At 51.3% G+C, this 57531-nt stretch carries 54 protein-coding genes and 2 pseudogenes (2 of these 56 cut by a window edge); 40 read left to right on the forward strand and 16 right to left on the reverse strand.

What is annotated here, in order from left to right:
- The 3 genes from VK70_RS03120 to VK70_RS03130 form a co-directional block, all read left to right on the forward strand.
- Nucleotides 1–781 carry the 3' portion of a sulfate ABC transporter permease gene (locus VK70_RS03120; RefSeq protein WP_025696823.1) on the forward strand. Its footprint begins 17 nt before the window's first position, so 781 of the gene's 798 nt are visible here — the last part of the coding sequence; its start codon lies beyond the left edge, outside the window; it ends in the stop codon at nucleotides 779–781.
- A 2-nt stretch (nucleotides 782–783) separates the two neighbouring features.
- Nucleotides 784–1848 (forward strand): sulfate/molybdate ABC transporter ATP-binding protein, encoded by a 1065-nt coding sequence (locus VK70_RS03125; RefSeq protein ID WP_025696825.1) that lies wholly within the window; start codon nucleotides 784–786, stop codon nucleotides 1846–1848.
- Nucleotides 1849–1939: 91 nt separating this feature from the next.
- Nucleotides 1940–2998: a sulfate ABC transporter substrate-binding protein gene (locus tag VK70_RS03130; RefSeq protein WP_025696828.1), complete on the forward strand. Its 1059-nt coding sequence runs from the start codon at nucleotides 1940–1942 to the stop codon at nucleotides 2996–2998.
- Between the two features lie 70 nt (nucleotides 2999–3068).
- Here the strand turns inward: VK70_RS03130 and VK70_RS26965 are convergent.
- Nucleotides 3069–3206 (reverse strand): annotated as a pseudogene (locus VK70_RS26965) (DinB family protein); the annotation flags it as partial.
- A gap of 406 nt (nucleotides 3207–3612) precedes the next feature.
- On the opposite strand from VK70_RS26965, the gene VK70_RS03135 reads away from it, so the two are divergent.
- The 6 genes from VK70_RS03135 (at nucleotide 3613) to VK70_RS03160 (ending at nucleotide 9500) form a co-directional block, all read left to right on the forward strand.
- Nucleotides 3613–4386: an MBL fold metallo-hydrolase gene (locus VK70_RS03135; RefSeq protein WP_046722781.1), complete on the forward strand. Its 774-nt coding sequence runs from the start codon at nucleotides 3613–3615 to the stop codon at nucleotides 4384–4386.
- A gap of 60 nt (nucleotides 4387–4446) precedes the next feature.
- Nucleotides 4447–5004, forward strand: a complete 558-nt coding sequence (locus VK70_RS03140; protein ID WP_036640204.1) for a GNAT family N-acetyltransferase — start codon at nucleotides 4447–4449, stop codon at nucleotides 5002–5004.
- 428 nt (nucleotides 5005–5432) lie between these two features.
- Nucleotides 5433–6767, forward strand: a complete 1335-nt coding sequence (locus VK70_RS03145) for an ABC transporter substrate-binding protein (protein ID WP_025695741.1) — start codon at nucleotides 5433–5435, stop codon at nucleotides 6765–6767.
- 64 nt (nucleotides 6768–6831) lie between these two features.
- On the forward strand, nucleotides 6832–7710 hold the full coding sequence (locus tag VK70_RS03150; protein WP_025695742.1) for a carbohydrate ABC transporter permease: 879 nt from the start codon (nucleotides 6832–6834) through the stop codon (nucleotides 7708–7710).
- Nucleotides 7711–7720: 10 nt separating this feature from the next.
- Nucleotides 7721–8563 (forward strand): carbohydrate ABC transporter permease, encoded by an 843-nt coding sequence (locus VK70_RS03155; RefSeq protein WP_025695743.1) that lies wholly within the window; start codon nucleotides 7721–7723, stop codon nucleotides 8561–8563.
- A gap of 4 nt (nucleotides 8564–8567) precedes the next feature.
- The gene (locus tag VK70_RS03160; RefSeq protein ID WP_025695744.1) at nucleotides 8568–9500 is read left to right on the forward strand and encodes a nucleoside hydrolase; all 933 of its coding nucleotides are present in this window, start codon (nucleotides 8568–8570) and stop codon (nucleotides 9498–9500) included.
- Nucleotides 9501–9667: 167 nt separating this feature from the next.
- On the opposite strand, the gene VK70_RS28820 is transcribed toward VK70_RS03160, so the two are convergent.
- From VK70_RS28820 to VK70_RS03170, 3 genes are all read right to left on the reverse strand, one after another.
- Nucleotides 9668–10243, reverse strand: coding sequence for a transposase (locus VK70_RS28820; protein WP_051505073.1), 576 nt, complete (start codon nucleotides 10241–10243; stop codon nucleotides 9668–9670).
- Nucleotides 10165–10707, reverse strand: a complete 543-nt coding sequence (locus tag VK70_RS28825) for a transposase family protein (protein ID WP_324607985.1) — start codon at nucleotides 10705–10707, stop codon at nucleotides 10165–10167. Before VK70_RS28825 ends, VK70_RS28820 begins: the two co-directional genes overlap by 79 nt.
- A gap of 164 nt (nucleotides 10708–10871) precedes the next feature.
- The gene (locus VK70_RS03170) at nucleotides 10872–12278 is read right to left on the reverse strand and encodes an amino acid permease (RefSeq protein ID WP_025695745.1); all 1407 of its coding nucleotides are present in this window, start codon (nucleotides 12276–12278) and stop codon (nucleotides 10872–10874) included.
- 87 nt (nucleotides 12279–12365) lie between these two features.
- Between VK70_RS03170 and VK70_RS26975 the strand changes: the two are divergent.
- Nucleotides 12366–13136 (forward strand): annotated as a pseudogene (locus tag VK70_RS26975) (transposase).
- A 60-nt stretch (nucleotides 13137–13196) separates the two neighbouring features.
- Here VK70_RS26975 and cysE read toward each other — a convergent pair.
- Together cysE and VK70_RS03185 are read right to left on the reverse strand one after the other, a co-directional pair.
- A complete protein-coding gene (cysE, locus tag VK70_RS03180; protein ID WP_036640667.1) occupies nucleotides 13197–13754 on the reverse strand; it encodes a serine O-acetyltransferase in 558 nt (185 codons plus the stop codon).
- Nucleotides 13751–15073 (reverse strand): aspartate aminotransferase family protein, encoded by a 1323-nt coding sequence (locus VK70_RS03185; RefSeq protein WP_025695749.1) that lies wholly within the window; start codon nucleotides 15071–15073, stop codon nucleotides 13751–13753. The genes cysE and VK70_RS03185 overlap by 4 nt, the downstream gene beginning before the upstream one ends.
- A gap of 129 nt (nucleotides 15074–15202) precedes the next feature.
- On the opposite strand from VK70_RS03185, the gene VK70_RS03190 reads away from it, so the two are divergent.
- A complete protein-coding gene (locus tag VK70_RS03190; protein WP_025695750.1) occupies nucleotides 15203–16114 on the forward strand; it encodes a LysR family transcriptional regulator in 912 nt (303 codons plus the stop codon).
- A gap of 319 nt (nucleotides 16115–16433) precedes the next feature.
- Here the strand turns inward: VK70_RS03190 and VK70_RS03195 are convergent, their stop codons facing one another.
- Together VK70_RS03195 and VK70_RS03200 are read right to left on the reverse strand one after the other, a co-directional pair.
- On the reverse strand, nucleotides 16434–17201 hold the full coding sequence (locus VK70_RS03195; RefSeq protein ID WP_025695751.1) for an SDR family NAD(P)-dependent oxidoreductase: 768 nt from the start codon (nucleotides 17199–17201) through the stop codon (nucleotides 16434–16436).
- Between the two features lie 12 nt (nucleotides 17202–17213).
- Complete coding sequence (locus VK70_RS03200; protein WP_025695752.1) at nucleotides 17214–17672, reverse strand: S-ribosylhomocysteine lyase; 459 nt, start codon at nucleotides 17670–17672, stop codon at nucleotides 17214–17216.
- A gap of 259 nt (nucleotides 17673–17931) precedes the next feature.
- On the opposite strand from VK70_RS03200, the gene VK70_RS03205 reads away from it, so the two are divergent.
- The 6 genes from VK70_RS03205 (at nucleotide 17932) to VK70_RS03230 (ending at nucleotide 23761) form a co-directional block, all read left to right on the forward strand.
- The gene (locus VK70_RS03205) at nucleotides 17932–18792 is read left to right on the forward strand and encodes a MetQ/NlpA family ABC transporter substrate-binding protein (RefSeq protein WP_025695753.1); all 861 of its coding nucleotides are present in this window, start codon (nucleotides 17932–17934) and stop codon (nucleotides 18790–18792) included.
- A gap of 24 nt (nucleotides 18793–18816) precedes the next feature.
- The gene (locus VK70_RS03210) at nucleotides 18817–20022 is read left to right on the forward strand and encodes an aminotransferase class I/II-fold pyridoxal phosphate-dependent enzyme (RefSeq protein ID WP_025695754.1); all 1206 of its coding nucleotides are present in this window, start codon (nucleotides 18817–18819) and stop codon (nucleotides 20020–20022) included.
- 2 nt (nucleotides 20023–20024) lie between these two features.
- The gene (locus VK70_RS03215; RefSeq protein WP_025695755.1) at nucleotides 20025–21128 is read left to right on the forward strand and encodes a methionine ABC transporter ATP-binding protein; all 1104 of its coding nucleotides are present in this window, start codon (nucleotides 20025–20027) and stop codon (nucleotides 21126–21128) included.
- Nucleotides 21125–21781, forward strand: coding sequence for a methionine ABC transporter permease (locus VK70_RS03220; RefSeq protein ID WP_025688364.1), 657 nt, complete (start codon nucleotides 21125–21127; stop codon nucleotides 21779–21781). Before VK70_RS03215 ends, VK70_RS03220 begins: the two co-directional genes overlap by 4 nt.
- A gap of 55 nt (nucleotides 21782–21836) precedes the next feature.
- A complete protein-coding gene (locus VK70_RS03225; protein WP_046722783.1) occupies nucleotides 21837–22556 on the forward strand; it encodes a 5'-methylthioadenosine/adenosylhomocysteine nucleosidase in 720 nt (239 codons plus the stop codon).
- Nucleotides 22557–22834: 278 nt separating this feature from the next.
- Complete coding sequence (locus VK70_RS03230; RefSeq protein ID WP_025700793.1) at nucleotides 22835–23761, forward strand: bifunctional helix-turn-helix transcriptional regulator/GNAT family N-acetyltransferase; 927 nt, start codon at nucleotides 22835–22837, stop codon at nucleotides 23759–23761.
- 112 nt (nucleotides 23762–23873) lie between these two features.
- On the opposite strand, the gene VK70_RS03235 is transcribed toward VK70_RS03230, so the two are convergent.
- Nucleotides 23874–24665, reverse strand: coding sequence for a Cof-type HAD-IIB family hydrolase (locus tag VK70_RS03235; RefSeq protein ID WP_046722787.1), 792 nt, complete (start codon nucleotides 24663–24665; stop codon nucleotides 23874–23876).
- A gap of 235 nt (nucleotides 24666–24900) precedes the next feature.
- Here VK70_RS03235 and VK70_RS03240 point away from each other — a divergent pair, with 235 nt between their 5' ends.
- The 8 genes from VK70_RS03240 to VK70_RS03275 all read left to right on the forward strand — a co-directional run bounded on the left by VK70_RS03240 (nucleotide 24901) and on the right by VK70_RS03275 (nucleotide 35263).
- The gene (locus VK70_RS03240; protein WP_025699500.1) at nucleotides 24901–25614 is read left to right on the forward strand and encodes a metal-dependent hydrolase; all 714 of its coding nucleotides are present in this window, start codon (nucleotides 24901–24903) and stop codon (nucleotides 25612–25614) included.
- Between the two features lie 310 nt (nucleotides 25615–25924).
- Nucleotides 25925–27727, forward strand: a complete 1803-nt coding sequence (locus VK70_RS03245; protein ID WP_046722791.1) for a cache domain-containing sensor histidine kinase — start codon at nucleotides 25925–25927, stop codon at nucleotides 27725–27727.
- Complete coding sequence (locus VK70_RS03250; protein WP_025697868.1) at nucleotides 27720–28916, forward strand: response regulator; 1197 nt, start codon at nucleotides 27720–27722, stop codon at nucleotides 28914–28916. The genes VK70_RS03245 and VK70_RS03250 overlap by 8 nt, the downstream gene beginning before the upstream one ends.
- 265 nt (nucleotides 28917–29181) lie before the next feature.
- Nucleotides 29182–30507 carry an ABC transporter substrate-binding protein gene (locus tag VK70_RS03255; protein ID WP_025697870.1) on the forward strand — a complete coding sequence of 442 codons (1326 nt, stop codon included), beginning with the start codon at nucleotides 29182–29184 and terminating at the stop codon, nucleotides 30505–30507.
- A gap of 94 nt (nucleotides 30508–30601) precedes the next feature.
- Entirely contained in the window at nucleotides 30602–31477 is an 876-nt protein-coding gene (locus VK70_RS03260) for a carbohydrate ABC transporter permease (RefSeq protein ID WP_025697871.1), read from the forward strand.
- Between the two features lie 33 nt (nucleotides 31478–31510).
- Nucleotides 31511–32338 carry a carbohydrate ABC transporter permease gene (locus VK70_RS03265; RefSeq protein WP_025697873.1) on the forward strand — a complete coding sequence of 276 codons (828 nt, stop codon included), beginning with the start codon at nucleotides 31511–31513 and terminating at the stop codon, nucleotides 32336–32338.
- A gap of 35 nt (nucleotides 32339–32373) precedes the next feature.
- Nucleotides 32374–33666 carry a galactokinase gene (locus VK70_RS03270; protein ID WP_025697875.1) on the forward strand — a complete coding sequence of 431 codons (1293 nt, stop codon included), beginning with the start codon at nucleotides 32374–32376 and terminating at the stop codon, nucleotides 33664–33666.
- 124 nt (nucleotides 33667–33790) lie between these two features.
- The gene (locus VK70_RS03275; RefSeq protein ID WP_025697877.1) at nucleotides 33791–35263 is read left to right on the forward strand and encodes an amidase family protein; all 1473 of its coding nucleotides are present in this window, start codon (nucleotides 33791–33793) and stop codon (nucleotides 35261–35263) included.
- A 340-nt stretch (nucleotides 35264–35603) separates the two neighbouring features.
- Here the strand turns inward: VK70_RS03275 and VK70_RS03280 are convergent, their stop codons facing one another.
- Nucleotides 35604–36605 carry a lipoate--protein ligase gene (locus VK70_RS03280; RefSeq protein ID WP_025697879.1) on the reverse strand — a complete coding sequence of 334 codons (1002 nt, stop codon included), beginning with the start codon at nucleotides 36603–36605 and terminating at the stop codon, nucleotides 35604–35606.
- 184 nt (nucleotides 36606–36789) lie between these two features.
- On the opposite strand from VK70_RS03280, the gene VK70_RS03285 reads away from it, so the two are divergent.
- The gene (locus tag VK70_RS03285) at nucleotides 36790–38298 is read left to right on the forward strand and encodes an aminotransferase-like domain-containing protein (RefSeq protein ID WP_025697881.1); all 1509 of its coding nucleotides are present in this window, start codon (nucleotides 36790–36792) and stop codon (nucleotides 38296–38298) included.
- Nucleotides 38299–38421: 123 nt separating this feature from the next.
- Complete coding sequence (locus tag VK70_RS03290) at nucleotides 38422–39675, forward strand: aminotransferase class I/II-fold pyridoxal phosphate-dependent enzyme (protein WP_025697883.1); 1254 nt, start codon at nucleotides 38422–38424, stop codon at nucleotides 39673–39675.
- Nucleotides 39676–39816: 141 nt separating this feature from the next.
- Here VK70_RS03290 and VK70_RS03295 read toward each other — a convergent pair whose 3' ends face one another.
- Both VK70_RS03295 and VK70_RS03300 read right to left on the reverse strand, forming a co-directional pair.
- Complete coding sequence (locus VK70_RS03295) at nucleotides 39817–41502, reverse strand: methyl-accepting chemotaxis protein (RefSeq protein WP_025697885.1); 1686 nt, start codon at nucleotides 41500–41502, stop codon at nucleotides 39817–39819.
- Between the two features lie 507 nt (nucleotides 41503–42009).
- A complete protein-coding gene (locus VK70_RS03300) occupies nucleotides 42010–43101 on the reverse strand; it encodes a M24 family metallopeptidase (RefSeq protein ID WP_046722792.1) in 1092 nt (363 codons plus the stop codon).
- A 191-nt stretch (nucleotides 43102–43292) separates the two neighbouring features.
- On the opposite strand from VK70_RS03300, the gene VK70_RS03305 reads away from it, so the two are divergent.
- Nucleotides 43293–43796, forward strand: coding sequence for a GNAT family N-acetyltransferase (locus VK70_RS03305; RefSeq protein ID WP_025696028.1), 504 nt, complete (start codon nucleotides 43293–43295; stop codon nucleotides 43794–43796).
- A gap of 63 nt (nucleotides 43797–43859) precedes the next feature.
- On the opposite strand, the gene VK70_RS03310 is transcribed toward VK70_RS03305, so the two are convergent.
- Nucleotides 43860–44189: a winged helix-turn-helix transcriptional regulator gene (locus VK70_RS03310; protein ID WP_025696029.1), complete on the reverse strand. Its 330-nt coding sequence runs from the start codon at nucleotides 44187–44189 to the stop codon at nucleotides 43860–43862.
- Nucleotides 44190–44279: 90 nt separating this feature from the next.
- Between VK70_RS03310 and VK70_RS03315 the strand changes: the two genes are divergently transcribed.
- From VK70_RS03315 to VK70_RS03355, 9 genes are all read left to right on the forward strand, one after another.
- Complete coding sequence (locus VK70_RS03315) at nucleotides 44280–44540, forward strand: YqkE family protein (protein ID WP_025696030.1); 261 nt, start codon at nucleotides 44280–44282, stop codon at nucleotides 44538–44540.
- 209 nt (nucleotides 44541–44749) lie between these two features.
- Nucleotides 44750–45928 (forward strand): polysaccharide deacetylase family protein, encoded by a 1179-nt coding sequence (locus VK70_RS03320; protein WP_025696031.1) that lies wholly within the window; start codon nucleotides 44750–44752, stop codon nucleotides 45926–45928.
- 12 nt (nucleotides 45929–45940) lie between these two features.
- Nucleotides 45941–46153, forward strand: coding sequence for a hypothetical protein (locus VK70_RS03325; protein WP_046722796.1), 213 nt, complete (start codon nucleotides 45941–45943; stop codon nucleotides 46151–46153).
- Between the two features lie 90 nt (nucleotides 46154–46243).
- On the forward strand, nucleotides 46244–46750 hold the full coding sequence (locus VK70_RS03330; RefSeq protein WP_025695600.1) for a metallophosphoesterase family protein: 507 nt from the start codon (nucleotides 46244–46246) through the stop codon (nucleotides 46748–46750).
- 6 nt (nucleotides 46751–46756) lie between these two features.
- Nucleotides 46757–47260: a GNAT family N-acetyltransferase gene (locus tag VK70_RS03335; protein WP_025695601.1), complete on the forward strand. Its 504-nt coding sequence runs from the start codon at nucleotides 46757–46759 to the stop codon at nucleotides 47258–47260.
- A 118-nt stretch (nucleotides 47261–47378) separates the two neighbouring features.
- On the forward strand, nucleotides 47379–47843 hold the full coding sequence (locus VK70_RS03340; RefSeq protein ID WP_025695602.1) for a GNAT family N-acetyltransferase: 465 nt from the start codon (nucleotides 47379–47381) through the stop codon (nucleotides 47841–47843).
- A 66-nt stretch (nucleotides 47844–47909) separates the two neighbouring features.
- Nucleotides 47910–48620, forward strand: a complete 711-nt coding sequence (locus VK70_RS03345) for an HAD family hydrolase (protein ID WP_025695603.1) — start codon at nucleotides 47910–47912, stop codon at nucleotides 48618–48620.
- A gap of 237 nt (nucleotides 48621–48857) precedes the next feature.
- On the forward strand, nucleotides 48858–49355 hold the full coding sequence (locus VK70_RS03350; RefSeq protein WP_025695604.1) for an RNA polymerase sigma factor: 498 nt from the start codon (nucleotides 48858–48860) through the stop codon (nucleotides 49353–49355).
- On the forward strand, nucleotides 49352–50374 hold the full coding sequence (locus VK70_RS03355) for an anti-sigma factor (RefSeq protein ID WP_025695605.1): 1023 nt from the start codon (nucleotides 49352–49354) through the stop codon (nucleotides 50372–50374). The genes VK70_RS03350 and VK70_RS03355 overlap by 4 nt, the downstream gene beginning before the upstream one ends.
- Before the next feature lie 318 nt (nucleotides 50375–50692).
- Here VK70_RS03355 and VK70_RS03360 read toward each other — a convergent pair whose 3' ends face one another.
- Nucleotides 50693–51784 (reverse strand): FAD:protein FMN transferase, encoded by a 1092-nt coding sequence (locus VK70_RS03360; protein WP_025695606.1) that lies wholly within the window; start codon nucleotides 51782–51784, stop codon nucleotides 50693–50695.
- Between the two features lie 270 nt (nucleotides 51785–52054).
- Between VK70_RS03360 and VK70_RS03365 the strand changes: the two genes are divergently transcribed.
- Nucleotides 52055–52735, forward strand: coding sequence for a DUF559 domain-containing protein (locus tag VK70_RS03365; RefSeq protein WP_025695607.1), 681 nt, complete (start codon nucleotides 52055–52057; stop codon nucleotides 52733–52735).
- Nucleotides 52736–53027: 292 nt separating this feature from the next.
- Nucleotides 53028–53744 carry a DsbA family oxidoreductase gene (locus VK70_RS03370; RefSeq protein WP_025695608.1) on the forward strand — a complete coding sequence of 239 codons (717 nt, stop codon included), beginning with the start codon at nucleotides 53028–53030 and terminating at the stop codon, nucleotides 53742–53744.
- Between the two features lie 70 nt (nucleotides 53745–53814).
- On the opposite strand, the gene VK70_RS03375 is transcribed toward VK70_RS03370, so the two are convergent.
- The gene (locus tag VK70_RS03375; protein WP_025695609.1) at nucleotides 53815–55395 is read right to left on the reverse strand and encodes an oleate hydratase; all 1581 of its coding nucleotides are present in this window, start codon (nucleotides 55393–55395) and stop codon (nucleotides 53815–53817) included.
- A 223-nt stretch (nucleotides 55396–55618) separates the two neighbouring features.
- Nucleotides 55619–56188, reverse strand: a complete 570-nt coding sequence (gene dhaS / locus VK70_RS03380; RefSeq protein ID WP_025695610.1) for a dihydroxyacetone kinase transcriptional activator DhaS — start codon at nucleotides 56186–56188, stop codon at nucleotides 55619–55621.
- Nucleotides 56189–56459: 271 nt separating this feature from the next.
- On the opposite strand from dhaS, the gene recQ reads away from it, so the two are divergent.
- Nucleotides 56460–57531: the 5' portion of a DNA helicase RecQ gene (recQ, locus tag VK70_RS03385; protein ID WP_046722798.1), read on the forward strand. It continues 773 nt past the right edge of the window; the window shows 1072 of its 1845 coding nt (coding positions 1–1072); its start codon is at nucleotides 56460–56462; its stop codon lies beyond the right edge, outside the window.

Below are 57531 nucleotides of genomic sequence, written 5' to 3' on the forward strand. Positions count from 1 at the left end.
TGGACTGACATATCTCGTTTTCTTTCTGCTGATAGCCGCCCCCTTGGGCAAGATGATTACGGGAGCCTTCAGCAAGGGGCTGTCCGGATTCTGGGAGGCGCTGACGAGGCCGGAGGCGCTGCATGCGCTGATGATGACCGCCCTGGTTGTTATCACGGTAACGGTGCTGAACACGTTGTTCGGTATTATGACGGCTCTGTATCTGGTTCGGGCCGAGTGGATGGGTCCCCGGTTGAAGAGTCTGCTTAACAGTATTGTCGATCTGCCGTATGCGGTGTCGCCTGTCATCGGCGGATTAATGATCGTCCTTCTGCTGGGTCCGGACAGCGCGCTCGGGGCGGTGTTTGAACATATTGGCTTCAATATCGTCTATGCCTTCCCGGGAATGGTTATCGCTACCCTGTTCGTCACCTTCCCGCTGATGGTCAGGGAAGTGATGCCTGTTCTGCAGGAGATCGGCGGGCAGCAGGAGGAGGCCGCTTCGACGCTCGGCGCGTACGGGTGGACGACCTTCTGGAAGGTGACCTGGCCTTCGATCCAATGGGCGGTCATCTACGGCGTCATTCTCACGGTCGCCCGCTCGCTGGGCGAATTCGGGGCCGTGCTGGTCGTCTCGGGCAATATTATGAACAAGACCCAGACGGCGACGACGCTGGTTTACCAGGATGTCGAGAACTTTAATGTAACGGCGGCGGGCGGCGTCGCGCTGGTGTTGGCCGCTTTCTCGGTAGGACTTCTACTGCTCATGGAATGGAGCAAGAAAAGAAAGGAAGTGCGTTAATCATGCACGTGGAAGTACGCGGTCTGAACAAGCATTTTGGTAATTTTCATGCGGTAAAGGATGTCAGCTTTGAAATTACGAAGGGCCATTTAATTGGACTGCTTGGCCCGAGCGGCGGCGGCAAAACGTCGATACTGCGGATGCTGGCGGGCCTCGAAACGCCGGATGCCGGCGAAATTGTCTTCCATGGTCAGGTAGTCAACAATCTGCCGCCGCAGGAACGCGGGATTGGCTTCGTGTTCCAGAATTACGCGCTTTTTAAGCATATGACAGTATTTGATAATATCGCCTTCGGGCTGAAGGTGAAAAAAGCGAATAAAAGCTTCATCCGCGACCGTGTGATGGAACTGGTGGAGCTGACGGGGCTTAAAGGCTTCGAGAAGCGCTATCCGCAGCAGTTGTCCGGCGGACAGCGCCAGCGGGTGGCGTTCGCCCGGGCGCTTGCGCCGGAACCGCAGCTCCTGCTCCTCGATGAGCCGTTCGCTGCGATCGACGCCAAGATTCGTCAAGAGCTTCGTTCCTGGCTGCGGGAACTGATCGAACGCGTCGGAATCACTTCGATATTTGTGACGCATGACCAGGATGAGGCAATCGAAGTCGCTGACGAGATTATGATTATCAACCAGGGCCGTCTGGAACAGAAGGGCACGCCATGGGATATTTATAAAGAGCCCAAGACGACGTTCGTGGCCACCTTTATTGGCGAGTCGACTCTGATTGAGAACGCTGCTGAGCTGAAAGGGTTCAAGCCTGCAGAGGGTAGCCAGCCTACCAAGGCGCTGATCCGTCCCGAGTACATTGAGGTAGGCGACCGCGAGGAGTTCAGTGTGGCTTCTGCCACCGAGAAGGGAATCGTCAAGCATCTGCAATTCCGGGGCAGCGAATGGCTGGTCGAGGTGGAAGTGAACGGACACAAGCTGGTCACCTACCGTTCACTGGAGAAGGAGACGCTGCAGGTGGGGCAGGAGATCGCCGTGCTGGTGCACCGCGCCTACCTGTTCAACGATGAGCGCAGCTGGATTCAGGAGAACAGCCTGAAGGAAGACCCGATGCCGGTCTACATCTAAAATATAAGAATTCCCCCCGCAAAGTAACCGTCAAGTTTCGAAAGCATCGGGATCACTTTGTGGGGGATTTTTTCAGGAATGGAGCTTGGGAATGAAGCTTTTCAGAAGGAGCAGACAACTGCACGGATGGCTGGCCGTATTGCTGCTGGCACTGACGCTTACCGCTTGTGGAACGAAAGAGGGCAGCACGGCGGCTGACGCCGGGACAAAAGGCGATGTAACCTTGGTTATTGGCGCTTACAGTGTGGCAAAGGATGCGATGGCGGATATTTTGCCGCTGTTTGCGGAGAAGTGGAAGGCTGAGACCGGATGTACGATAACGTTCCAACAGTCATACGAGGCTTCGGGAACGCAGGCCCGGGCAATTGCCGGCGGATTCGAGGCGGATGTGACGCTTCTCGCGATGGAAGGCGATGTCGAGAAGCTGGTCGACGCGGGGCTGGTGAACTCATCCTGGAAGGAACGGGGCCAGGGCGGCATGGTGACGCGTTCGATTGTCGTGATCGGTACGCGCGAAGGCAACCCGAAGGGAATTAAGGATTTTACCGATTTGACCAAACCCGGCATCAAAGTGCTGTACCCTAATCCGAAGACCTCGGGCGGTGCGCAATGGGATATCAACGCAATCTACGGCGCGGGGCTGAAGCAGTCGGAGGAAAAAGAGGGGGTTAAGGACCCGGCGGCAGCCAAAAGCTTTCTGACAAGCGTACACGCCAATGTGGAGTCGCTGGATAAGAGCGGACGCGCATCGATGGCTGCGTTCGAGTATGGCGTGGGTGATGTTATCGTAACCTATGAGAATGAGCTGCTGGCGCGGATTGCCCAGGGCGTGAAGTATCAGGTGGTCATACCCAAGGATACGATTCTGATCGAGAATCCGGCGGCGGTGGTCGATAAATACGCGGATAAGCATGGCACACGGGAGGCGGCCGAGGCTTTCGTGAACTTCCTGCTGTCGTCTGAGGCTCAGGAGATCTTCGCCAAGCACGGGTTCCGGCCCGTGGATCAAGAAGTGTACGAGGCGAACAAGAGCCGTTTCCCTGTTCCCCCGGGATTATTCGATATCAATTACCTGGGCGGATGGGACAAGGTGCGGAGCACGCTGTACTCGAAACGGGGCGTATGGTATCAGGTGCTTGCCGGGATTTAATAGTTTTAGCAGACTGTCTTTTAGAGAGGCGGTCTGCTTTTTTATTTTTCTATGTTAAATCTTAATGATTTCATATCGTATACAAATAAAAGACGTAATCAGTCGGAACACCACTATGACCGAGTTGACGCAACATAGCGGTCAGGTTGCCACGATGGTATGTTCCATGGTTCACGACATGCTGTATTAAGCCTGACAATGGTGTGCTAACGGAACCGTATACAGGAATCGCTTCTCCATGCCTCCTAAGTTCTCCATCTTTGATTCGTCGATCGAAGTAAAACGGTCAATCCAACGCTTAAATCGGTAGCGGTAAAAAGCAAACGTCGTAATAAGAAATTAAATTCGATATAACTTTCCATATAGATCGTGGTATTTTTGTTCTGATATATTCTTATCAAATGCTAAATGTTCAAGCCAAGACTTTGGAAAGAAGTTCTGCTCACGATCAAATCAAACTTCCCATCATGGCTAAGATTCACTGCGTCCATATCCAAGTATTTAGTGTTTGTTCGCTTAAATTTGCATCCGATTATGCAGGCAGTGCATTCCTATTTTATAATACAGATAGAAAGATTTTCTAATCTGGGTGAGGATAGAAGGGGGAATAGAAAATGGACACATTGACGTTCCTGGGTACGGGCGACGCTATGGGTACGCCAAGAGTATACTGCGGCTGCCTTGTATGCGAAGAAGCGAGAACAGGCGGAGTGAACGCGCGGCTGCGGTCATCCGTGCTGGTGGACAATGGAGACGATTTCTTCGTGATCGACTGCGGGCCGGATTGGCGGCGGCAGATGGAGAGCCTCGGTATTCGCATCATGCGCAGGCTGCTGGTGACCCATGGCCATTTCGACCATATCGGCGGCCTGCCGGAATGGGCAGATGCCTGCCGCTGGACGGGAATCAAGGGCGAGCTGTATGCTCCGGCGGAGGTCATCCCTATAATTTTGCGGCAGTATCCGTGGCTGGGCAGCCATATCGAGCTGATGCCTCTAGATGAAGGGATCATGCTGGATGGCTGGCAAATCGCTACCTGGAGGGTAAATCACGGCAAGAACGGCTACTCTTACGCTTTTCGGCTGGAAAAGGAAGGCTATGCCTGGGTGTACTGTCCGGATTCAATTTCCTTGGGGGATGAGGAGACCCGGTTAATGCGGGAAGCGGATCTGCTTGTGCTGGGTACAAGCTTTTACTATGAGGAAGCTGAACTGTCGACCCGTTCCGTCTATGATATGACCGAGGCGGCGGTGCTTCTTGCCGATGTGCAGCCGCGCCGCGCCGTATATACGCATATGTCGCATGATGTGGATCTGAGGAAGGCATATGACTTGCCGGAAAATGTGGAGCTGGCGCGTACAGGGATGCGGATCAGCTTGGGAAGATAACCTGTAAAATCCGAAGACGTTGGAGATGACAAGCCCTTGAAGAATGCAATCGACCCGATTATGATTTCGTTTCCCGAGAGCTTTGAGACGGACAGGCTGCTGATCCGCGCCCCGCTGTGGGGAGACGGAGCCGCGATGAATGAAGCGATCTTAGAAAGCCTGGAGGAGCTGCGTCCGTGGCTGCCTTTTGCCAGAACGGCTCCCACGCTTGAAGAATCGGAAGCCTTCACCCGGCAGACCCGACTTGAGTTTCTGAAGCGCTCGAATCTGCACCTTCGCCTATTTGATAAGGATACGGGGAAGCTCATCGGCTCCAGCGGCCTGCACCGGATCGATTGGGATGTGCGAAGCTTCGAGATCGGCTACTGGATCAGGACTTCCTGCGCGGGGAGCGGATATATCACGGAGGCGGTGAACGGAATTACCGATTTCGCCATCCGCGAACTTGCGGCGAACCGGATCGAAATCCGCTGTAATGCGAAGAACGTCAAAAGCGCGGCGGTGGCGGAACGTACGGGCTATACGCTGGAGGGCATTCTGCGAAACAACCGGCTGATGGAGAACGGAGAGCTGGGCGATACTAAGGTGTACGCTAGGGTGCGGGGTTCAGAATTTTAGAAGCCATATGAGTGAAATATCCGCTTGATGCGGAGCCATGAACGTTTCAAAATGAAATACGTACTAATCGGTACGAACATCAAGTTCACATAGAGCCGTCACATTCATTGTGGCGGTTCTATTCGTTTTTTCGAATAAATATCCAAATATCCCCGCTGCTGCCACATAAACTATTTTCAATTTTATTATCGCAAAATTTAATTATTAGCCTTTTTACAGACTGTCTAATGTCTCGGAAAATGAAAGAATGCTAAGGTGTGATTAATTCTGACAAGCCTGATTTCCAGGTTAGTTTAACTGACATAAAGTTGACTGACCTAAAGGGGAGCTAAGGGGTCAGCCTAATTTTTATACAAAGGGGGAAGGGTCGAATCTAAGGGTCATATTCAGTCGCCGTTGCTTGCTAAACCAAATTAGGAGGCTTGTTAATGAAGATGAAGTGGGCTAAGACATTCTGGGTGTGTTTGCTGATGACTGCGATGATCGGAGTCCTATCGGCTTGCGGCCAATCGGACAATACAAACACCGCCTCCGGTAACACGGGCAGTACAGGGAATACGGAGCAGAAGCAGGTAGTGCTGTCATTCATGACAACTTGGTCGGAGTCAGATCCGTTTACAGGCGTCTATTATAAAAATGCAATGGCTTTCGAGAAGGCCAATCCGGATATCAAACTGGATATTGAGACCATTCCTTATAATGATTATCCAGTCAAGTTAAATACGACAGCGGCTGGAGGCAATCTGCCCGACTTGATTCTGATGATCGGCGGGGGTTCCATGTTCGAACAGATCGCCCGTTCCGGCGCGCTGATGCCGATTGACGAGATGATGGGCAGCTGGAAGGAAGATTTTTTACCGTCCTCGAAAATCAAAGAATTTAATGTCGATGGCAAACAGTACGGGATTCCAGGGGAGGTTTCATACGCTACGGTCATTTATTACAACAAAAAAATACTGAAGGATGCGGGGTATACCGAATTTCCGGCAACGTATGAAGCTTTCAAAGCGATGGTAAAGGACCTGAAGGCCAAAAATATTACTCCAATAGCCTATGGCAATAAAACAGGCAGCGTTCTGCTGGCATCTCTCCTGTCACCTCTGAATGAAAGAATCTCGGGGCCGGATCTTTATGCGAAAATCAAGTCGGGAGAACAGAAGTTTACCGACCCGGATTTTATGAACGCTCTGAAGGATATCAAGGAGCTGTCCGATATGGGAGCTTTTAACGTCGATCTTAACAGTGTTGACAATGTCCAAGCGACCAATCTTTTCCTCTCCGGGAATTCCGCCATGTATATAGACGGCAGTTGGGGAGCCAAGCAAATTTCCAAAGACAAAGCTGCGGATTTTGAAGTAGGCTTCGCCGTATTCCCGCAAATCGAGGGAGGCAAGGGCAGCATGTCCACCATGCCGGGCGCGACGAATCAGGGGGTTGTCTTGAACGCGAAGCTGGATGACGCGAAAAAGGCAGCAGCCGAGAAATTCCTACAGTTCATGTACAGTGAAGAATCCTACCAAAATATTATCCGGGACGGAAACATGGTTCCGGCCAATGTGACAGCGCCTGCGGATATCGATCCGTTGTTCAAAGAAATGACCGGCGTACTAGCGGGTGTTAAGGAAATTACTCCGGTATATGACATCGTGATGCCAGCCACCGTGGTTACGGCAACCAAGAACGGCCTACAGGGACTGACCACGCCAGGCGGAAGCACTCCGGAGGCCGTAGCGGAGGAACTTCAGAAGGAGTTGGGCCAATAATGTTCTTCGGGCGGAGGGCTGAACCTTGAGCTCTTCGCCTTTAATTCTATCGGAGGTACCGCACATGCAGATGTTTCTTCGCCATAAATGGATCATAGCCGCCGGCCTTATTCCCGCCCTGGTCATATACACAATGTTCTCGATCTATCCGATTCTGAGTTCGGTCTACTACTCGTTCTTCAAATGGGACGGGTTCTCCCCCAAGCAATGGCACGGGCTTCAGAATTACGTCAATTTGATCGGAGACGGCGTTTTTTGGCAATCTATCCGCAACAATCTTTATTTCGTACTCTTCTCTGTACTGGGGGAAATCCCGCTTGGCTTGTATCTGGCCATGATGCTCAACGGCAAGCTATTCCGCAGAGACGGAATTTTCAGGACGGTCTTCTTCATGCCCGTGGTTATATCGACCATTGTTGTCTCGCTGATCTGGAATATGTTCTATAATTACCAGTTTGGCCTTGTCAATACGGCGCTTCGGGCGGTTGGCCTGGATCATTGGGCGCAGAACTGGCTTGGCAATCCGGGGCTGGCTATTTTTGTGCTATGTATTGTTGTTGTCTGGCAGTACACCGGGTTGTACATGGTCATCTTTCTGGCCGCGCTGCAAAATGTGCCGTCGGAGGTGCTGGAAGCGGCGGAGCTGGATGGAGCCGTCGGCATAAAAAGAACCTGGCATATCGTGGTGCCGATCATAGCGGACACCATTTTTGCTTCGGTCGTGTTGTGCATAAGCGGAGCGCTTCGCGCGTTCGATTTGATCTATATCATGACGAACGGAGGGCCCAGCCATTCTACGGAAGTGGGCGCTACGTATATGTTTTCCCAAACCTTCAGCTCGATGAAGTACGGATACGGGAGTGCGATTTCCACAGCCATCATCATTATCAGCTTTGGTCTGATTATTATAAGCCAGTTCATTTTGCGATCTCTGAAGAGGTGATTCTTCTAAAATGGAACAACGACTGCGACCCAAACGGCCCTTTTCGGCTCAAATCCACCGCCTGGTGCTCTTGCTGCTGCTCGTTATCAACATCTATCCTCTGCTGTGGATGGTTCTCAATTCGCTGAAAACCGAGCAGGAGTTAACCATGAACCCGTTCGGAATAGCCCGGCAGCCGGTCTGGAGCAATTATATTGAAGCCTGGAAGGTAGCGAAGCTGGGTCCGTATCTGGTCAACAGCATTATCGTTACGCTGTCCGCAGTAGTGCTTACGCTGCTGGTCGGAGCGTTGGCCGCATTTTTTCTGAGCCGGTTTGAGTTCAAATCCAAAGGCTTCCTGCTCGTCTATTTCACCTTTGGCATGCTGATCCCGATCCATGCAACGCTCGTTCCCTTGTTCATTGAAATGCGCAGTCTGCATCTGATGGATAACCGGCTCACCCTGCTACTGCCCTATACCGCTTTCAATCTCCCGATCACGATATTTATCCTGGCCGGTTTCATGAATGCCTTTCCGAAGGAAGTGGAAGAGGCCGGTATCATGGATGGATGCAGCGTAATGGGCATTTTCGGGAGGCTGATTCTTCCGATGCTGACACCTGCACTGGCGACGGCCTTCATCATTAATTTTCTGAACAACTGGAATGAATTTTCCTTCGCGCTGGTGCTGATCACCGATGGCGCCTTAAAGACGCTTCCGCTTGGCCTGGCCAATTTCGCCGGTCAGTACAACCGCAGCTATACGCTGCAAATGGCGGGATTGACCATCGTTCTGGTACCCACACTTCTCTTCTATCTTTCTGTACAAAAATATCTGACCGCCGGGATGACTGCGGGAGCGGTCAAAGGGTGACGGAATAATGAAGCGAAAAATAATCATTGATTGCGATCCCGGGCATGACGACGCGATAGCGATTCTGGTCGCTGCGGCGCATCCCGGTCTGGAGCTGCTCGCTATAACTACGGTAGCCGGAAACGCGGAACTGGGGAAGACCACACTTAATGCGCTCAAGGTATGCGAAATTGCGGGATTAAGCGGGGTGCCGGTCGCCCGGGGCGCAGGCCGTCCGCTGGTGAGGGATAGGGAAGCCGCTTCGGAAATTCACGGCGACTCCGGGATGGACGGTCCCATTCTGCCTGATCCATTGCTTCGGGAGACGGAAGAGCATGCCGTTGATTTGATCATCCGTATGCTGATGGAGTCGGGCGGCGACATTACCCTCGTTCCCGTAGGGCCGCTGACCAATATTGCCTTGGCGATCCGCCGGGAGCCCCGCATTGTGCCGAAAATTCAGGAAATCGTCCTGATGGGCGGTGGAACGTTCGGGAATTGGACGCCGGCTGCGGAGTTCAATATTTGGGCCGATGCTGAAGCTGCTCAGGTGGTGTTTGGCAGCGGCGCTCCGGTAACGATGATCGGACTGGATGCCACGCATCAGGCGCTGGCGACTCCGGAGATTAACGAACGGATCAAGTCGATCGGCAACCCGGTCGCTGGATTTGTAGGGGAACTGCTCTCCTTTTTCGGAAAGACCTATAAGGAATTCTTCGATTTCGATGCTCCGCCCGTACATGATGTATGCAGCGTCGTTTACTGTATTGATCCGTCGGTGTTTGACTGCCGGTTCCTGAATGTCGCCGTCGAGACCAGAGGCGAGCTGAGCTACGGCATGACGTTGGTCGATATTCACGGTGTTACGGGCAGGCCGCCCAATGCCACGGTTGCGCTCGGCCTTGATCACGGGAAGCTGTGGGACATTATTATTGGCGCGCTGAGCCGCTATGAATAGGGGAGAAGAGAAGATTGCCCCTCTCAGCAGGCGATTAAGCACATGCGCCAAGCCCATGCCACGGAAATGACGCTTGAGTACAATTACGGCAAAAAGGAGCGATCTGACCGCATACTGCGGAAGATTCGCTCCTTTGTTCAAATATTAAGATAGTATTATGGCACAATCTAAAAATTAGTGGTTGATATTTTCAGCCAGATAAACGATGCCGATTTCATTCGACTAAAATGCCAGCTTTGTAACGTTCGCGATTGCGTGTGAAGTAGTGCCGGCACTGATATGCTCTCGCCCTGCTGACACCAACGGTTAAAGCTAAGGCTAGCGATCCGGGCATCCGGTGAACAGTCATACCAACGGGAAAAAGCTTCTTTCCATTCCCAGACACTGCGCAGCAGCGGCGAGAAGCCGAGTAACCTATCTAGCTGGGCTTTGCTCTTTTCCGGCAAGGTGTCCGCTGGGGGATTCAGTAGTCGATGATGGCTTTTTAAAATCGCCTTGGCTCTTGGGCCAAGCATCTGCTGTACCGACCCCCGGACGTCCTGGACACTTTCAATCACATAGCCGTGAACGTGGAAACGATCTGCAATGCGGATGGCACCGGGAAAGCATTCGCTGATCCATGTGTGATACACCTGGGCCAGATCCATGACAACGGCTTTAGGCTTCAGCGTAAGAAAGTCGGGGTGCTGGCGAGCATAGGCACGCAGGTCTTCCAGCTTGCGTCCAGCCAGTAAATCCAACATGGTTTCTCCCCGAAGATTGTGAATGCCCGTATTGTACGTGTGTCCTTTTTTAATGGCAAAGTTATGCCCAGTACCAAATCTGTGGTGTCCTTAGCTTCGTTCCACGCTTGTTTCGTGAGGCGTTCGCTCTCTGTTGAGATGGCTTCTTGATGCATCCGCCGTACCGTACTGGCAGGTGCTTCTTGCATTCTCGCGCTATGCGCCGCCGTGGAGCCAAGGGCTTGCTCTACGGTCTGTAGGCGAAAGAGTCTGCTATACCGCTCTTTAGGACCCACAAATTCGTAAGTCCAAACAAAACCGACTCTGCAACGCGAACAAGCCAAACGAAGAGATGGAACATACAAATAGCTCTTTTTGCTAAAGAGATTCAGATGCCGAATCTTACGCGGTTTATTGCGGCCGTCACGCTTCACATCTTGTTCCAACTGACACACTGGACAGGGTTGCTTGTAAGCTACAGGCACCGTCTCCAGATGAACCTTTTTGGCATCTATGGAATTCTCGGATTACCAGAGCTACAACTTCATAAAATGGAAAAGATACTCAACTTATTCGCTATTGGATTCTTTGGGCTTCTTTTTTTCTTTAACATAAGCAATTATGGAATTGACTCAACAAATAAATTTATTTAGGACACCGTAGATTCAAGAGTATCTTCCTGATTATTTTCTGAAGTCTTGTGGTACCCTTTTCCATAGTAAATAGCCGTAAGGATTGCATACCATATTGGTCCGATAATCAAAGCAAACCTTGTATCAGGAAAATAAGCCATAACGCCTAAAATTAAACCTAAGAAAGCAAGTGCAATATATGAGCTATAGGGGAAGAAAGGAGTTTTAAAGAACAATGCCTCTCTCTCTTTTTGAGATAATCTTCTACGAAAACGAATTTGTGATACTAGAATTATCCCCCACGCCCAAATACTACTAAATGTCGAAATAGCAGTAATCCAGATAAAGACCTTAGCTGGTACTAAATAATTAAGAGCTACTCCAATTATTAAAACGGCTGCTGATACAATTATCGCATTACCAGGAATTCCGTTTTTTGTTAATCTAGAAAACCTAGATGGTGCTTGTCCTTGCTCAGCTAAATTAAATAGCATCCGTCCTGTGCTATAAATTCCACTATTACATGAAGACAGTGCTGAAGTAATTACTACAAAATTAATAATTCCAGCAGCCTCACGTATTCCAAGTTTTTCAAACGTCATAACAAAAGGGCTACCAGACGTACCTATTTCATTCCAAGGATAAATAGACAAAATCACAAAGAGAGCTCCAACATAAAAAACTAAAATTCTCCATATAACATTATTAATTGCTTTAGGTAGTGACTGTGCAGGATCTTTAGATTCCCCAGCTGTAAGACCTAGCATTTCCATCCCACCATAAGCAAATGCTACCAATGTTAAGGACATGAGAATTCCAGATGAACCATTCGGGAGAAATCCTCCATGAGACCATAAATTATGAATTCCTGTTGCAATGCCACCATTTCCAATTCCAAAAATGATGACACCCAAGCCGGCGACAATCATAAATAAAATAGCAACAATTTTAATTAATGCAAACCAAAATTCAAATTCACCGTATAGTTTAACTGTTATAAAATTGGCTGTGACCATGATTACTAAGGCAGCTAGTGTCCAAACCCAGCGAGGTACGTTTGGAAACCAAAATTCCATATAAATTCCTACAGCAGTTATTTCTGCCATACACGTTACAATCCAGAAAAACCAGTAATTCCATCCAGTTAAATATCCAGCGAGAGGACTTACATAATCGCGAGCATATCGACTAAATGATCCTGATACAGGGTTTTTTAGTGCCATTTCTCCTAGTGCACGCATAATAATAAATAACATCACTCCAGCAACTACATAGGCTATTAAAATACCTGGACCAGCTAATTTAATAGCAGAACTAGATCCTAAAAATAATCCAACACCAATAGTAGCCCCTAATGACATTAAAGAAATATGTCTTTGTTCCAACCCTCGATGAAGTTTAGTTGGTTTATTATTACTCTTCATAAGTACCTCCTCAAGAGTCTCTAAAATAGTTTGTGTAAACTCCTAAACCTATTAAAGTGGAATTAGAAGAAAGGTTGGGGAGCACACATGGGATTATGGACAAAGGAACAGCTGCGCCAGTTTATTAAGGAGAATAAGATGGTGACGGCACAGGATGCCCAAACCGTGCTAAAGGAACTATTTGCAGAGACGATTCAAGAAATGCTGGAAGCCGCGATGGATACCGATCTGGGGTATGAAAAGCATGATGTGAAGAGCAAGAAATCGACAAACAGCCGCAATGGCAAGATCCGTAAGAAGATTACCAGTGAGTATGGTGAACAAGAGATTGAGGTTCCTGGCGATCGGCAGAGTGAATTTGAGCCGCTGGTGTAAAGAAGCATCAGTCGAATGTAACCGACATCGAGAACCAGATTGTGGTGCTCTACGCGAAGGGCGTGAGTACGTTGAAGCCGATCTACAAGGCGACGACAGAAGAAGCTGCCCTTGTTGAGCTAGATCGCTTCGAAGAAATCTGGGGCACGAAATACCCGCTCATCGTCCGTTCTTGGCGCAACAGCCGGAATGAACTGGCGACATTCTTCAAGTATCCGCCCGAGATTCGCAAACTGATTTATACCACGAACATCATTGAAAGCTACCACCGCCAGTTTCACAAAGTGACTAAGGGCAAGAGTATCTTTCCGTCGGATGAAGCGCTGCTCAAAATGCTCTATCTCTCAACCATGGACGACGTCCGCAAGTGGATGTCTTCCACAAGTGGACGGGCCGTGTTCAGAACTGGGGACAAATGCTGCTCCAGCTCTCGATCTTCTTCCCGGATCGGGCGGTCAGCACCTAATGATCGGAATGACTTAAACTGCAATTAGTAAACACAATTTGTTTAGCTACACGCAGCCATGCAGTATCTTTCAAAAGCTATTTCGGTGATAGGATTCTTGCTGGGTTGCCTACTGCCGTATGATGAGCTGGAACATCCCTCAAAACAAGAGACAAGGCTCCGATTTTTGCGCCATCTCCTATTGTGATTGCTCCTAGAACTGCGGCTCCTGCGCCTATAAAGACACGATCTCCTATCTTCGGATGACGTCTCCCTGGCTTATTACTTACGCCTCCAAGTGTGACACCATGATAAAGGACAACATCGTCACCAATCTCCGCTGTTTCTCCGATGACTATCCCTGTTCCATGGTCAATCAGCAGTCTTTTTCCGATGGTAGCTGCGGGATGAATTTCTATTCCTGTTAGCACATGGGCAAGCTGAGAAATCAATCGTGCCGCTAAATGATGATTCCTAATCCATAATAGATGTGATAACCGGTAAAACCAAACCGCATGTAATCCAGAATAAGTAAGAATCACTTGAGCGTTCGAGGTAACGGAAGGATCATGATTCCGAACCATTTGGATCTCCTCTATAAGAGCTGATTTCCTCCCAAATAGAAGTGGTTTATTACTCCTTTTCAGGAGCTTCATAACGTATTCTCCACATCCGTAATGGCTTGATCAAGAATGGAAATCCCTTCGTCCAACTCTTCGTAACTCACAGTGAGCGGAGGCGCTATTCGGAAAACCCCACCCATACCAGGCAGACATACAATGTTCATATGGAGACCTAACTCAAGGCATCGTGCCGTAATTTGATCACCAATCTCTTCCGAGCGCTCTTTACTAGTCTTATCCTTTACAATTTCGATTCCTTGTAGTAGACCACGCCCTCTAGCATCGCCGACGACTTCGTGTTTTTGCACCAACTTATTAAGTGCAGCAGCTAGATATTCTCCTTTTTCTCGGACCTGTACGAGGAGATTCTCCTGTTCAATCACATTCATGACCGTACACCCAACAGCTGCTACGAGTGGATCGTTGACATGCGAAGTGTAAAATACAAAACCTTTTTCATGCGCCTTTTGCTCGATTTCTTCTGTTGTTACGAGAGCTGCAAGCGGTAGTCCTGCGCCGAGTGTTTTTGATAATGTCAAAATGTCAGGCGTTACACCGTCGTGCTGGAAACCGTACCAATGACCCGTTCGACCAAAGCTTGTTTGCGCCTCATCAAAGATTAAGAGCATTCCTCTCTCATGACACTTTTTCTTAAGTGCAGCTAAATATCCTGGTGGAGGAACAAGTATACCACCGCCAGATACAATTGGTTCTACGATGCAAGCTGCTAAGCTGCCCACAGATTGTGCATCGACCATTGCAAAACCGTAGTCTAGCTGTTTCTGCCAATCAAGATTCCCATTTCCATCCACGAAATCTGGTCGGTATTCATAAGGAGTGGGAATTGCCAGCTGTCCAGGTGAGCCAGGTAATCCACTTTTTCGAGCAGAGGCATATGTTGCTCCTGCACTCGCTTCAGTTAAACCATGCCACGATCGGTTAAAGGAGACAATTTCAAACTTCCCTGTGACCAACTTTGCCATTCTCAATGCAGCTTCGTTCACTTCTGAACCAGTCGATAAAGGGATGACTTTCGTTAGTGGATCCGTTACTGTCTGAGCAATATGTGTGCATAGGTTAATGCTAGGTCTTGAGAGCATGCCACTGAACAGATGATCGAGTCGACCAGCAGCTTCACGTAAGGTTGCCACCACATCAGGATGAGAATGACCAATTGTCGAGGACATCTGGCCCGACGTGAAGTCTAAAATTTTTCTTCCTTCTTCCGTGTATACATAACTCCCCTCGGCATAGTCAATAATTTCTGGGATGAAGAATGGTGCACCATATCTTCCAACGTGTCGTTCTACGTCCCCCCAAGGATCAATTCTTTTTTCATATGGATTCATCATTTTCTACCTCGCGCTCCTTCAATAAATTTGTTATTATCAAGCTTAATGTTTATTATTAGTTAATATTAAACATAAAACAATCAAGCTTTTCTTAACAATATGTTTAGTTATTCTGAAAGGAGGAGTCAAATGCTCAACACTTGGCGATTACAATTACTTGTACAATTCGAAACCTTAGGAACCATGCATCGCGTGAGCGAAGTCATGTACATCAGTACAGCAACCGTTTCTCAACAGCTTAGCCTACTGGAGAAAGAGACCAATACAATACTGTTTGAAAAAGTTGGGCGAAGAGTTCAATTGACCCATGCGGGACACGCTCTGGCGAAACAAGTTAGACCAGTTCTTAATGAGCTTGAACTGATTGAGAATTCTTTAAGTGACACTTCTGAAGTTATTCAGGGAACTGTTAGGATTACCTCCTTCTCAAGTGCTTTGCACGCAATTGTTATTCCGGCAGTATCAAAATTGTCGAAAATATTCCCTCAACTTCAGATTAGGTTAGCAGAAATGGAACCTGACGTGAGTCTTCCTGCGCTTGACTCACATCAATTTGATCTAGCTGTTGTCGCTTATTTTGAAAAGCCTAATTCACTGAAGCAAAACGATCGGAGTCTCTTCGAACTTGGAACTGACCGTCTGATGGTTCTAGTCGGTTATGATAATCCACTGATAGAACACCCTCACGTCAGCATTGCGGAACTTATGGAGGAGAATTGGGTAATAGAGCCTGATGGTACCTACCTTTCAGAATACACAAAGAACCTGTGTCGTAATGCTGGATTCCAACCAAATGTCATGGCCGTCTTTCAGAGCTATTCTGCAATTCAGTCAGTGGTTGCTAAGAATCTTGCGATTGGAATTCTCCCGAAACTAGCAGTAACGGAACAAGTAGAAGGTGTTCACCTCCTAGACCTACAACCAGAATCGACACGCCATATTTACCTTGTTGCTCGCAGGTCTCAAGCGACACTTCGCTCCATACAGATTGCTACCGAAGCGATCAAGGAACAATCGAGGCGTGTGTTCACTGACCGTTAGTGGTGAATCGGTAGAAAAAATAAAAATAGACAACGAACTGTGGTTTGTTTTCACATACCATAGTTCGTTGTCTATTTTATTACCAAAACGCTTCATTTATGGTACAGAATGAGTTCTCTAAGCGCTTCCTGAATGATTTCTTAACAGGATACTTCAAGCATAACGTTCATGACTGCCGCTGTTTCGATTTTGTGGACGAGTGCAATACTTTATTTTCCTAAGACAAGTATAAGCTGCGCGCTTATCCATATCTTTGTATTTCTACGAGAAATGGCTACCCTCCTACAGAGAGGACAGCCGTTTCTTCCAGAGCGGCGCCCTAATTCATGGTCATGCCGCCTGTCACATTAATCGCCTGCCCGGTCATGTACGACGCAAGCGGGCTGGCCAGAAAAAGCACGACGTTCGCGACATCCTCCGGCTGCGCCGTCCGGCCCAGCGGCACCTGCGAGCAGTCCTCGGCCAGAATATCCTCCGGCGTCATCCCGCGCAGCTGCGCGCCCTCCACACGTTCACGGCGTTTCATGTCGGTCTCGACAATGCCCGGACATACCGCGTTCACCAGAATTTGCTCGCGGGCCAGCTCCAGCGCCATAACCTTCGTAAATCCGAGCACGGCATGCTTGGAAGCGACATATCCGCCCATGCAGCGGTAGCCGTTCTTGCCAGCCTGCGAGGCGATATTGATAATGCGTCCGCCGCCGCCCTGCCGGAGCATTTGTCTCGCTCCCGCCTGGGAGACAAGGTAGACGCCCTTGGCGTTGACGTCCATGACCTTATCCCAATCGCCTTCCTTGATGTCCACCGCAAAATCCATCGTTGAAATGCCGCTGTTGTTCACCACGAAATCGATTCTGCCGAATGTCTCCACGGCAAAGCCGATCAGTCTATCCGCGTCCTCCGCGCGGGTAACATCGCAGCGGATCACCGCCAGGCGGTCCCTGGTGCTTTCCTTCTGTTCACAGGCGATATCCCCGATAACGACATTGGCGCCCGCCTGGAGGAACAGATCTGCAATGCCTTTGCCGATACCGGACAGACCTCCGGTAATGACCAGCGTCTTGCCGGTCAAATCGATTGTCAGCATCCTTTCCGGTCCTTAGCGGCGCGTGAAGGGATCGTCGCTGATGCCGGCCTCAAGTACGAGCTTCGCATATTCCTTCGCGCCGAACAGGGAATGGTCTTTGTAGTTGCCGCATTCCAGAGCGCTAACCGCAGGCACGGTCTCCGTTTCCAGCACCTTGCGCAGCACTTTGGTCAGCGCCGCCGCTACCGCTGACGGCTCATGCTCGTCCCAGATAATCAGATAGAAGCCGGTGCGGCATCCCATGGGCGAAATATCAATAATTCCGGGCAGCTCATCGCGCAAATAAGTTGCCAGCAAATGCTCCAGCGTATGAAGGGCAGCGGTCGGCAGCGCGTCAGTATTCGGTTGAAGCAGTCTCAAATCGTATTTTTGAACAATGCTCCCTGCTCCGTTTCGTTCCGTTCCGGCAACCCGTACATAAGGAGCCTTGACTTTCGTATGATCCAATTGAAAACTTTCGACTTTAGCCATGAGTCTCTTCCTTTCATTTGTCAAATCTAGTTTATTCTAAGCTTATTTCAAAGTAACATACTCGGAATTTAAAGTAAACTAGTATTTCATATTTCATCCAATGAATAAATAAAAAATTGATAATCCCAGTGTTTTAACGTATTGACAGCAATAAAGATGCATACTATCATGAAAAACAAATAAATCCGATTAAATTAATTGGTTAAATTAGATAATCGGAGAAATCTATGGAATGGATATTTAAGGGGGAAGAATGTTTATGAAAAAGGCAATGAATCGCTGGGTATCGCCGCTATTACTGATTATGGCCGTTGTGCTTCTGATCTCGGGATGCGGAAACAACTCCAACGCCGCTTCGTCAGGGAACAGTTCGGAGCAGGAAGCCAAAACGCTGCGCATCAGCTTTAACCCGGGGCCTTACAGCGATCAATTTAAGAACGGCGTTGCGCCTTACCTTGAGAAAAAAGGGTACAAGATTACATACAAGGAGTTCACGGACGGCATTCAACCGAATGTGGCCGTAGCACAAGGGGAGATTGACGCCAATGTCTTCCAGCATTCCCTCTACCTTGATTCGATCAATAAAAGAGAAGGGATCAATCTGATTGGTGCGGTCCAAGTTCCGACTCCTCCGATGGGCCTGTATTCCAAGAAGCATAAGAGCCTGGATGAGATCAGCGACGGCGCCCAGGTCAATCTGCCGAACGAGCCTGTCAACATGCTGCGGGCTCTGACCATTCTGAAAGAAGCCGGCTGGATTACGCTGAAGGATAATATTGATCCGCTGCAAACTTCGCTTAACGATGTAACTTCCAATCCGCATAATATCAAATTTGTGCCGACGGAGCCCGCTCAAGGACCTCAGGCGCTTCAGGATGTAGATTTTGCCGCCATTCAGGGCAACTTCGCCATTGCGAATAACATCAAACTGACAACGGCGCTGAAGCTTGAAAATATGACGGACCCATTCACAAATATCGTGGCCGTGGACAGCAAAAATAAAGACAAGCAGTTCGTAAAAGATATTATCGAGGGCTATCATTCACAGGAATTCAAGGACTATATCAAATCCAATCCGGCTTATGAAGGCTACAGACTGCCTGCTTATTTTAATGAATAAAGATTTCGGTGAGGTGTAATCATGGTGAATTTTAAATCTTCCGCTGTCGTCGGTCGGCTTCCCGAACATTATTTCAGGGCGCTTAAGGAAAAGGTAGCCGACTACCGCAGCAGGGGCGTTGATATTATCGATCTGTCCAGCGGCAATCCGGATCAGCCGACGCCGGTGCATATTGTCCGCAGCCTGAAGGAAGCGGCCGACAAGCCGGAGAACCATGGCTACCCCCCTTTTTACGGGAAAAAGAGCACGCTTGAAGCCGTCGCCGCCTTCTATAAGCGCGAGTATGGCGTCGATCTGGACCCGGAGACGGAGATTGCCGTATTTCACGGATCGAGTACCGGCATTATGGGTATCGCGCAAACCTTGCTCGGAACCGGCGATGTTCTGCTGACGGCCAATCCGGCCTATCCACCCTATTATGCGGCGGCCGCGATGGCCGGGGCTGAGGTGCATGCGATCCCCGTATACGAAAAAGACGGATTTCTTCCGGATTACCGCACGGTTCCGGAGGAAATCATTCGGCGCGTGAAGCTGCTGCTGCTTAACTATCCGAACAATCCTACCGGAGCGGTGGCGACGAGGGGCTTCTTCGAGCAGTCGCTCGCTTTGGCCGCCAAGCATCATTTTCCGGTGGTGAACGATTTCGCGTACGGCGCGTTCGGGTTTGACGGTCTGAGGCCGATTAGTCTTCTGCAGATACCGGGTGGCAAGGAATACGGCGTGGAAATCTATACGCTGTCCAAGACCTACAATATGGCGGGATGGCGGTTCGGGTTCGCTGCTGGCAACGCTTCGGTCATCAGCGCCCTTAAGCTGTATCACACGCATGCGTACAGCACAATATTCGGCGCGGTGCAGGATGCGGCCGCGGCCGCGCTGCTTGGACCGCAGGGCAATGTACAACAGCTTGTCGAGACTTATGAACGCAGGAGAGATGCTTTAGTCTCGAAGCTGCGGAGCATCGGCTGGGACGTTTCAGCTCCCGCAGGAACCTTTTTCGCCTGGTTTAAAGTACCGAAAGGCTACCGGTCGCGGGAATTTGCCGAGAAGCTGCTGGAAGAGGCCCATGTTGCGGTCGCTCCGGGCGAGGGCTTCGGCTCGCAGGGCGATTCCTATGTGCGGATCGGACTCGTGAACAGCGAGGAGCAGCTGCTGGAAGCCGCCGAGCGGATTGCAAGAACGGGAATTTTCCGCAAGTCTGCCGTTCAGTTAAGCGAAGGGAGACCATGAGGATGATCGAATTAAGGGATATTCACAAGACGTTTACACGCAAAGGACAGACGATTGAAGCGCTGAAAGGCGTAAACCTGCGGGTGGATAAAGGCGATATTTTCGGAGTGATCGGGTACAGTGGAGCTGGCAAAAGCACACTGATCCGGATGGTCAACTATCTGGAGCGCCCGACGAAAGGCCGGGTCTTCGTGGAAGGTGAAGCGCTGGATCAATTCTCTCCGGCGCAGCTTCGCAAGACCAAGAAGAAAATCGGCATGATCTTTCAGCATTTCAACCTGCTGGAGTCGAAGACGGTATACGATAACATCGCCATTCCGCTCGTGCTGCTGAAGCAGGACAAGAAGAGCATCCGTGAGCGCGTGACCGAGCTACTGCAGTTCATCGGGCTGGCCGACAAAGCGGACAGCTACCCGAAGGAACTGTCGGGGGGACAGAAGCAGCGGGTCGGTATTGCCCGGGCGCTGGCGAGTAATCCTTCGATTCTTCTCTGCGACGAAGCCACTTCGGCGCTTGATCCGCAGACGACCAAATCCATTCTGGACCTGTTGAAAAAAATAAACGAAGAATATCATATCACCATTCTCATGATCACGCATGAAATGGCCGTCATTCAGCAAATCTGCAATAAGGTGGCCGTCATGGAAAAGGGCGAGATCATCGAGCAGGGCGAGGTACTCGAAGTCTTCGGCAACCCTCAGCATCCCACGACGGAGAGCTTCGTGCGGACCGTTATTCAAACTTCGGTGCCGGAAAGCGTGCTCCAGAGCCTAAATCCGGAAGGAGCGGGGTGGCTGTTCAAATTGAAATTTGTGGGCGGCAACGCCTCGGAGCCGATCATCGACAGCCTGATTCGAAAATATAACGTCAGCGTCAATATTTTGTTTGCCAACATGAGCCAAATCCAGAACACGACGCTGGGTACGATGATTGTGCAGCTCGGCGGCGAGGATCGGGATATTTTCCGGGCAGTTGAATTTCTCGGATCACGAGGCGTTGAGATTGGAGAGCTTCAGGATCTACAGGAATTTCAGAACCGCCGGAAAGACCCGGTGATTGCAGAAAGTCATAAGGACCCGGTGATTAAGGAGGTAACGGCGGTATGAATACGATTATTACAGCGGATCAGCTATTTCAGGCGCTGCGTGAAACGGTGGTCATGGTGGGGGTATCGCTGTTTTTCGGGGCGCTGCTCGGCATTCCGATCGGCATTGTGCTTGTGATTACCCGGCCCGGAGGCATCCTGCAGAACCGGTTCGTATTCGCTGTGCTTAATCCGCTAATCAATGTGGTCCGGTCGCTGCCGTTTATTATTTTGCTGGTCGCTATTATTCCGTTTACCCGGCTGCTCGTTCATACTTCGATTGGGACCAGCGCCGCCATCGTTCCCCTGGTGGTCTATGTGGCGCCGTATATCGGCCGTCTCGTAGAGAACTCTCTGCTGGAAGTCAGTCCCGGAATCATGGAAGCGGCTGAAGCGATGGGGGCGACGACGTTTCAGGTGATCTGGCATTTTCTGCTCCCTGAGGCGTTCGGTTCCCTGATTCTGACGATGACTACCGCGACTATTGGACTTATCGGGGCAACGGCGATGGCCGGAACAGTCGGCGGGGGAGGCATCGGCGATCTTGCTATTTCCTATGGATACCAGCGTTTTGACACCTTCGTTATTCTCGTTACGGTTGCCATTCTCATCGTTTTTGTCCAGGGCATACAATCTGCGGGGAACCGGTTTGCCCGTAAGGCCCGCCGGGATTAGACGGCAGGCGCCCGGCGAAACATTACAGTGAAGCTTGCATAAAGGAGTCGAATGGATGAGCATAGCGATCATAGGCGCAATGGAAGAAGAGGTGGAATGGCTGCTGGGCCGGCTGGGGAATGTTCACAGATCGGAAGCGGCGGGAGGAATCTATTACACCGGAACTTTGGATGGACGGGAGATCGTGCTGCTGCAAAGCGGCGTAGGCAAAGTCAATGCGGCGCTGACGACGGCGCTGTTGATTGAACGGTATCAGCCGGAGCTGATTATTAATACCGGCTCAGCTGGCGGCATCGGCAGCGGCCTGCGGATCGGCGATGTCGTCGTCGGAACGGAGCTGGCTTACTGTGATGTCGATGCGACGGCTTTTCAGCGGTACGTTTACGGTCAGGTGCCGCGAATGCCGGCCCGTTACCCCGTTCAGGAGGAGTTTCTGGCGCTCGCGCGGAAGCTCGCCGCCGGAAAGCCGGACGGGAGAGTCTTCACCGGCCTGATTACGACCGCCGATTCTTTTATCGGCAGCAAAGAGGCTGCCGATTTCATCCGCAAGCGGTTCCCGGAATCGCTGGCGACGGATATGGAAGGTGCGGCGATCGCCCAAACCGCGTATCGTTTCGGTGTGCCGTTTCTGGCGGTGCGCGCCATTTCCGACCTTGCCGGAACTGCTGCGGAAGAGCTGTTCACTTCCAACCTAGAACTGGCGGCTGCGAACTCCGCCGGGTTTGTGCTGGACTGGGTGAAGCTTTACCTCCCGGCGTTACGCACCGAAATATAAGCTTCGCCAGGCAAGCACTGCACATATAGACAAAGGGAGCGTTAGGACCCGTACGGCTTTGGGTTCGCGCTCCCTTTGTCTTTTTTATGGCTCATTTCGAAAATATTGTTGTCTTTTCAGTTAACGGGCAGAAATGCCGATCGCTGACGCGTCTGACGTCATTTTAGACGGTGATTTTAAAAGCTCAGAAAAAAGTTGATTTTGACAACTATTTTGACTATAATTTTTTAAAAAAGTTGATTTTGACAACTAATTTATTTTGAAGGAGCTTTTTTAGCATGCCACAACCTAATCTTTCTATAGTCAAAGGAATCAGAAAATTTAATCGTTTTTATTTCAACTACCAATCTTTATTTAATCAACATGTATATGATGACTCTTTATCTTTAACAGAGATTAGATTGTTATATGAAATTAATAAAATAAATACTTGTACAGCAAGAGTACTACAAGAACAATTAAAATTAGATAAGGGATATGTCAGTAGAGTATTAAAAAGTTTTGAAAATAAAAATATTATCTATAAGGAAAAATGCGAAAATGATAGTCGTGTTTTCTTCCTCCATTTGACTTCAGAAGGAAAAGATATTTATCAGAGTCTAGAAAATAAAGCTAATCAACAAGTAATGAAGCTTTTCGAAGATATTAGTTTGAAAGATCAACAAAAACTTTTGGAATCAATGGTGACAATTGAAAATATATTAACCAAACAACATAATGAAGATGAGTCGGTTGTTACTATACGAGATCATTATACAGACGATGATAAGGAAATAATGATTGAGAAACAAAGAGAATTCTTTATAGACAACTACGGATTTGATGAAAAATTTTTAGAGTATCTCCGTAGTACTTTTGAAGCGGAAATCGAAAAGATATGGATTGCAGAAGTAGATTGGGAATTTGCTGGATGCATAGGTTTAGTCAAAAAAGATGATAAAACAGCTCAATTAAGATGGTTCATTGTTGATACGTCTGCTCGTGGAAAAGGTGTAGGAACGAAATTAATACAAACATTAATTAATTTTTGCCAAAAAACGCAATATGAAAAAATATCTTTAGAAACGGTAAGTCAGCTGAAAACAGCTCGAAGATTATATAGTAAATTCGGATTTGAGCTAACTAAAGCAAATGAGCAATTCATGTGGGGGCTAGACCTTGTGGAGGAACATTGGGAACTAAAGTTGGATAACTTGCCTCGTTAATCTCTAACGGGACACGATAGTTAAATAACCGTGCATAACCCCACCAACGAATGGTGGGGTTATGCACTATTTAGAAGACAATAAAGGAACATTATTTTAGATAATAGCCTTTTTACAGGATGAATTTATCGATAACTTGCTTGACTCCGTCCTCGTTATTGCTTGCCGTTATATAGTTCGCAATTTCCTTCAGTGCCGGAATGGCATTGCCCATAGCTACACCGAGACCGGCGGTCTCCAGCATTTCATGGTCGTTCCACGAGTCGCCCACGGCGATCGTCTCGGACAGCTCGCAGCCGAAATAGTCTGCCAGAAATTCAAGCGCCAGCCCCTTGGTGCCTTCGCTGTGCATGATTTCAAGAAAGTGCGGCTTCGATTTGGTAATATGAACCTCGCTGCCGAGCAGCTCCCGGAGTTTGGGCGCCAGTTCGTCGAGGAAGTCGGGATCGTCGATGATCAGCAGCTTAGGGGTCTTGATCCCGGCAAGCTTTTTCCAATCCGGCTCAATGAAGTATTGGGTCTTGTTCAGTGTTGCATAATCGACTAGCTTCTGGTTCTCCTCGCGGGAATACAGCTTATCGTCGACATAAGTTTGCAGATGCAGGTTGTGCTCTATGCAGTATTCAAAAACTTTATGAACCGCGTCCTGAGGCACAAAGCGCTCGTACAGCACTTTTTCGTCCATCAGATTCTTCACCAGGGAGCCCTGATATGTAATGATCGGCACATTAAGTCCGGTCTGGCGGGCAATGGCCTGGGCGGATGCGTAAGCGCGTCCGGTGGCTAGCGTGACAACCACGCCTGCGGCTATGGCCGCTTCCAGCGCCGCCTGTGTGGCGGGGGTTACTTCCTTGTCGTCATTGATCAGCGTATCGTCAATGTCGATGGCAATCAGCTTGTACATTCGGTTTCTCTCCTTATATAAATCTGCTGCTTGGGAAACGGATGAGCTGACTAAATTGTATCCTAAAAATAAGGGGAGAACAATCGCGATAAATACAGACTGGACAAAAGGAGGAAGGCTTGGTATACTTCGGTAGCCGCACGTGTGTTCGTGTTTATGAGAAACGGTGCTGTCCTGCCAAAGGATGGCGCAGCCGTTTCTCCCTAGCATCTTAGAAAGGGGCGTTTGCAAAGCGATGATGGGCAAATCCCACCTGGTGATCAGCACCGGGGTCACTTTGTCGGCCATGCAGCTGGCCGGCTGTCATATCACGGTTCCCGTTGTCGCCGTAGCGCTGCTCAGCTCGCTGCTTCCCGACATCGACGAACCGAATTCGCTGCTTGTACGCAGTGCGGTTCCTGCTTTTTTGCTGCGCACGCTGCAGTTAACGTTGATCGCCGCCGCCGTCTTTTTGTATTTTGCGGATATTGCGCCGTATCCTTGGAATATCGTACTGGCGCTGCTCATTGGCAGCGTAGCGTTTCTGCCGGGACGAAGGCTGCGTAAGCTCTTCATGCTGCTGATCGCAGTGGGACTGATGGCGTTCGGAAGCGCTTATGATCCCTGGAATGCGATCGCGGGCAGCATTCTGGTCATTGCCGCGCTCGTTCCCCACCGGGGGTTAACCCATACGCTGTACGGCGTGGCCGGGTGGACGGCGCTGTTATATGTTGCCGGGCAGGGAATAGAAGGCGGAGGCCTCCTGTGGATTGCCGGCGGTCTGTCGTATGCGCTGCATCTGCTGGCGGACTCGCTCACCCAGCGGGGCATCACTCCGCTGCCGCCCCTGCCCTTCAAGCTGCGGCTGAAGCTGATGAGCACCGGCACGAAGAAGGGCGGGGCCGTGGAAGGAGTTTGCGTCACGTTGACGTTGGTGCTGGTCGTCCTGACTTTTGTTGTTGGCCGGTAGCGGCGGGCTTTGGACGCTTGAAGTTCCTTAGGTCCGCATAGTGGGCGGGCCGATGCGCGAAGAGCTTTTGCCGTCCAGGGTTCCCGGACCTTAAGCCTTCGCGCTTTTTTTGTCGAATGATTGACTTTCTTCAAATGAGCACAAATAATGGAATTCAGCTTGAGCCGATCGAATACATGATATGATTGTGTTTGATGAATGAACGATATAAGAATGTGTTAAATGAATGGAACAATTGGGCGGGCTGAGATTAGAGTCAATGAAGCCAAGCGGATATTTTGCAAGCGCAGTCAAAAGGAGGGGGAGAAGCATGCGAAACGGTATAACGGGCTGGTTCGGGAGACTGCCGATCCGCCGAAAGATCGTCCTTATCTTTTTGCCGCTGATCATCTTTCCGCTGCTGGCGCTTGGTCTGCTGTCCGGCGAAATGTTCAGCCGCTCGGTCATTGAGAAGACGAAGAACAATGTCAGGGACGAGTCCCGGCTTATTCTCTCACAGATGGATTCTATCGTGAAAAATACGGAGAGCAGCGCCAATATCATGACGACCGATATCATCCGTCTGTATGGTGAACGCTCGGCTTCGCCCGAGGCGATTGAAGAGGAGAGGTTCAGTAATCTGATGGAGAGCCGTCTTTCGATTGACCTGGTGCTGTTTCCCGATGCGGACTCGGCCGTATTCGTTGATGTGAACGGAAGGGTGTACTCGTCCTATCCTCCCCAGGTGAGCCGGGATAAGAAGGTATTACACAGCGGCCTGCCGGAAAAAGTTAAAGCGATGGGCAGCTACGGCGTGGGCCGCTGGCTGCCGGTGGAACGGCGGGATTATATGGTCAGCGACCCCGCTGTTCCGGTACTGACACTGGGAAAGATCGTATTCAACCTGGATACCGGCAGCCAGTTGGGTACGCTGTTTGTCAATGTCAGGGAGACGACCTTCGCTTCGATTCTGCAGGTGATGGGCGAGAGCTCGTCCTCCAAGCAGTATTATATTGTGGACGGCGCTGGCCGAATCGTTGCGTCGCCGAATGAACAGCTTCTGCTGACGCCGTTCGCGGCAAACGTATCCCCCGGTCTTCTGGAGCGTGAAACCCCGGTATCCGACATTGTCGGCTCGGGAGAAGGGAACAAATTGGCAACGGTTACCGCTTATGACAGGTTGAACTGGAAGCTGGTGAACATGGTTTCGCTGCAAACGCTTAACGGCGATATCCGCCGGAACTTTGTCCTGACTTTTGCATTTGGCGCCTTATGCCTGCTGCTGTCGCTGCTGCTTGCGGGGAAGCTGTCCCAGATCATTGTGAGCCCCTTGCTCCAGGTAACAAAGGCGATGCGGAAGGTGAAGGATGGCGACCTGAATGTCACCTCGCCGGTGACGACGGAAGACGAAACCGGTCTAATCGCCTCGGTCTTTAATTCAATGGTGCAGCAGATTAAGGAATTGCTTAATACGATAACCGAGGAACAGGGCCGTAAGCGGGAGTATGAGCTGGCCCTGATTCACGCGCAGATCAAGCCCCATTTTTTATATAATACGCTCGATACGATTTATGTTCTTAACGATTTGGGGCTAAGCGAGGAGGCCCGGGATACGACTAAGGCGCTGGCCGACTTCTACCGGGTGGTGCTGAGCAAGGGCAGTGAATTGATTCCTCTTGCCGGCGAAATCGGCAATGTTCGGGATTACCTGAACATCATGCAGATTCGTAATCCCGACGTGCTGCGCTATGAAATCGATATTCCGCAGGAGCTTACGGGTGTGATGGTGCCCAAGCTGTCGCTTCAGCCTCTGGTGGAGAACGCCATTTATCATGGTCTAAAAACCAAGGGCAGCCAGGGTTTGATTGTTATCCGGGCAAGGAAGGACGGCAGCGATGCGGTGATTTCTGTTGAAGATAACGGGGTCGGGATGCCGCCGGAGCAGGTGCAGCGGATTACGCAGTTTGCCTCCGGGAACGGCAGGCCCGCATCTATTGGAATATACAGCGTCTATGAGCGTATTAAGCTCTATTTTGGCGAGCCGTACGGGCTGACGGTCCGCAGCAAGCCGGGAGAAGGGACGGTAATGGAAATGAAGGTACCCGGAAAGGAAAGGAGGGCAGGCTATGTATAAAGTGATGATAGCCGACGATGAGCCGCTGTTCCGTTATTATATGCGCAGCAAGCTGGACTGGAGCGGACATGGCTTTACGATCTGCTGCGAAGCCGCCAACGGCCGGGAAGCGCTGGAGGAGGCGAAACGGTATGTGCCCGATTTGGCGCTGATCGACATCAGCATGCCTTATATGAACGGTCTGGAGCTGGCCGAGAAGCTGAAGGTGAATGTGCCCGGACTGCTGATCGTGTTCGTAACCGGCCATAACGAATTTGAATATGCCCAGAAGGCGGTTCGGCTGGGCGTCCACGATTATTTGCTCAAGCCGTTCGACCAGCGGGAGTTCACCGTCATGATGGAAAAAGTAAGAGCAACCTTGCGCCTTCGCGAGGAAGCCGCCCTGCTGAAGCGTGAAGCCGGCGGGAAAGAGGGGACTTGGCGCACCATTATGGAGCAAGCGGCGCAAAAGGCCCAGGCGCTCTTCAATGAATCCTCATTGCTTTCCGAGCAAGGAGCGCCGCTAGTAAGGCATGAGCTTCATCCGGGAATCCATGAAACGCTGCTGATGGCGCTGAAGATGCGGGATCATGAGGCCGCCATGGACGAAATCAGCCGGACAATCGCTCAGTTTCGGCTTCGGCGTACCGGAGACCGATTTGCTTTTACCGTTCTCATGAGCTATGTCTCGCTGTGTCTGTCCTATGCCGGCGAAATAGGAATGAACCCGGAGAGCCTGTGGAAGCCGGCGGCTTCACCGGAGCAGCGTCTTCGGGAAATGGCCTCGTGGGAGGAGGCAGAGGATTGGATTGCCGGGTTGTACCGTAAAGTGATTGAGTACAGGCCGGACGCCCGTCCGTCCAAATCGTACAATCTATTTCTGGCCGCCAAAGATTATATTCACACGCACTATTCCGATCCGGAGCTGTCGGTGGATCAGGTTGCAAGCGGCATGTATGTCGATTCCAGCTATTTGCGCAAGGTGTTCCGCAAGGAAGGAGCCATTGCCGTCCTCGATTACATCACCTATATACGGATGAAGCAGGCCAAAGAGCTGTTGGCCGATGGCAACGTCAAGCTGGCGGAAATCGCTGAAAGGGTGGGCTACGCCGACCCGAATTATTTCAGCAAAAGCTTTAAAAAGCATTACGGCATGCCGCCGTCGGAATTCGAGCAGCGGGAAATCCGCATCCGGCAGACTGGAAAATAGGAGTCTAAAAGCGATCATGGAGCGGTCCGGACAGGACCGCTTTTTACGATTTTGGACGGGATGATCGCATCCAATGCTCCGAAGCATTCCGGACATTTAAGCGGCCGATTTGTCCCGGATATTACCGATTATGCCCGGTTTAACCCTTATCGGTAATGCCGGGCTTCACTATAATAAGAGACATCAACCAACTGGAAGCGCTAACAAAAAGCGATTTCAGAAAGAAGATGGATTTTGACCAGGAAGAAAAGAAGGGGGATTCAATATGAAACGGAAATATATGAAAGCGCTTAGTGTGCTTGCTGCTCTGTCCCTGACGATCTCGCTGACGGCTTGCGGAGGGAAGAATTCGGACAATTCAGCCTCCTCAGGGAACAGCGGCGGGGCAAGCGACGGAACGAAGAAAATTCAAATCAAGGTGTATGCGCAGCATTTTGACGAAGATACCGCCAAGCCTTTTGACTATGCAGTGGAAGAGCTGAAGAAAGAAATGCCGAATGTGGAAATTGTGCTGGATGAAGCGGTGCAGGACGGTTATCAAAAATTGAAAACGTATGCTGCAACCGGTAACATGCCGGATATTTACGAGACGGACTGGACGACGCTCCAAACCTTTGCCAAGTCCAAGAACGTGGAGCTGCTCGACAGTTATCCGGAAACCGCTGATTTCAAATCCAAGCTGAACACGGGTCTCGAATCCCGGCTGACCGCTCCGGACGGACATGTCTACGCTTTCCCTTATACGGGAATTGAGTTCCAGCTCATCTACTACAATAAGGATATCTTCCAAAAGGCCGGTATTCAGACGCCAATCAAAACAATTGATCAACTGGCCGACGCCGCCAAGAAGCTTTCCGCCGCAGGTTACACGCCAATGGCCATATTCGCCAAGGAAAAATGGATTACAACCGCCTTCTACGCCGGATTGGTAACACGGGAAGACGCTAAAGGCTTTGGCGATCTGGAAGCGGGCAAACCGGCCGCGCTGCCTACGGCGTTTGTAACGGCCGCCGAGCAGATGAAGAAGCTGCAGGAAGGGGGCCTGTTCGACGCCAACGCCACCAACACCAACTATGACCAGGCTTCGTCCCAATTCTATTCGGGCAAAGCGGCCATGTTCGTCAACGGGCAATGGGAGATTTACAGCAGCACAGAGAAACTGGGCGACAAGGTAGACTGGATGTACTGGCCGGCCAAGGATGAGGCGACATACGACAGCAGCAAAGGCTTTATCAACGGTGCGGGCTCACCCGGCGGATTCTCGGTATCTCCAAGCAGCAAGAACAAGGAAACCGCCGTTAAAGTGGCAAGCTTCCTTGCGCAAAAATACAGCGAATACAAGTATTCCGTACTGGGTAGCCCGATCGTATCCGTCAAAGTCGATAAGCCGATGACCGGCGAAGTGCCGCCTATGATGAAGCGGATTGCGGATGAGGTTCTGCCGAACGTGAAGAGCTACGCCACAGCGGTTAGCAATGTGCAGATCAAAAATGTGATCGATGACAATACCCAGAACATGCTGGTCAGCGGCTTTACGGTGAAGCAATTCACAGATAATGTTAACCGCATTTTGGCCAAGGAGAATAAATAACGGGGCTTAAGAAAAGTCTGTGCGGAGCAGCCTCTTAGCTTCCCTGGGGGGAAACGGGGCTGCTTTCGTAAGAAAAGGAGTGGAATCATACTGCATGAACAGATATTTAAGTAATAAAAAAGCGATTGCGCTGTTTTTGCTTCCGGCCCTGCTTATCTATAGTGTCATCATTATTTATCCGGTGCTTCAGACCGTATACCGAAGCTTTTTTAACTGGGACGGGCTGAGTACGGCAACTTGGAATGGGATTTCCAACTATCGGGATCTTCTGGAAGATCCTCTGCTTATTACTTCTCTGCGCAACGGCCTTCTCTTCGCACTTGTGCTTGCGGTGTTTCAGATCGGACTAGGAACGGTGCTCGCACTAGCTTGTGCCGATCCGCGCATCAAAGGGCGCAAATTGCTGAAGACGTCTTATTTTATCCCGGTCGTGCTGTCCGTCACCGTTGTCTGCCAATTGTGGATTGCGATGTACGACCCGGCTAACGGGCTGATCAACCGTCTTTTTAACCTGCTTCATATTCCTTACCAGCAGAACTGGCTTACGTCGCCGACCGTTTCCATTATTGCGATTGCGTTCGTCAATGCCTGGCAGTTCATGGGATATCAGTTCAGCCTGCTGTACGCGGGCGTCAAGTCCATCCCCGAGCAGTATATGGAAGCGGCTACGATTGACGGCTGCTCCAAATGGATGGCGCACCGCAAGGTGACGATTCCGCTGATGAAGGAGACCTACAAGTTCTGTCTGATCGTTGCCATTACCTCCGGGATCGGAGCGTTTGTGCAAATGCTGATTATGACGAGCGGCGGACCGGGAACGAGCAACTACACGCTGACGTACATGATTTACCGCTATGCCTTTATGGAAAGCAACTATGGCTATGCCTGCGCCGTTTCTGTCGTGCTGGTCAGCTTGTCCCTCTTGGCAACGGTAATCATTAACAAGACGTTTGACCGGAACGAAGCGTAAATAGAGCGCTGACCGGTAAGGAAGGAGTGCAATATGAAGAAGCTGAGAGCGGTTCTGATTCAGGCCCCGCTATGGATCTATTTTGTGATTTCCGTCTACCCCCTGGTATGGATGATTTCTTATTCGCTTAAAAACAACGACGAGATATTCGTTACCAATCCGTTCGGCTTTCCGACGCATTTCAGAATTGAGAATTATACGGCGGCCTGGTCGCAGTTCAATATTCCGCGCTATTTTATGAACAGCTTTATCGTCTCATCCATTTCCACGCTGCTGATTATTGTGCTGGCCCTGATGTTCTCGTTCGCCATCGCAAGAATGCGCTGGAAGTTCCGCGAGAGTGTCAGATTGTATATGACGATCGGCATGTTCATGCCGCTTCAGGTCATCATGATTCCACTTGCCATTCTGGTTCGTGATTTCCATTTGACGAATACCTACGGCGCGCTGATCGTTCCCTATGTCGCCATCGGTCTGCCCTTCTCTTGCCTGATATTCTACGGCTTCATGAAAGGCATCCCCGGCGAGCTGGAGGAATCGGCCTGCATGGACGGAGCGAATATTTACCGGATGTTTATCCAGATTATCGTGCCTGTCGTAACTCCTGCCATCGCAACCGTTGCCATTTTCCAATTCTTAAGCAACTGGAACGAATTTATGCTCGCCTATATTCTGATTTCCGACGAAGCGATGAAGACGCTCCCGCTCGGTCTGCTCTTCTTCCAGGGGCAATACAGCACCGATTGGGGCGGCATGGGCGCGGTCATGACGATTGCGAGCTTGCCGATGGTCATCATCTATTTGTTCTTCAGCGAACAAGTGGAGAATGCGATGACGGTTGGTTCGGCTGTAAAAGGATGATTTGTCATAATAATCAATAATGGAGGAATGGCAAAATGCCATCTATAGCGGATACATTTCAGTTACTTAATTCGGAGATGTTCAAGGAAAGATTAATAGACCTTTATGGAGAGAGCCAAGAGGCCCTCTCCTCTCAAATCGACAGATACACTTCTCTGGTTAACGAGTATACCCAAAGATTTGATGGAGCCGATGTTTATCTGTTTAGTTCGCCTGGCCGCAGTGAAATCAGCGGAAATCATACCGATCACAATTTGGGCAAAGTTATAGCGGCGAGCATAAATATGGACTGTATAGGCGTTGCAGAGAAGAATACAGAAAATAAAATCTGCATAAAAAGCATAACTTACAGCGAAGATTTTACGATTGATCTTACCCGGAGAGAAGATATTAAGAATGCTTCCGGCACCTACTCGATTGTAAGAGGCATACTCGACGGCTTTGAAAAGTACGGTTACAGCATTGGCGGGTTCAATGTTTGCATAACTAGTGATGTTATTAGCGCTGCTGGCGTCAGTTCTTCGGCATCTTTTGAAATGTTGATCTGTTCGATTCTTAATTTTTTCTATAACCATAACGAAATGGATATTATTACATGTGCCAAGATAGGCCAATATGCTGAAAATACGAAATGGAATAAACAGTCGGGCCTGCTGGATCAAATCGCTTGCGGGTATGGCGGCCTGATTACAATTGATTTTAAAGACGGCCAATCTCCGGTTATCCAAACATTGAACTTTGAAGCCATAGACAAAAATTATGAGCTGTTAATCATTCCTACGGGAGCAAATCATGCCGATTTAAGTGAAGAGTACTCTTCCATTCCTACTGAAATGAAGGCGGTGGCAGGAAAGCTTGGCGGAGAGGTTCTCCGTGACTTGAGTATAGACGAGGTGTTGAAGCATTTTGCGGAACTAAGGGAGAGTCCTGGAGATAGGGCGCTTTTGAGAGCGCTGCATTTTTATGAGGAAAACAGCCGGGTGGATCAACAGGTCGAAGCTTTGAAAAACGATGATGCGGATGAGTTTCTAAGGCTGGTCAATGAATCCGGCAATTCCTCCTGGAAATGGTTGCAAAATTGCTATTCAAATTCGGCGCCCGAGACACAAGGGGTAACGGTACATCTCGCTCTTACCGAACGGTTCATTAAAAGAATCGGAAAGGGCGCATGCCGCGTGCATGGAGGTGGATTTGCCGGAGTGATCATGGCATTGCTGCCGAGAGAGTCCACAGCATCCTATACGGAATATATGAACTCATTTGGTGTGGGTAAAATTTTTAATATTCGTGTACGTAAGTACGGGGCGGTAAATTTAAATCTTCTATAATAAGCTTCATGCGAAATCTTTGCATACACGCCCTGGTTCAATCCCGCTGTAATGTTATCCATCGTGGTATTATTGGATTACTAACTACGTAATTTTGGAAGACTGGGACTGATGGGGCGTGTATATGAAAGATCCTTTTAAAATGAAAACCTTCGATGTAGAAGAAACAAGCATATTCGATTTACAAGACGCGATGGCACATGGAAAAACGACCTCAAGAGAATTAGTGTTTTGTTATTTATCCCGTATCGCAAAGTATGATCAGGATGGTCCTCACATTAATTCAGTTATGGAAATCAATCCCGATGCCATATTCATTGCGGAGGCGCTCGATTTAGAGCGGCAGCGTAAGGGCAGTAGAGGCCCTCTTCATGGAATTCCGATTCTTGTGAAGGACAATATCGAAACCGGAGACAAGATGCGGACTAGTGCGGGAGCCTTAGCATTGGCACAGCATGTAAGCACGGAGGATGCTTTTCTGATCCGGCGGTTAAGAGAAAAAGGAGCTGTCATTTTAGGCAAGACTAATATGACAGAATGGGCCAACGGCGTTTCCTCCACTATGTGGGCAGGATACAGTTCAAAGGGTGGGCAGGTCACGCACCCTTATGGTGAATTTTTCACAGGCGGGTCTAGTACTGGGTCGGCGGCTGCGGTTGCGGCGAGTCTCGCAGCGGCGGCGATAGGTACAGAAACCTCTGCTTCCATTCTAAGTCCGGCCGTACAGATGTCTATCGTAGGCATCAAGCCGACCGTCGGTTTAATCAGCCGTTCGGGGATCATCCCTTTTTCTTACTCACAAGATACGGCCGGGCCGATGGCAAGAACGGTTTCGGATGCGGCAATTCTGCTTAACGCATTAGTTGGAAGGGATGAGCAAGATCCGGCAACTTGGCGGGGTGAAAGCTGTCATACCGAGCAGGACTATACCGCATTCCTGGACAGAGAGGGATTATACGGAGCGAGAATCGGAGTCTTTTGTGAAGTGCCCGATCATGTGCGAGAATCTGGCGAGTATGATGAGGCGCTATTTAATCAGGCGGTCTCCGACTTGATTAAAGCAGGAGCCGAAGTGGTGGAACAGATAGATATTCCCTCGTTCCATGGCCCATGGCAGTGGAATAAGATGAATCTGGAATTCAAACATGGAATAGAGAATTATCTGCAGCGCCTTCCGGCACACATGCCGATCCATTCTTTGTCCGAGCTACTTGAATGGAATAAGGAACATGCTGAAACAGCTTTAAAATACGGTCAAGATCTTTTGGAATTCCGGGAAAGGCTGACCGCCCCCCTTAAAAATAAAGACTACATTCTTGAATCCATAATGGATTTGCATCTTGCTCAGAACGAGGGAATCGATTATGCGATAAAACGTTATCAACTAGATGCGATAATGTTTCCTGCTTATATTGGAGCGGATCTATGCGCCAGAGCGGGCTATCCGTCCATTGCTATCCCCGCTGGGTATAGAGAGAACGGCAGACCATTTGGGATTACTTTTGCTGGAACAGCATTTAGCGAACCTGCTCTAATTCGCATAGCATATTCTTTTGAACAAAGAACGAAACATCGCAAAAAGCCTGTATTCAAATAACGGATTGACTCCGTAACCCTGAAATAGGCCAACCAGAAGTTTCTGGCTGACCTAAGAATACGAAAGAGCGCCCCGCTATGAACATGCCGGGACGCTCTTGTTTTTTTATTTTATCTATTATATAAGATGAACTTAAAAATGACGTCAGGGTAAGGAGTAACGAAGGGGAAGTTTGGAACTGTAGGAGCGACAGCGATCGCCTTTTTTCTCCGGATTTCATCCGCGAAGAGCGGTTTAAATCAAGAAATCTGGGGACAACAGCGGCCGGAAGTCCAAACATTCCTCGTAGTTACGACTATACCTGATGAGAGGATCTTAAGTTCATTTTATATCCCCCCGCCTATTCCTCCAGAAAAATCAACCCGATAACATCCTCCGGCTCGATACGGCCGAAATAATGCTTCAGGTCGAGGTGGGAGAGCGCCTGCCGGACCTCTTCCTGCTCATACCGCTTGCCGCGCAGGGCGTCTTCCACATCAGCCACATCGCCCACGCCGAAGAAGTCGCCGTAAATCTTGATTTCCTCGATCCGCCCGTCCTTGAGCTCCATCCGGATATCGACGATGCCGCCCGGGAACTTAACCGCATGCTTCACATTGCTCTTCGGCGACTGGCCGTAATTCCAATCCCAGTTCTGATACCGCTCCGTGGAGATCTTATGGATTTGCGCCCAATCTTCCTCATTAAGCTTGTACTGCGGCACTTCGACCGGCTCCATGCCGAAGATGGACCGCAGCAGGCCCGCGCGGAATTCCTCGATCGTCATGTCCGTTCCGAGCAGTTCTTTTATATTGGCCACCCGGCTGCGGACGGATTTGGTGCTCTTGGACTTGAATTTTTCCGGATTTGCATTCAGCGAAGCCTGCACATCATCTAGATTCAGATTGTACATCAGCGTACCGTGGCTGAACATGCGTCCCCGGGTTGAGAACTGGGCGTTTCCGGAAATTTTTTGCTCCCCGACCTGAAGATCGTTGCGTCCGCTTAGTTCCGCGTTAACGCCCATGCTTTGCAAGTAATCGATGACCGGCTGGGTGAATTTCAGGAAGTTATGAAACGATTCGCCGTCATCTTTTGTGATGAAGCTGAAGTTCAGGTTGCCGAGGTCGTGATAGACCGCGCCTCCGCCGGACAACCGCCGTACGACCTTGATATTATGCTCCTTGACGTACTCCTGATCGATTTCTTCTATTGTATTTTGATGCTTGCCGATAATAATGGACGGGCTGTTGATATAAAACAGCAAATAGCTCTCGTCCATGGACAGAAATTTTAGCGCGTATTCCTCTATGGCCAAATTGATGGCCGGGTCCGTAATTCCGGCGTTATCGATAAAGAGCATGTCCATACCTCCGTCGTAAAAAGAATTCATCCTATTCATTTCTTCCCTACCATAATACAACATTCATTAGAGAGAGATATCACTTTTTTGACATACAGAACCGCAACCGGTGAAAATCGCCGCGTGTGCGGTTCTTTTTTTGCCTGTGCAAATATGCCATGATAACGGTGGAGGAGATACACGTATGTTCAATGATTTCAAGCTTGCGGAGGGACGTCCGGTCTATCTCCAAGTTAAGGATTATATGAAACGGCTGATCGTCCAAGGGGCGCTTCAGGCGGACCGGCGGCTTCCCGCGACCAGAGAACTGGCCGGGCTGCTCGGCGTCAGCCGCAATACGGTCATCTCCGCCTATGCGGAGCTTGAGGAAGACGGCTTCGCCTACACCGTGCAGGGCAAGGGCAGCTTTGCCGCTGCGGTGTCGCCCGTGCGGGCAGCCGGTATTACGGAAGCGGACGATGGCCGGAAGCTGGACTGGACGGAGCACGTGAGCGAATATGCCCGGCTGGCGGAGGAACTGGACCTGATGAAGCGCGGCATCCGGGCGGCGAAAGGAACGATCTCGTTTACGAGCATCGCGCCGGACGAGAAGCTGTTCGATCTGGACAGCGTCAAGCGCGCTTTTTCGGACCGGATGGCCGTGGAGGGAAATGTGCTGCTGAATTACGGCTATGCCAAGGGCTACAAGCCGCTGATCGACTATTTAATGGATTATATGGCCCGCAAGGGCGTGGATACTCAGGATAAAGATATGCTGATTACGAGCGGCTTCACCGAAGGCTTTGACATCGTGCTGTCGGCCATCCGAAAGAAAAGCGGAACCGTGCTGTGCGAGAACCCGACCCACAATACGGCGATCAAAATTTTGAAGCTGCACGGCTTTGAAATCAAGGGCATCGCGATGGAGCCGGACGGCATCAGCATAGGCGGGCTGAAACAGGCGCTGGCAGAAGGAGCGTATGATCTCGCCTATCTCGTTCCGTCCTACCATAACCCGACGGGCATTGTGACTTCCCTGCAAAAAAGGCTGGAGCTGATGACCTTGATGAACCGCTACCGGATTCCCATCATCGAGGACGGGTTCAACGAGGAACTGCGGTACTCCGGCTCGCATGTGGCGCCGCTGGCGGCTATGGCGGGAGCGGGGAATGGCGTCATTTATATCGGAAGCTTTTCCAAAGTGCTGTTTCCGGGTCTCAGAGTGGGCTGGGTGCTGGCGGACCGGCGGCTGATCGGCATTCTTGAGAGCATCAAGCGGGCAAGGAACATTCATACCTCGACGCTCGACCAATCGCTGCTGTATCAATATTTGCATAACGGGAATCTGGAAAAATATTTACGCCGGGCGCGGGCCGAATATAAACGGAAATACGAGTGGACGCTTGCATGCTGCCGCGAGATGGTTCCTTATTCCACCCTGTCGGGAGACGGCGGGCTGCATCTGTTCATGGCGTTTGAGCAGGGCTTTGACACCAGGGAGCTGCTTGCGGTCTGCTCGGAAAAAGGCGTGATCTTCACGCCGGGGGACAATTTCTATACGGATGGAACAGGCGGGAACACGCTGCGTCTTGGATTCTCCAGAGTGACCGATGAGGATATCCGCAAGGGAATCGCCATCATCGGCGAAGCGGCAAGAGAGCTGATGAATGGTGACGGAAAAAATGGCGGCAGCTGGCGACCACAGAATGAATAGGCTTGTATGAGCATGGGCGAATCGGTTAACGAAAAGGAGCGATAGACATGAAGGTTGGCGTGATCATGGGCGGCATATCGTCGGAAAGAGAAATTTCGCTGAAGGAAAGGGGCGTGCCCGTCCATGTCCGGTGAATGGATTCGTCAGGATGTTCGGGAGCTGCCCCCATCGGGCATCCGCGCTTTTTTTGAAAAATGCTCGGGTGACAAGGGCTTGATTCAGCTCGGAGTCGGCGAGCCGGATTTCCGGGTGCCGGAATCGGTCCGGAAAGCCTGCATCCGCGCGCTGAACCGGGGAGAAACGGGGTACTCCTCGAATGCGGGGCTTCCGGAGCTCCGCCAGGAAATTGCCGGATATTTAAGCACCGGCTTCGGGCTTCACTATGATCCCGGTGCGGAGATCATCGTCACGACAGGCAGCAGCGAAGCGCTGGATATCGCGCTGCGGACGGTCATTTCACCGGGAGACGAGGTGATCATCCCGTCACCCGGGTATGTCGCCTACGCGCCGATGGTTACACTGAGCGGAGGGGCTGTGCTGCCCGTGGAGACGAAGCGGGAAGAAGGCTTCAAGCTGACGGCCGAGGCGCTGCGGCAGAGCATCACCCCGCGTACCAAGGCGCTCATCGTCAATTATCCGAATAATCCGACCGGCGCGGTCATGACCCGCAGAGATTGGGAGCCGATTGCCGAGCTTGCCGCTAAGCATAATCTGCTTGTCATTTCCGACGAGGTCTATGCCGAATTGACATACCGTGGACAGCATGTCAGCATCGCGGCGCTGCCGGGAATGAAAGAGCGGACTATTGTTATCAGCGGATTCTCCAAAGCGTTCGCCATGACCGGCTGGAGGGTAGGCTATTCTTGCGCGAGCGGCGAACTATCTTCCGCGATGCTCAAAATCCACCAGTACACCGCCATGTGCGCTCCCGTTCCGGGGCAGATTGCCGCCCTCGAATCGCTGCGGAGCGGAATTGTAGCAAAAGACCGGATGAAAGCCGCCTTTGACGCGCGGCGGACCCTGTTCGTCGAGGGGCTGAATACGATTGGCCTGCCCTGCTATATGCCGGACGGCGCCTTCTATGCCTTTCCGTCGGTTGCCGGAACCGGGCTGACCTCGGAGCAATTCGCGCTCCGGCTGCTTAATGAGGCCGGCGTCGCGGTCGTGCCCGGTTCCGTGTTCGGACCCGAAGGAGAGGGACATGTACGCTGCTCCTATGCCGCTTCGGACGAGCAGTTGACCGAAGCGCTGCGCCGGATCGGGCGCTTTATGGAGTCCCTGTCTCCAGGCGGGCACGCATTCCGCTTTCAGGAGGACCGAACCCCAGGGCACGGCGAAGCAGAGATTGAAGCCGGGGCGGCTGCGGTTGGCTCTTAACCGGAAACGCCGGATTTTGGTGGCTGGCATTCGAAGTGCCGCTGCGCATGGGACGGGCGATGAAAGCAGGAGTCGCCGGTCTGCATTAGACAGCAAAAGGTCCCGTCAGGCTGGGTGGAAGCCTGACGGGACCTTTTTGTGTTAAATTTTAAACTTCCTTACCGCTTCCTGCATTTTGAGCGTCTGGCCATGTAAATGCTCCACCGTCTTTGCGTGTCCATCGAGCTGTTCCTGCTGGCTGCGGTAATTGTCGGCCAGGGTCTCGGCGCCCGCCTGCGATTTCTTAGTGATCTGCGCAGTTTCCTCAACCGATGCGGTTACTTCTTCAGTTCCCGCCGAAATTTGCTGGGTGGCTGCGGAAACGGACTGAACGCTTTGGTTGATGCTCTGGATGAGTATGGCAAGGTGGTCGAAGGCGTTGCCGGCTTCCTCAACTTTGCCTACGCCGGACGCAACCTCGGCATTAACCTCATTCATACTGGTCACAGAACGCTGCATTTCTTCCTGCAGGCGCAGAAGGAACTCACGGATTTGCTCGGTGGCTTCTCTGGATTGCTCCGACAGTTTGCGCACTTCTCCGGCGACGACGGCGAAGCCGCGGCCATGCTCGCCCGCCCGCGCCGCTTCAATAGAGGCATTAAGCGACAGCATTTGGATTTGTTTGGTGATCTCCGAGATGCCCTGGACGATATCGCCGATTTTCTGCGACTGCTCGTCCATTTTGCGGAACTGTTCCAGCGATTTCGCGGAAGTCCGTCCAATCTGGCGCATCTGTTCGACAGCGCTTTGAGCCGTATCGTTGCCGCTGACCGCTTCGGAAGAAGCCTCATGGATCTGCTCGGTCACTTCGCCCGCTGCCGAAGCGATATGCTGAATGCCCAAGCTGATTTCTTCCATGGCCCGGGCGTTGTCCGCCGCACTGCTTGCGATTGCCGTGCTGCCTTTACCAATCTCAGAAGCGGATTTCCTGGAGCTTTCCGCCATATCCCGGATGCCGTCCACACGTTCCTTCATTTCGTTGGAATCATCCATAACGGTGTCTGCGGTACTCAGCACCTCGCCGATTAAGTCTTTCAGGCGCAGCGTCATCGTTTGGAAGCTCTCGGCCAACCGGGAAATTTCGTCATGACCTTTAATATCCAATTCTTGAGTAAAATCACCCTCGGCCAATTGGTTGCTGTATGCCGCAAGCCGGGTGATCGGACGGGTAATTCGCCGGCTCATGAGCATAGCCGCGCCCATGCTGATGATCAACGCCAGCAGCGTAATACCGGCGCTGGTCCACAGTGTACTCGTTATCTTATCCCTGACGAATGTCATATCCGCGCTGACGCCGACCACAAGGGCGCTTCCCGGAATGCCAACGTAAGCCGTCTTATGTACGCCATGACTGTCGGAATATATTTCGCTGATACCGCTCTTTCCCTTGGAGGCCTGCTCCAAAGCCGGTGTCACCTGAATTTCTTCCTTCCGTTTAAGCGCCGAAGCATGATCCGCACTCAGGACGACAGCTTTTCCATCTTTGTATTCTGCTAGAAAAATCGTCTCTACATTATGCTGGGTCCGTTTATCCCTTAAATAATATTCCACATTCGTCGCCGCCTGATCATTGGTGCGGGCCTGCATGGCATTGGTTGAGTTGAGCTGTTTGTAAACATCCTGCGATGCGGAGCCGAGAAGCTTGTCGATCTGCGGGACAACGTAGCTGTTAATGGTGTTGATGGAGATAAAGTAAAAGCTGATACTAAGCGTAAGCGAAGTGAACAAGAGGGCAGCGAACAATAACAACATAAATCTCCGGCCAATGGAATGCCTGATCCGAAACATGCGGTTCTCTCCTTTTTAAAAATGAAAAATGTACAAGCTATGATTCCATGATCCCCGTCATGCTGTTGATAAACGAAAAACGGCTTTTGTTGAGCCGGTATTCGTTTCTGCAATCAGTTGGGTAGGCCAGCGTCTGTTCTTGACAGCTAGGTCTATTATCCTGTCGTTCAACCCGGAATAAAGACATGGGGGGCGTGCATGAATACTATTTTATAAAATTAACCGTCGGTTGAATAGGGAGAAATGGCCTATGTAAGGTATAATTTTCTGTACTTCAATGATTTTTGCAGAATATTTCACCGATTTTTCTTTTTTTCAAGGGACGCACATATTACTTTTATAAAAAAAGAGAGCCGCGCATGATTATGACACGCTGGCTCTCTTTATTGGTTAGCAGTAAGGCAGGTTATCCCTGCCTTGAGGTGACATTATGCGTACGGACAGGCGAAGAACGGGTGCCCGGTTGACTGGAGAAGGCTCCCGTCCCTGCTGCCGCGCTGCCGGAAATCACAGCTCCAGCACAGTCCAGCCTTTAGGGAATTGGGTCAGCGTCCGGGCGCCGCCCTCCGTGACGAGCACCTCGTCTTCGATCCGCACGCCGCCGAGTCCCGGCACGTAAATCCCGGGTTCCACCGTAAAGACATTGCCGCTTTCCATGATGTCCCCGTTAAGGCCGTGCAGGGAAGGATATTCGTGAGTGTCCATGCCAAGGCCGTGGCCTACGCGGTGAACGAAATAAGACCCGTACCCCGCTTCTTCGATAACGGCGCGCGCGGCCTGGTCGACCGAGCCGTAGGAGGCCCCGGCTTTGGCGGCGGCAATGCCGGCTTCGTTGGCGGCCAGCACGGTATCGTAGATGCGGACCAGTTCACTGTCCGCCTGCCCTACGGCGAAGGTACGGGTAATGTCTGAAGCATAGCCGTCCGCGAATACGCCGAGATCGAACATCAGCAGGTCGCCGGGTGCGATAAGCCGTCTGCCGGGAACGCCATGCGGGAGGGCAGTATTAGGCCCGGACAGCACCATCGTATCGAAGGAGGGCCCGGCGGCGCCGAGCTTTTTCATCAAATACTCCAGCTCCGCAACGAGCTCGATTTCGCTGACCCCCTCCTTCACATGGGCAAGCCCCTGGCGAAGCACTTCTTCCACCAGCTTGGCCGCATGCTCCATGCGCTCGATTTCCCCCGGTGATTTGATGGCGCGCATCCGGCGCAGAAGAGGACCGATGTCGGCGAAGCTGTCCGCAGGCGCGGCTTTCGACAGAAGCTCGAAGCGAGCCACCGAGACATGCTCCTTCTCAATGCCCAGCTTCCCAAGCTTAGATCCGAGATGATTCTTCAGGAGGCTGTAAGGATCGTCCGTATCGCTGTGCGTGACGATCTTAGAGACGGTTGAGGATGCATGTGCAGATTCAGCGTCAAGTGCGGGAACAATAAGCACGGGCTCCTCGCCGCGGCTCAGCAGCAGACCGAGGAACCGCTCATGCGGATTGCTGGCGAAGCCGGTCAAGTAATATACATGCTTGGGATCGGTGATCAGCAGGGCGTCCAGCCCTTCCACAGCCATTTCTCGTTCAAGTCTTTTCAGAGCTTCATTCATTTGTACAATAATCTCCCTTCAATTCACGATAACAAAATGGCAATGAAACCATTATAGAACATACAAGAGGAGGACGCACGGTAGGCTGAACGGTGATGTAGCTTCGTTATGAATTGACTTTCAAGGCGGCTATGGATTAACTTGAAACTAGTGTCAAAATTCGATTCGCGGCTGGATGGAGGAATGAATGGATGAAATGGCAGAAGAGCAGTATTGAAGATGCAACGCTGGAGGATCTGCCGGGCATTGTGGCTATTTACAACTCCACCGTGCCGGGACGGATGGTTACGGCCGACCTTGAACCCGTGAGCGTGGAGGACCGGCTTGGCTGGTTCCATGAGCATGGCAGCGGCCACCGCCCGCTGTGGGTGCTTAGAACAGACGGCGGAATCGCCGCCTGGCTGAGCTTTCAGTCGTTCCATGAAAGGCCGGCCTATAACGGAACGGCGGAAATCAGCATTTATGTAGCCGAAGAATATAGAGGCAGCGGAGCCGGACGCCTGCTTGTGGGCCAAGCACTTGAGGAATGCGGGCGGCTTGGAATAAGCAATCTGGTCGGTTTGGTATTTGGGCATAATGGGCCAAGCCTGGGGCTTCTGGAGAAATTCGGCTTCGAGCGCTGGGGGCTCCTGCCCGGAGTAGCCGATATGGATGGCATACTGCGTGATTTGGTTATCGTTGGCCGCAAGGTTTAGAGCACAACACGCATGAAGGGAAACCGGCTCGGCCGATCTCCCTTCATGCGGCGATCTAATGATCTATGTGGATGAATTGGTTTCGGCCTCAATCCAGTCCCGGGACCAATGCTCCAGATCCCGAATGACCGTTTCCAGCGCTTTTCCTTTGTCGGTCAAGGAATACTGAATCCGTACCGGCGTTTCAGGAAATACTTCCCGGCGCACGATGCCCTCCTGTTCCAAATCCTTCAGCCTCTCGGACAGAAGTCTTCCGCTAAGAGGCAGGGAGGCTTCGATGGCGCCGAATCGCTGCGGTCCTTGAAGCAGCTGGTAAATGATCAGACCGGTCCAGCGCTTTCCGATAATATCCATGCTCTTTTGCAGCCGGGGACACAAGGAAGTCTGCTTCATTTGTCTCACCTCTTGCTTTCATTATAAACGAAAAGACAATGGACTAAAACAAAGATAAACAAAAATAAGCATAACAAGGAGGAAATTGCAATGGCAAAAAAGAAAAAAATGCCAAACGCTCCACGGGTGAGCAAGGAGGATGCTCCGGCAACCTTGAAGGACCTTCTGAGCAGTGAAGTACTGAACAAGCTGAAGGCCCAGGCCGATGAGCTGAAGAACGAGGAGAACGACCGCAAAGAAGCCGAGCGTAAGAAGGCGGAGGAAGCGCGTAAGGCGGAGCAGAAACGGCTGGACAACGATTTTGCCCATCTGCTGGAGAATAGCAGCCAGGACTGGCGGAAATACAAATAAAAGTCAAAAAAAACGATATATGGAATCTTTTTCTATCCGAAAGGAAGACAGCTGTCCGAGACGTTCGGCCGGCTTCTTTTGTCATGTACATATTTCCATTAAATGCTCTGCAAAGATTAAAAAGTTGTTACTTAATGAGGGTCGAAGGCGGAATATGATAAGAATACAAAATAGAAGCGAGACTGTACGATGGTTAGGAGAGTTCTACGTTGAGAAAATTATTCGTTCCTGTATTGGCTGCCGCAATCCTGGCCGGTTTAGCCGCTTTTGTCATTTTCGGACATGAGCCCCGTGAAGTCGAATTCGAGGTTGGCGGGCGGGTGGTGAAATCATCCGGTCCCCTCGAATATTTGCATCATAAGCTGCTGGTTCCGCAAACATTCGCCGAAAGCCTTCTGGGTGTAAAAATCCGCTGGGATCGGCCGGCGCCCTTGCCTAAAGGGGTGTACTATAAAAATAAAGTGGCGGTCTTGATGTACCATCATCTATCCCGGAAACCGCTGCTGCCCTCGATTTTGTCGGTAGACCGGTTCAATGACCAGATGAAGCTGCTGAAACAGGGCGGCTATCATGTAATTACAATGGAACAGTACCGGCGGTTCATGCTTGAGAATGGTAAAATTCCGGACAATGCCGTACTGCTTACCTTCGACGATGGCTATGAGAGCTTCTATAAGCTGGCCTTTCCAATTTTGCGAAAATACGGCTATACGGCGGTGGACTTCGTCATCGTGTCCGATGTCGATAATCCCGGTAAGGGCGGTTTGCCCAAGCTGACCTGGCAGCAGATGCGGGAGATGAAAAAATTCGGTATGGGCTTCTACAATCACACCTATAATCTTCATTTCTATGACGTTGTCGACGCCGAAGGCGGGAAGGAGCCGGCGCTTGTCGCGCAGCGCTACATTGACGACGAGACCCGGAACGAATATAACGAAGAATATTACCGCAGAGTGCAGGGAGATTTGGGACTGGCGGAGAAGCGGCTAAGAGAGGAGCTCGGCAATACCGATTCGGTGCTCGCTTTTCCGTACGGGGCCTATAATGACAAGGTGCTTAATGTTACGTCATCCCTCGGCATCCCTCTGACCTTCACGGTAAAAGAAGGGCTGACCAGCAGAGGAGAATTCAATGCCGGCCGCATTAACGGGGGAAGCAATTTGCGGACTCCCGCGCAAACGATCGACCGGATCAGGCAGTTCGCGCCCCAACGGGAATTGACGGTTAACGGGCGCAGCGTGCTTCTGGCAGGCGTCCAGCCGGAGCTCAGGAATGGAAGGCTGCTGGTTCCCCTTGACGACATTTGCCGGACGCTGCATATTGCGATGGATTACGACAGGCATAACGGCACGGTAAAGCTGACGCTGCCTGGGGGGCATCATGCGTAGCGGCGCGGCGGCGTGACACCCGGAGGATTCGGAGACGGGAGAATAGCAGAATCATCGGTTATTCCGTCCGGTAAAAGCCTATTTGCAGCTGTCGGCCCGCTGAACGTCAGCGGCGCAGTGCGTCCTGTTGGGGCGGCCCGCCGCTTATGCCGGGGCGAAGCGAACAGCCAAGGGGCTGCTTCTGGAGCGGAAGAAGCCGTAGCGGCAGCCGGTATCTTACCTTGAGAGCCCCGAGCCGCTTGAATGGACGAAACCTTTGTCTTCGTCGTACAATAATTTACAATATGAATCCCAATTAAGAGGAGGCGGAGCAAGATGAAAGTGGGAGTCGTTTCGGATACTCATATGACCCGGCCTATGAAGAAACTGCCGAAAGCATTGACAGAGGGGCTGGCGGGAGTCGATCTGATTCTGCATTTGGGCGACTGGGTCGATATGGAAGTCTATGACGAGCTGTCCGCTCTGGCGCCGGTTGACGGAATTGCCGGAAATAACGACGGGCAAGACATTGTGAAGCGATTCGGCGAGCGCAAAATCTTAACGGTTACGGGCGCGCGCATCGGTATGGTTCACGGACATCAGCCCTATACCGGGAGGGGGACGGACGGCAATGCCTTGAGGGCGTTTGCCGGCGAGAACTTGGACTGCATTCTGTTCGGCCATTCCCATCAGCCGCTCATGCGAAGCGAGGACGGCATATTGCTGTTCAATCCGGGTTCGCCGACAGACAAGCGGCGGGAGAAGCTGTATTCGTTCGGACTGCTGGATATTGAGGAAGGGAAAATCGCAGCCCGCCATATTTTTTATGGATCGAAAGGATGAGGCCGCATGGCGATGGAGCTGCGCGAGCTGACGGCTGCTGAAGGCAAGGAGATCTATGAGATGGCCCGCGAAATCGGGGCCGGGGAGAACGGGTTTGTGAATAGTCTCTACATTGCCGGATACTCCAAATTTCTGAGTCTGCTTCCGTTTCTGCGGGATTATTCCGCAGGGATCGGTCTGGCTCCGGGACATGTGCCGCAAACCCTGTATTTTCTGTATGCGGAAGGAAGACCGGTAGGCTATGGCAAGCTGCGCCACTGGCTGACCGACTCTTTGCGCGTCACCGGCGGCCATATCGGATATTGCATTCGGCCCTCCGCGCGGAGAGTGGGCTACGGCACGGCTCTGCTGGCAGGCCTCCTGGACAAAGCGCGTGATCTGGACATCCCCCGGGTACTCCTTACCTGCAACGAAGATAATGAGGGATCGCGGCGGGTCATTGAGAATAACAGGGGGCATTTGGCCGAACTGGACAACCGGTACTGCCGATATTGGATTGAGCTTCCTTAAGTGCCAAAGACTGCACGTTAGGGATAAGTCTAAATAATGCAATAATTTCTCCATGGCAAACCTTTAGTACCAATTTTAAAATGACGGTATAACGGTCTGACAAAGGGGAGCGATAAAAATGAAACGGAATTTTGTGTTGCGGGCGGGTCTTGAGGATCTGGAGAGGATCGTGCCTTTGTTCGACGAGTATCGGATTTTTTACCGGCAGGAATCGGACAGGGCTGGCGCCAGAGCCTTTTTGGAAGAACGGCTCCGCCGGGAGGAATCGGTTATTTTTCTAGCGGTCCATGACGATGGGGAAGGCGGTAAACGCGCTGTCGGCTTTACGCAGCTCTATCCTTCTTTCTCTTCGGTAACGATGCAGCGGCTGTGGATTCTAAATGATCTGTACGTTACGGAAACGGCGCGGGAAAGCGGAGCGGGTGCGCTGCTGATGGAAACGGCCCGGGAATTTGCGAAGGAGACCGGCACAAAGGGGCTGACGTTGACGACCTGGACCGATAACTTTACCGCCCAGCGGCTTTATGAGAAACAAGGCTACGTGAGGGATGACGAATTTTACAGCTATAATCTATTTTTCTAACTATAATATCCGGGGATAACGGTTTCATCCGGTCCTAATCAATAGCGGAAACTAAGGGGCGTTGAAATGGAGAGCAGCGGTAAAAGAGCGATTTTTTTTGATTTGGACGATACGCTTTACGATCATCTTGTCCCGTTCCGGAACGCGGTGAGGGAAGTGATTAAGCCGGACGAGAGCGTGCTGGACGTGCTGCATTTATTCGACCGGGTAAGATATCACAGCGACCAGCTATGGCCGAGGTATCTGCAGGGAGAGTTCTCTCTGGATGAGACGCGGGTGCGGCGGATGGAGATCGCTTTCAGCGAATTCGGGATACACCTCAGCCGGGAGCAGGCGACGCTTGTGCAGGAAGGCTATATCGGCCGCCAGTACAACATTGAGATGATTGACGGCGTTCTCCCGCAGCTGACGCGGCTCATGGAGGAAGGCCATGTGGTCGGCATCATTACCAACGGTCCTGTAGATCATCAGATGAGCAAAATACGCGGGCTCGGCGTGGACAAGCTTATCCCTGCGGATCGGATCTTTATTTCGGATGCTGTCGGCATTGCCAAGCCCAATCCGGAAATCTTCGCTTATGTTAACCGGATTACGGGGACGAAAGCGGAAGACAGCGTGTATGTGGGCGACACTTGGCATAACGATGTGGTTGGCGCGCTGGACGCGGGCTGGAAAATGTACTGGTACAATCCAAGAGGCCGGGAACCCATTGCCGGTCATACGCCGACCTACATTTTCCGGAATTACGAAGAATTCGCAGCACTGCCGATCGTTTAGAGGGCTTCCTGGACTAATGTTTATATTCAAAAAGACGGCGCAAGCCGTTTCTTCTTAATTACTGCCGCACCTGCGTTAAATCCTGGCGGCTATTGGCACTTGCCGACTTCACGTAGATTCTCTCTTGACGGGGGATGCGTGATCCGGCAGGTGTTTTTTTGTATGGTTGCAAAAAAATTGCGCACAGCGACAACATTCCGAGAGTTCGATCGTTATATCACCGAAAGGGGGTGCAGGATGGGGCCCGGGCACCTGGAGCGGCTGCTTCAACCAAAAATGGCGGAAATCTGCCGTTATTTAATCCGATTGGGCGCTGGCGCCGCCGATGCGGAGGACATTGTGCAGGACACGGTTTACAAGGCGTTGCTGTATCTTGAAGCGATTGACGAACGCAAATTCAGCGCTTGGCTGTATAAGGCTGCGATCAACCGCTATTATGATCTGTGCCGAAGGCAAAAGCGGTTTCACTATGACGAAGAACCCGGGGATTATGCGGCTTCGGAAAGTGAGCTGCCGGAAGAGATTCTGCTAAGGCGGGAGCAAAAAGACCTGATCGAACGCGTTCTCGGGAAGCTGAATCCTGTGCACAGACAACTGATATTGATGAAATACGAAATGGAGCTGTCTTATCGGGAGATAGCGTCCCTTCTGGGCATCAGCGAGGGGAAGGTGAAAGCTTCGCTTTACCGCGCAAGGCAGCAATTCCAACATTATTACGGAGGTGAGGGTGAATGACCGCTCCTTGGGAAGAACAGGAGGATCAAGAACTTGCAGCAACAATCAAAAAAGCCAAACGGAGAATTTTGTTGCGTTATCTAGTCATTATCGCCGTATCTCTAGCTGCCAGCCTGATTGTGATCTTCGCCATCTTGCTTGGCGTCTTTAAGTTGACCAGCCACGAGTCAAACAAGCGATCGGCGGACGAATGGTGGTATATATCGATCAGCAAGCCGAACGAGTATGTATCGGGGCACAAAGATCAAAGTGGATTCCTGGCGGGTGTTCTGGAGCTGGATACGTATAAAATTGTGGAGGGCGTGCCCATACCTTGGAATGAGTATTGGAGCAATTATCAGGTAACAAACTTCCCGAATTTTAGTGGGACCTACGGAGGAACCGGAGGCCTGACCGTGACCGATCCGCAGATGAAAGAGCAGGGGTACGAGTACTACCGGCAGTACAACATTTTCAATGGGCAGAGGGAGCTGGCGTTCTTTGTGCCGGGCGTGAATTATAACGGCAAGCTGCTGAACGATCTTCCGGCGCTGAAGCAGATGGAGTCCGGGAAACTGGTGGAAATGGCGCTGTCCTTCGACAAGGATTATTCCTTTGCCGAGGTGAAGGCGATGCTGCCTGCGGGAGTCCGGCCGGTATGGTACTGGGTCGATACGTACGATGACCGGACGAACTTTCATTTCAAGCCTTATAAGGACGGAAACGGAAAGCTAGACTATCCAATACCCTTTTGGCCGTCTTTCGGGGTGTACGGTTTTGGAATCAGACCGGACTACGATAAGGCAGAGCCGGGAGATTTTATTCAGAAATTGAAGGGAGGCCTTCAGCCGAAAGGCAAATACTACAGCGAATACGAGCGAATCTACAATTATCTGAAAAAAGATAAAGCGGAACCGGACGCGGGCGATATCCGGCTCTTGGGAGTTGTCGTCACCGGCACGGCCAAGGGCCTGCAAAGCCTGAACGGGCAGCCCTATGTCCGAGCCGCCGTACTCGGCGCCGTCGTGGATAGATATTAGACTTGGTTCAGGAAGCTATTCTCCGAGTTCATTACGGTGATTCAATCGGCATGAAATGACGGGAGCGTGCAGAAAGGTCAAGCCGGAGTGCGGTTACGGCACCTGTGTTCCGGCAGGAATAAACACGGATGGATCGGTATTGCGTTCCGGTTTATTCGAATGAAAGTCGGAGCTAAGCCGGGGATTGAGCGGCGGCAGACGTTCATAGACGGCATACAAGAAAAGGGAGACCGGAACAGAAATCCAGTCTCCCTTTCTATGCAAATCGCGAACGCTGCGGCGCTGGCTGAGCCGGTAAACGAACAGCCGCCGCTTTCATCAATTCCCGAAGCTGTACGTCGGGTCCGTCAGCACAAGCCTTTCCCGGATACCTGGGGTTGCGTAAATTTTGTTATCGTCGGTAATAAAGAATGCCTCGACCTTTTCCGGCAGCGACTCCAGATATTTCAGCCCCTCTTCATATCCCATCAGGAATACGCCGGTGGACAGGGCGTCAGCATCGGTCGCGTTCGGACTCATGATCGTCACGCTCTTGAGCCCGTTCTGCGAGGGATAGCCCGTTCTCGGGTCAAGGATATGATGATACCGCACGCCGTCCTGGATGAAAAACCGTTCATAAACGCCGGACGCGTCTATAACTTCATTGCTGATCTTAATCGTTCCGAGCTGGGTGCCCCGGCTCTTGTCGGGGTCCTGCAGCCCGATGTTCCACTGTGCGCCGCTGGGCTTGGTTCCAAGGCCAATAATGCTGCTTCCGCCAAGGTTGATCATCGCGCTGTCCAGACCCTGCGATTTCAGATAATCGGCGATCCGGTCTGCGGCATAGCCTTTGCCGATGCCCCCGAGATCGAGCACCATTCCTTCTTTGGCGAGCTTGACCGTCTTGGCCTGCTCGTCGATAATGATATCCTTGTAATTGGTCAGGCTCTTCGCCTTGTCAATCTCGGCCTGCTGAGGAACCTTCTCTCCGCCATTGCCGATATTCCACAGGTCTACCAGCGGGCCGATCGTCGGATCGAACAGGCCGTTCATCTCCTCGGCATATTTGATGGACTGCTTTATGGCATCCAGCGTCTCGTCCGATACCGCAACCGCATTCTTACCGGCTTGGAGGTTGACGTTGTAGATTTCGCCGCCTTCCTTCGTCCTGCTGAATTCTATATCCATCCGTTCCAGCAGCTGCTGGATATCGTCCATATTTTTCTGGGATACCTTATCGCCAAAAATCTTAATGCTAACTACCGTATCGTAAATATAAAACTGCTGCGACAGCGACTTCGTTTCCGGCGTCTGGGCGGTATTGGATTGATCGTCTCCCTTATTGCCCATAAACAGCCATACTCCCGCGGCAGCGGCGATAATAATGATAAGTGTGGCGAGGAGCAGCGCCGTTTTTCTGTTCTTGAACATATTCCACCATCCATAAAGTAGATTCTTGGTCACATCATTTCTATCATAACTCAGATGGGACACGGCGGGGTATCATTTTTCATGACAATTCATGCTTCTGTTTAAATTTCTGTCAATAATAGTATGTAAGTAATTGTCTGCCGATAATCAGGCTGTAATGGCGAAATGATTCATTTTAAGTTAAACTGCAAAGTAGGAGACGAAGAACGTCCCGATCCATTCCAGCGAATGGGCCGGGGCGTTTTTGTTATTTTAGAGGAGATGATCTGTATGAATGTTGAGGAAGCGCATGCGGCATTTATCGAATACCATTTGGGCAGCAGAACAGGAGAACGAAAAGGCCGTCTGGAGCGGGACCATAGGGACGCCGAAAAGTTGTTTTGCTGCAACATATGGTGGCCGCTACAAGGAAATTTCAATCATTTGCATCCGGAATACGAAGTTTTGGATTGGCGCGGGCTATCCTATTTCTGTGATTTTGCCTGGATCACGCCCTTTGCAAGACTCATTATCGAAATCAAAGGTTTCGGCCCGCACGTGACGGATATGGATAGAAAAAAATATTGCAACGAGCTGAACCGGGAAACTTTTTTAGCGGCTATGGGTTTCCAGGTTATTTCTTTTGCCTACGATGATGTCGCTCATCATCCTGAACGGACCATCACGCTTCTGCGTATGGTGCTCAGCCGCTTTCAGCCGCAGTCTTCTCCGGTTGACCTGCACAGTGTGGCGGAACGGGAAATCATCCGTCTGGCCTGTAAGCTTGCCCGCCCCCTTCGGCCCATCGATGTGGAGACTCATTTAAGCATCAACCATCGCACAGCCGTTCGAATGCTGCAAGCACTCTGCGGGAAAGGATGGTTTACTGCTGCAACAGGAGCGACGGGCAAACATGTTGTGCGGTACGAGCTGCAGCGGGGCGCGATGAACCAAATGATGCAGAAAACCTGAAATTCTACATCTTTTGCCGGCCTTGGAACTTCACTGAAGTGCATGCCTGCCAAAATACAGTTTTTTGCCCGTTCAACCTTAAATGCAGGCGGGGAAATCTGAAATTCCTGCACCAAAGTAGGTATTTCTTGTTACACCGGACTATTGCTCGAAAAAACCTGCACTTTCGCAGGCTTGCCAGATGCCATCAACTAAAAAACAAAATCAATTTGACTTCGGTTCCCTTGATGTTAATTTTACTATATAATTGTAATTGAGTATTAAAAAATCAGCAGTCAATGGAGGTCTTCCAATGAAAATAGAGGTATGGTCCGATTACGTCTGCCCTTTCTGCTATATAGGGAAAAGACGGCTTGAGCATGCGCTGAGCCAGTTTCCGGAACGTGACAAGGTGGAAGTCGAATATCACAGCTTTCAGCTTGACCCGGAGGCCGCTCCGACCAGCAGAAGCATACATGAACTGCTCGCCGCGAAATACGGCATCACCGTGGAGCAGGCCCAGACGATGAACGCGCAGGTTGCCGATCAGGCGCTGGGTGTCGGTCTCGACTTCCGGTTCGACACCATGGTTCACGCCAATACTTATGACAGCCACCGGCTGGCGCATTATGCCAAGACAAAGGGGCTTGAGGCAGAGCTTACCGAACGCCTGCTGCATGGCTATTTCACGGACGGCCTGAATTTAGGCGACCGAGAAACGCTGGCGTCGCTCGCGGCTGCGGCTGGATTGGACAAGGAAGAAGCGGTGACGGTACTGAATTCGAACGCTTACGAAGGTGAAGTGAAGGCGGACATCGCGGCCGCGCAGCGGCTTGGCATTACCGGCGTTCCGTTCTTTGTGTTTAACGGCAAGTACGCCATTTCGGGAGCCCAGCCGGGACCGGTATTCTCCGAGGTGCTGGATCAGGTGTGGAGTGAGGAGAAGGAGGAGCCTGCGCTCCGGGTGATCGGCGGCTCTGCTGAAGCATCCGGCAGCGACGGCTGTGCGGACGGTTCCTGCAGCGTGTAACTCAGCGGGCCGCGAACGCGAATAAGTGGAAGGGGAGAAGCGGCGTGCGCCTCCCCTTTTTGCCAAACCCTTACCGGAACGAAGTAACCAAGCTCGCAAGCAGTGTTCTAACGTCGTACTGGTAATGATTGATCGGAGTGATCGGCTTGTTCACCCCAAGCAGCGTATAGACAGCGATTCTTGCCGTCCGGACCGAGTATTCCTCGGTGAATACGACGTCGTCCGGAATTTCGCAGAACTGGCCGATGAACGCCAGGTTGGTTGAGCCGTCCGGCACGACCTTTGGCCGATCGCCGATGGCTCTAGGCATGAACTGGGCGGTGATGAACGGCATCATGCACGGAATACAGTTCGCCGTCGCCATAATGGCCTCCTTGTGCTCCTCGAAATGCAGATGCCCAATCAGCTCGGTCATGATTTCTTCCCCGGTACAGTCGGACATTTTCTTCTTCACGAAATCGCCTTCCTTGTCGGGATACAGGCCATAGCCCCAGAAGACCCGGACATGCTCCGGCTGATTCCGGAAATGCGGCTGGTACGCGAGTACGATTGACATCAGCCAGCTCGAATCCTTGAACGTGACCAGGGCGCCGGTGCCCGGGCGGTTGCGCGAGAATTGTTCCATCAGATCGAAGAAGATGCTATCGCTGAACGTCACCGTGAACGATTCCCATTTGGAGCCGTCGATATGGTCGTCGAAGGAAGAGGGGTTGCCGAGCCCGGGCTTCTTCGCGGCGATCCGTTCCCACAGTTTCCAGGAGCTTCCTTTCTCATTCAGGCGCGGATCGGAGGTCATCGAGCCAAGGCTGGAGCTTTCCGTCATCGATCCGTTCGTGATAATGACCAGATCTTCTTCTTTTACGGCAAGTTGCTCTTCAGCTCCGTCACGGACGACATGCAAGCCCGTTACGGTAATGCCGTCGCCTTCCTTGAAATCCAGATCGGTCACGGTGCATCTCAGCGTGAAATCGACGCCATGGTCTTCCAAATATTTTTTCATCGGCAAAATAATCGAATCATACTGGTTGTACGGGGTGCGGGTTACGCCCTCCAGGGTCTGGATTCTCGGGAATTCATGCATGAACCGGATCATGTACCGCTTCAGTTCGACCGCGCTGTGCCAGGGCTGGAACGCGAACGTCGTCGCCCACATGTACCAGAAATTCGTCGTGAAAAAATGCGGGCCGAACCAGTCGCTGATCCGCGCCTTGCCCATTTGTTCCTCGGGCGTAATGATCAGCTTCCCCATAGCGAGCCGGTCGGCCATATCAAAGCCCATCGACAGCACGTCAACCACTTCACCGCTTGCGTTCACCAGTCTGGCATTGGAATGCGTCGGATTCGCATTGTCGAATGCAATAATCTCTTCCCGCACCGACTTTCCGGGATGGTCGAGCGAGGGAATCGACATCAGGAGATCCCACAAATTCTCGTATGTCTCGTCATTCAGCATCCGTCCGCCGCGGATGACATAGCCGTGCTCTTCGCTGCCTGCGCCGTCGTTGCTGCCGCCTAGAATGCTCATTTCCTCGATAATATGAATGCCGCTTCCCGGGAAGCCGCAGTCTCTGATGAGAAAAGCGGCGCCAGCCAAGGACGCGATACCTCCGCCGACAAAATAAACCTGCTTGTTTTCGTATTCCTGTATCACAGACAGTCGCCTCCACATGAATATTGAATACTTCCGTGCACCGCCCGCAAAAGCGTGGAAACTTGCTCGCCGGGCACATGTTCAATGTAATCCATGTCCGCTGCGCGCGGTATCGTCAATCCCCGCCGAGTGTATAAAAATTGGTCACTTGAGCGGAAATGTAGAGTTTTCCGACAAAATTCCCGGAGGTTCGCCCATTCAAACAGCCATCCCGGCCCGGAGGCTAAGACGGCTGTTTCTCGTATTTATGCAGAGCTCTCATAAAATGTCCTTCAAGGAGTACGCTCAGCCGTTCAATCATCAGCTTAGGGCTTTCCTTCATGCCGTCTCTCATCCATTGGATAAGCAGGCCGGTAAACGCCAGCGTATAGAAATTGGCGATAAATTGCTTGTCATCCTCGTTCACCTGCATACCCACCGCCAATTCATTAATTACGCCCATAATAAGATCATTCGTAACGGAGTAAAGGTAGGCGTCCAGATGGTTCCGCCCAAGCGATTCCAGCGTATTGAGACAGAACGCGCGGTTGTTCTCAATATACAGAAATATTTTATAAAATCCGTCCGTCCATGTACTGTAGCCCCTGTAATCGGCAATCCCGTCGACAGCCTCTTTCTGGTAGATCCAGCCCAGCAGCTCGAAAATATCGTGAAAATGGTAGTAAAACGTCTGACGGTTCAGCCCGCAATCGTCCACCAGCTGTTTTACGGAGATTTTATTCAGTGGGGTATGTTCCATCCGTTTTTTGAGACAATGGGCTAACGCTTTTTTGGTCAGTAGGGAATTGGACATCTTTGTCACCTCTTCCTCATCTTAACTTTCGAGCGTTCAAAAATAAATAGACAAGCTTCATTTGTTCAAATATAAGAAAGTATAAGCTTCGCGCTTATCATTTGCCTTATATTTCTACGAGAAACGATACCTAAAAGCGATACTCGTATCGCTACTTCGGAAGCTTAAGCTGCTAACAGGACGGCGCAGCCGTTTCTTCTTGCGCATGGTTGCCCCTTTGCCGCAAAGTCCGGTAAACTAAAGAAAGACAGTGTTTAAGGAGTTTTGAACTATGAATCCGCGAGAGCTTACGATGGAATATGCGCAGGAAATGCTGCAAAAATATTACGGCTACCCCGATTTCCGGGAGGGCCAGAAAAAAATCGTCGCGAGTCTCCTAGAGGGCCGCGACACGCTCGGTATTATGCCGACCGGCGGCGGCAAATCGATCTGCTATCAGGTGCCGGCGCTGCTGCTTCCGGGCCTGACGCTCGTCGTGTCGCCGCTGATCTCTCTAATGAAGGATCAGGTCGACGCGCTAACGGCGGCGGGCATTCCCGCCGCTTACATCAACAGCACCTTAACCGGCAAAGAGGTGAACGAGCGCATCCGCGCCGCCCGCCGGGGCGAGCTGAAGCTGCTCTATGTCGCGCCCGAGCGGCTGGAGCTGGACTGGTTCCGCCTGGAAATGGCGGAATTGTCCATATCCTGCGTCGCGGTGGACGAGGCGCACTGCGTCTCGCAGTGGGGGCATGATTTCCGCACCAGCTACCTGGCGGTATCGCCGTTTGTGGAGGAGCTTCCGCAGCGGCCGATTCTGGCGGCCTTCACGGCGACGGCGACGCCCGAGGTCATGGAGGATATGCTCCGGCTGCTGCGTCTGCGGGGTCCGGGCGTCTTCGTGACCGGCCTTGGCCGTGACAATCTAGCGATGTCGGTGCTGCGGGGCGAGAACAAGAAGGAGTTCGTGCTGGATTATGCCGCTTCGCATGCCCACCAGCCGGGGATCGTGTACGCGGCTACCCGCAAGGACGTCGACGACCTGTACCAGCGTCTGCGGAATGCCGGATTCGCGGCAGGCCGCTACCATGCCGGCATGAGCGACGAGGAGCGGGCGGAGAGCCAGGAGGCGTTCCTGTATGACGATATCCGCGTGATGGTCGCGACCAACGCCTTCGGCATGGGGATCGACAAGTCGAATGTGCGCTATGTCATCCATTACAATATGCCGAAGAATATGGAGGCTTATGTCCAGGAAGCGGGCCGCGCGGGGCGCGACGGCGAGCCGAGCCAGTGCATCCTGCTGTTCAGCGCGCAGGATATCATGACGCAAAAGTTCCTGATTGAGCAAAATCCTCAGGACT

It is taken from the genome of Paenibacillus durus ATCC 35681, assembly GCF_000993825.1.
In the GTDB taxonomy this organism is placed as follows: domain Bacteria; phylum Bacillota; class Bacilli; order Paenibacillales; family Paenibacillaceae; genus Paenibacillus_AQ; species Paenibacillus_AQ durus_B.

Bases quoted from the DNA above. Each gene is read 5' to 3' on its own strand.
- VK70_RS03195 (WP_025695751.1), bottom strand. From the start codon at position 17,201: ATGCTGACAATCGATTTGACCGGCAAGACGCTGGTCATTACCGGAGGT.
- VK70_RS03280 (WP_025697879.1), bottom strand. From the start codon at position 36,605: ATGCTCTTTATCGATAACGCCGGAATTACGGACCCGGCCATCAATTTG.
- VK70_RS03250 (WP_025697868.1), top strand. From the start codon at position 27,720: ATGTATAAAGTGATGATAGCCGACGATGAGCCGCTGTTCCGTTATTAT.
- VK70_RS03225 (WP_046722783.1), top strand. From the start codon at position 21,837: ATGAGCATAGCGATCATAGGCGCAATGGAAGAAGAGGTGGAATGGCTG.
- VK70_RS03245 (WP_046722791.1), top strand. From the start codon at position 25,925: ATGCGAAACGGTATAACGGGCTGGTTCGGGAGACTGCCGATCCGCCGA.
- VK70_RS03295 (WP_025697885.1), bottom strand. From the start codon at position 41,502: ATGTTTCGGATCAGGCATTCCATTGGCCGGAGATTTATGTTGTTATTG.
- VK70_RS03305 (WP_025696028.1), top strand. From the start codon at position 43,293: ATGAAATGGCAGAAGAGCAGTATTGAAGATGCAACGCTGGAGGATCTG.
- VK70_RS03330 (WP_025695600.1), top strand. From the start codon at position 46,244: ATGAAAGTGGGAGTCGTTTCGGATACTCATATGACCCGGCCTATGAAG.
- VK70_RS03185 (WP_025695749.1), bottom strand. From the start codon at position 15,073: ATGATGAATCCATATGAAAAAAGAATTGATCCTTGGGGGGACGTAGAA.
- VK70_RS03220 (WP_025688364.1), top strand. From the start codon at position 21,125: ATGAATACGATTATTACAGCGGATCAGCTATTTCAGGCGCTGCGTGAA.
- VK70_RS03135 (WP_046722781.1), top strand. From the start codon at position 3,613: ATGGACACATTGACGTTCCTGGGTACGGGCGACGCTATGGGTACGCCA.
- VK70_RS03265 (WP_025697873.1), top strand. From the start codon at position 31,511: ATGAAGAAGCTGAGAGCGGTTCTGATTCAGGCCCCGCTATGGATCTAT.
- VK70_RS03155 (WP_025695743.1), top strand. From the start codon at position 7,721: ATGGAACAACGACTGCGACCCAAACGGCCCTTTTCGGCTCAAATCCAC.
- VK70_RS03315 (WP_025696030.1), top strand. From the start codon at position 44,280: ATGGCAAAAAAGAAAAAAATGCCAAACGCTCCACGGGTGAGCAAGGAG.
- VK70_RS03235 (WP_046722787.1), bottom strand. From the start codon at position 24,665: ATGTACAAGCTGATTGCCATCGACATTGACGATACGCTGATCAATGAC.
- VK70_RS03350 (WP_025695604.1), top strand. From the start codon at position 48,858: ATGGGGCCCGGGCACCTGGAGCGGCTGCTTCAACCAAAAATGGCGGAA.
- VK70_RS03215 (WP_025695755.1), top strand. From the start codon at position 20,025: ATGATCGAATTAAGGGATATTCACAAGACGTTTACACGCAAAGGACAG.
- cysE (WP_036640667.1), bottom strand. From the start codon at position 13,754: ATGAAGCTCCTGAAAAGGAGTAATAAACCACTTCTATTTGGGAGGAAA.
- VK70_RS03255 (WP_025697870.1), top strand. From the start codon at position 29,182: ATGAAACGGAAATATATGAAAGCGCTTAGTGTGCTTGCTGCTCTGTCC.
- VK70_RS03125 (WP_025696825.1), top strand. From the start codon at position 784: ATGCACGTGGAAGTACGCGGTCTGAACAAGCATTTTGGTAATTTTCAT.
- VK70_RS03270 (WP_025697875.1), top strand. From the start codon at position 32,374: ATGCCATCTATAGCGGATACATTTCAGTTACTTAATTCGGAGATGTTC.
- VK70_RS03200 (WP_025695752.1), bottom strand. From the start codon at position 17,672: ATGGCTAAAGTCGAAAGTTTTCAATTGGATCATACGAAAGTCAAGGCT.
- VK70_RS03345 (WP_025695603.1), top strand. From the start codon at position 47,910: ATGGAGAGCAGCGGTAAAAGAGCGATTTTTTTTGATTTGGACGATACG.
- VK70_RS03360 (WP_025695606.1), bottom strand. From the start codon at position 51,784: ATGTTCAAGAACAGAAAAACGGCGCTGCTCCTCGCCACACTTATCATT.
- VK70_RS03230 (WP_025700793.1), top strand. From the start codon at position 22,835: ATGCCACAACCTAATCTTTCTATAGTCAAAGGAATCAGAAAATTTAAT.
- VK70_RS03145 (WP_025695741.1), top strand. From the start codon at position 5,433: ATGAAGATGAAGTGGGCTAAGACATTCTGGGTGTGTTTGCTGATGACT.
- VK70_RS03370 (WP_025695608.1), top strand. From the start codon at position 53,028: ATGAAAATAGAGGTATGGTCCGATTACGTCTGCCCTTTCTGCTATATA.
- VK70_RS28820 (WP_051505073.1), bottom strand. From the start codon at position 10,243: ATGTTGGATTTACTGGCTGGACGCAAGCTGGAAGACCTGCGTGCCTAT.
- VK70_RS03240 (WP_025699500.1), top strand. From the start codon at position 24,901: ATGATGGGCAAATCCCACCTGGTGATCAGCACCGGGGTCACTTTGTCG.
- VK70_RS03300 (WP_046722792.1), bottom strand. From the start codon at position 43,101: ATGAATGAAGCTCTGAAAAGACTTGAACGAGAAATGGCTGTGGAAGGG.
- VK70_RS03285 (WP_025697881.1), top strand. From the start codon at position 36,790: ATGTTCAATGATTTCAAGCTTGCGGAGGGACGTCCGGTCTATCTCCAA.
- VK70_RS03340 (WP_025695602.1), top strand. From the start codon at position 47,379: ATGAAACGGAATTTTGTGTTGCGGGCGGGTCTTGAGGATCTGGAGAGG.
- VK70_RS03335 (WP_025695601.1), top strand. From the start codon at position 46,757: ATGGCGATGGAGCTGCGCGAGCTGACGGCTGCTGAAGGCAAGGAGATC.
- dhaS (WP_025695610.1), bottom strand. From the start codon at position 56,188: ATGTCCAATTCCCTACTGACCAAAAAAGCGTTAGCCCATTGTCTCAAA.
- VK70_RS03150 (WP_025695742.1), top strand. From the start codon at position 6,832: ATGCAGATGTTTCTTCGCCATAAATGGATCATAGCCGCCGGCCTTATT.
- VK70_RS03205 (WP_025695753.1), top strand. From the start codon at position 17,932: ATGAAAAAGGCAATGAATCGCTGGGTATCGCCGCTATTACTGATTATG.
- VK70_RS03260 (WP_025697871.1), top strand. From the start codon at position 30,602: ATGAACAGATATTTAAGTAATAAAAAAGCGATTGCGCTGTTTTTGCTT.
- VK70_RS03190 (WP_025695750.1), top strand. From the start codon at position 15,203: ATGCTCAACACTTGGCGATTACAATTACTTGTACAATTCGAAACCTTA.
- VK70_RS03365 (WP_025695607.1), top strand. From the start codon at position 52,055: ATGAATGTTGAGGAAGCGCATGCGGCATTTATCGAATACCATTTGGGC.
- VK70_RS03140 (WP_036640204.1), top strand. From the start codon at position 4,447: ATGATTTCGTTTCCCGAGAGCTTTGAGACGGACAGGCTGCTGATCCGC.
- VK70_RS03275 (WP_025697877.1), top strand. From the start codon at position 33,791: ATGAAAGATCCTTTTAAAATGAAAACCTTCGATGTAGAAGAAACAAGC.
- VK70_RS03310 (WP_025696029.1), bottom strand. From the start codon at position 44,189: ATGAAGCAGACTTCCTTGTGTCCCCGGCTGCAAAAGAGCATGGATATT.
- VK70_RS03170 (WP_025695745.1), bottom strand. From the start codon at position 12,278: ATGAAGAGTAATAATAAACCAACTAAACTTCATCGAGGGTTGGAACAA.
- VK70_RS03290 (WP_025697883.1), top strand. From the start codon at position 38,422: ATGTCCGGTGAATGGATTCGTCAGGATGTTCGGGAGCTGCCCCCATCG.
- VK70_RS03130 (WP_025696828.1), top strand. From the start codon at position 1,940: ATGAAGCTTTTCAGAAGGAGCAGACAACTGCACGGATGGCTGGCCGTA.
- VK70_RS03355 (WP_025695605.1), top strand. From the start codon at position 49,352: ATGACCGCTCCTTGGGAAGAACAGGAGGATCAAGAACTTGCAGCAACA.